The organism is Acidisoma sp. 7E03, from assembly GCF_054665075.1.
Window position 1 is genome coordinate 56828 of sequence record NZ_BAAFHE010000010.1, and the last position, 55675, is coordinate 112502.

General features: G+C 68.3%; 51 protein-coding genes, 1 tRNA gene and 2 pseudogenes (2 of these 54 cut by a window edge). 25 read left to right on the top strand and 29 right to left on the bottom strand.

The features are described from left to right. The 4 genes in view from ACYQ6W_RS15965 to ACYQ6W_RS15980 are tightly spaced (at most 21 nt apart) and all read left to right on the top strand, a layout consistent with a single transcriptional unit that may run on beyond the window. On the top strand, nt 1-516 hold the 3' portion of the coding sequence (locus ACYQ6W_RS15965) for an ABC transporter permease (RefSeq protein WP_459676699.1). The gene continues 324 nt to the left of window position 1, outside the view; the window shows 516 of its 840 coding nt (coding positions 325-840); its start codon lies beyond the left edge, outside the window; its stop codon occupies nt 514-516. Nucleotide 517: 1 nt separating this feature from the next. Then, nucleotides 518-1519 (top strand): ABC transporter substrate-binding protein, encoded by a 1002-nt coding sequence (locus tag ACYQ6W_RS15970; protein ID WP_459676701.1) that lies wholly within the window; start codon nt 518-520, stop codon nt 1517-1519. Between the two features lie 11 nt (nt 1520-1530). Continuing rightward, complete coding sequence (locus ACYQ6W_RS15975; protein WP_459676703.1) at nt 1531-2454, top strand: nucleoside hydrolase; 924 nt, start codon at nt 1531-1533, stop codon at nt 2452-2454. A gap of 21 nt (nt 2455-2475) precedes the next feature. Then, nucleotides 2476-2796: a hypothetical protein gene (locus ACYQ6W_RS15980; RefSeq protein ID WP_459676704.1), complete on the top strand. Its 321-nt coding sequence runs from the start codon at nt 2476-2478 to the stop codon at nt 2794-2796. Nucleotides 2797-3006: 210 nt separating this feature from the next. On the opposite strand, the gene ACYQ6W_RS15985 is transcribed toward ACYQ6W_RS15980, so the two are convergent. The 4 genes from ACYQ6W_RS15985 to ACYQ6W_RS16000 all read right to left on the bottom strand — a co-directional run bounded on the left by ACYQ6W_RS15985 (nt 3007) and on the right by ACYQ6W_RS16000 (nt 7799). Then, nucleotides 3007-3708, bottom strand: coding sequence for a hypothetical protein (locus ACYQ6W_RS15985; RefSeq protein WP_459676705.1), 702 nt, complete (start codon nt 3706-3708; stop codon nt 3007-3009). A gap of 115 nt (nt 3709-3823) precedes the next feature. Further along, nucleotides 3824-4942, bottom strand: coding sequence for a DNA glycosylase AlkZ-like family protein (locus ACYQ6W_RS15990; RefSeq protein ID WP_459676707.1), 1119 nt, complete (start codon nt 4940-4942; stop codon nt 3824-3826). An 18-nt stretch (nt 4943-4960) separates the two neighbouring features. After that, on the bottom strand, nt 4961-5497 hold the full coding sequence (locus tag ACYQ6W_RS15995; protein ID WP_459676708.1) for a hypothetical protein: 537 nt from the start codon (nt 5495-5497) through the stop codon (nt 4961-4963). Between the two features lie 112 nt (nt 5498-5609). Next, nucleotides 5610-7799, bottom strand: coding sequence for an ATP-binding protein (locus ACYQ6W_RS16000; RefSeq protein ID WP_459676710.1), 2190 nt, complete (start codon nt 7797-7799; stop codon nt 5610-5612). A 166-nt stretch (nt 7800-7965) separates the two neighbouring features. Here ACYQ6W_RS16000 and ACYQ6W_RS16005 point away from each other — a divergent pair, with 166 nt between their 5' ends. After that, nucleotides 7966-8316 carry a helix-turn-helix domain-containing protein gene (locus ACYQ6W_RS16005; RefSeq protein ID WP_459676712.1) on the top strand — a complete coding sequence of 117 codons (351 nt, stop codon included), beginning with the start codon at nt 7966-7968 and terminating at the stop codon, nt 8314-8316. A 36-nt stretch (nt 8317-8352) separates the two neighbouring features. Here the strand turns inward: ACYQ6W_RS16005 and ACYQ6W_RS16010 are convergent. The 3 genes from ACYQ6W_RS16010 to ACYQ6W_RS16020 all read right to left on the bottom strand — a co-directional run bounded on the left by ACYQ6W_RS16010 (nt 8353) and on the right by ACYQ6W_RS16020 (nt 11080). Next, nucleotides 8353-8427, bottom strand: a tRNA-Gln gene (locus ACYQ6W_RS16010). Nucleotides 8428-8467: 40 nt separating this feature from the next. Then, complete coding sequence (locus ACYQ6W_RS16015; RefSeq protein ID WP_459676714.1) at nt 8468-9364, bottom strand: 4-(cytidine 5'-diphospho)-2-C-methyl-D-erythritol kinase; 897 nt, start codon at nt 9362-9364, stop codon at nt 8468-8470. Nucleotides 9365-9373: 9 nt separating this feature from the next. Beyond that, nucleotides 9374-11080, bottom strand: a complete 1707-nt coding sequence (locus ACYQ6W_RS16020) for a tetratricopeptide repeat protein (RefSeq protein ID WP_459676715.1) — start codon at nt 11078-11080, stop codon at nt 9374-9376. A 159-nt stretch (nt 11081-11239) separates the two neighbouring features. On the opposite strand from ACYQ6W_RS16020, the gene ACYQ6W_RS16025 reads away from it, so the two are divergent. The 6 genes from ACYQ6W_RS16025 (at nt 11240) to ACYQ6W_RS16050 (ending at nt 19335) form a co-directional block, all read left to right on the top strand. After that, entirely contained in the window at nt 11240-12097 is an 858-nt protein-coding gene (locus tag ACYQ6W_RS16025) for a uracil-DNA glycosylase (RefSeq protein ID WP_459676717.1), read from the top strand. Nucleotides 12098-12445: 348 nt separating this feature from the next. After that, nucleotides 12446-14062 carry a lytic transglycosylase domain-containing protein gene (locus ACYQ6W_RS16030; RefSeq protein ID WP_459676719.1) on the top strand — a complete coding sequence of 539 codons (1617 nt, stop codon included), beginning with the start codon at nt 12446-12448 and terminating at the stop codon, nt 14060-14062. A 107-nt stretch (nt 14063-14169) separates the two neighbouring features. Further along, nucleotides 14170-14694 carry a molybdenum cofactor biosynthesis protein B gene (gene moaB / locus ACYQ6W_RS16035; protein ID WP_459676721.1) on the top strand — a complete coding sequence of 175 codons (525 nt, stop codon included), beginning with the start codon at nt 14170-14172 and terminating at the stop codon, nt 14692-14694. A gap of 7 nt (nt 14695-14701) precedes the next feature. Beyond that, entirely contained in the window at nt 14702-15469 is a 768-nt protein-coding gene (gene recO, locus ACYQ6W_RS16040) for a DNA repair protein RecO (RefSeq protein ID WP_459676723.1), read from the top strand. Between the two features lie 55 nt (nt 15470-15524). Continuing rightward, nucleotides 15525-17747: a DNA topoisomerase IV subunit A gene (gene parC, locus ACYQ6W_RS16045; protein ID WP_459676725.1), complete on the top strand. Its 2223-nt coding sequence runs from the start codon at nt 15525-15527 to the stop codon at nt 17745-17747. A gap of 127 nt (nt 17748-17874) precedes the next feature. Beyond that, nucleotides 17875-19335: a cobyric acid synthase gene (locus ACYQ6W_RS16050; protein WP_459676726.1), complete on the top strand. Its 1461-nt coding sequence runs from the start codon at nt 17875-17877 to the stop codon at nt 19333-19335. A 50-nt stretch (nt 19336-19385) separates the two neighbouring features. Here the strand turns inward: ACYQ6W_RS16050 and ACYQ6W_RS16055 are convergent, their stop codons facing one another. From ACYQ6W_RS16055 to gshB, 4 genes are all read right to left on the bottom strand, one after another. Further along, nucleotides 19386-20780, bottom strand: a complete 1395-nt coding sequence (locus ACYQ6W_RS16055; RefSeq protein ID WP_459676728.1) for a sugar porter family MFS transporter — start codon at nt 20778-20780, stop codon at nt 19386-19388. A gap of 198 nt (nt 20781-20978) precedes the next feature. Beyond that, nucleotides 20979-22139 (bottom strand): mechanosensitive ion channel family protein, encoded by a 1161-nt coding sequence (locus ACYQ6W_RS16060; RefSeq protein WP_459676730.1) that lies wholly within the window; start codon nt 22137-22139, stop codon nt 20979-20981. 64 nt (nt 22140-22203) lie between these two features. After that, a complete protein-coding gene (locus tag ACYQ6W_RS16065) occupies nt 22204-23064 on the bottom strand; it encodes a lysophospholipid acyltransferase family protein (protein WP_459676732.1) in 861 nt (286 codons plus the stop codon). A gap of 3 nt (nt 23065-23067) precedes the next feature. Beyond that, a complete protein-coding gene (gshB, locus tag ACYQ6W_RS16070) occupies nt 23068-24018 on the bottom strand; it encodes a glutathione synthase (protein WP_459676734.1) in 951 nt (316 codons plus the stop codon). A 174-nt stretch (nt 24019-24192) separates the two neighbouring features. On the opposite strand from gshB, the gene ACYQ6W_RS16075 reads away from it, so the two are divergent. After that, complete coding sequence (locus ACYQ6W_RS16075; protein WP_459676736.1) at nt 24193-24477, top strand: hypothetical protein; 285 nt, start codon at nt 24193-24195, stop codon at nt 24475-24477. Between the two features lie 178 nt (nt 24478-24655). Continuing rightward, complete coding sequence (locus ACYQ6W_RS16080) at nt 24656-24808, top strand: hypothetical protein (RefSeq protein WP_459676737.1); 153 nt, start codon at nt 24656-24658, stop codon at nt 24806-24808. 7 nt (nt 24809-24815) lie between these two features. Here the strand turns inward: ACYQ6W_RS16080 and ACYQ6W_RS16085 are convergent, their stop codons facing one another. The 9 genes and pseudogenes from ACYQ6W_RS16085 to ACYQ6W_RS16125 form a co-directional block, all read right to left on the bottom strand. Continuing rightward, nucleotides 24816-25598: an SDR family NAD(P)-dependent oxidoreductase gene (locus tag ACYQ6W_RS16085; RefSeq protein WP_459676739.1), complete on the bottom strand. Its 783-nt coding sequence runs from the start codon at nt 25596-25598 to the stop codon at nt 24816-24818. A gap of 60 nt (nt 25599-25658) precedes the next feature. Continuing rightward, a complete protein-coding gene (pheT, locus tag ACYQ6W_RS16090; RefSeq protein WP_459676741.1) occupies nt 25659-28121 on the bottom strand; it encodes a phenylalanine--tRNA ligase subunit beta in 2463 nt (820 codons plus the stop codon). 168 nt (nt 28122-28289) lie between these two features. Further along, nucleotides 28290-29357 carry a phenylalanine--tRNA ligase subunit alpha gene (gene pheS, locus ACYQ6W_RS16095; protein ID WP_459676742.1) on the bottom strand — a complete coding sequence of 356 codons (1068 nt, stop codon included), beginning with the start codon at nt 29355-29357 and terminating at the stop codon, nt 28290-28292. Nucleotides 29358-29453: 96 nt separating this feature from the next. Then, nucleotides 29454-29831 (bottom strand): 50S ribosomal protein L20, encoded by a 378-nt coding sequence (gene rplT / locus ACYQ6W_RS16100; RefSeq protein ID WP_459676743.1) that lies wholly within the window; start codon nt 29829-29831, stop codon nt 29454-29456. A 17-nt stretch (nt 29832-29848) separates the two neighbouring features. After that, nucleotides 29849-30052, bottom strand: coding sequence for a 50S ribosomal protein L35 (rpmI, locus tag ACYQ6W_RS16105; protein WP_114729229.1), 204 nt, complete (start codon nt 30050-30052; stop codon nt 29849-29851). 222 nt (nt 30053-30274) lie between these two features. Further along, nucleotides 30275-30574, bottom strand: a pseudogene (locus ACYQ6W_RS16110) (type II toxin-antitoxin system RelE/ParE family toxin). Next, on the bottom strand, nt 30574-30855 hold the full coding sequence (locus tag ACYQ6W_RS16115; RefSeq protein ID WP_459676744.1) for a ribbon-helix-helix domain-containing protein: 282 nt from the start codon (nt 30853-30855) through the stop codon (nt 30574-30576). The pseudogene ACYQ6W_RS16110 and the gene ACYQ6W_RS16115 overlap by 1 nt, the downstream one beginning before the upstream one ends. Before the next feature lie 45 nt (nt 30856-30900). Continuing rightward, nucleotides 30901-32673, bottom strand: a complete 1773-nt coding sequence (locus ACYQ6W_RS16120) for a sulfatase-like hydrolase/transferase (protein ID WP_459676745.1) — start codon at nt 32671-32673, stop codon at nt 30901-30903. Nucleotides 32674-32697: 24 nt separating this feature from the next. Further along, a complete protein-coding gene (locus ACYQ6W_RS16125) occupies nt 32698-33159 on the bottom strand; it encodes a DUF2147 domain-containing protein (protein WP_459676746.1) in 462 nt (153 codons plus the stop codon). A 79-nt stretch (nt 33160-33238) separates the two neighbouring features. On the opposite strand from ACYQ6W_RS16125, the gene dapF reads away from it, so the two are divergent. The 4 genes from dapF to ACYQ6W_RS16145 are packed head-to-tail and all read left to right on the top strand — an operon-like array spanning nt 33239 to nt 36728. Further along, nucleotides 33239-34084 (top strand): diaminopimelate epimerase, encoded by an 846-nt coding sequence (gene dapF / locus ACYQ6W_RS16130; protein WP_459676747.1) that lies wholly within the window; start codon nt 33239-33241, stop codon nt 34082-34084. Beyond that, nucleotides 34081-35310 carry a tRNA (N(6)-L-threonylcarbamoyladenosine(37)-C(2))-methylthiotransferase MtaB gene (gene mtaB, locus ACYQ6W_RS16135; protein WP_459676748.1) on the top strand — a complete coding sequence of 410 codons (1230 nt, stop codon included), beginning with the start codon at nt 34081-34083 and terminating at the stop codon, nt 35308-35310. Before dapF ends, mtaB begins: the two co-directional genes overlap by 4 nt. Before the next feature lie 33 nt (nt 35311-35343). Then, a complete protein-coding gene (ftsY, locus tag ACYQ6W_RS16140) occupies nt 35344-36279 on the top strand; it encodes a signal recognition particle-docking protein FtsY (RefSeq protein WP_459676750.1) in 936 nt (311 codons plus the stop codon). Then, on the top strand, nt 36279-36728 hold the full coding sequence (locus ACYQ6W_RS16145) for an acyl-CoA thioesterase (protein ID WP_459676751.1): 450 nt from the start codon (nt 36279-36281) through the stop codon (nt 36726-36728). Before ftsY ends, ACYQ6W_RS16145 begins: the two co-directional genes overlap by 1 nt. A 190-nt stretch (nt 36729-36918) precedes the next feature. Here the strand turns inward: ACYQ6W_RS16145 and ACYQ6W_RS16150 are convergent, their stop codons facing one another. Then, the gene (locus ACYQ6W_RS16150) at nt 36919-37860 is read right to left on the bottom strand and encodes a LysR family transcriptional regulator (RefSeq protein ID WP_459676752.1); all 942 of its coding nucleotides are present in this window, start codon (nt 37858-37860) and stop codon (nt 36919-36921) included. On the opposite strand from ACYQ6W_RS16150, the gene ACYQ6W_RS16155 reads away from it, so the two are divergent. The 4 genes from ACYQ6W_RS16155 to pip all read left to right on the top strand — a co-directional run bounded on the left by ACYQ6W_RS16155 (nt 37859) and on the right by pip (nt 42128). Then, nucleotides 37859-38884 carry an MBL fold metallo-hydrolase gene (locus ACYQ6W_RS16155; RefSeq protein WP_459676753.1) on the top strand — a complete coding sequence of 342 codons (1026 nt, stop codon included), beginning with the start codon at nt 37859-37861 and terminating at the stop codon, nt 38882-38884. The genes ACYQ6W_RS16150 and ACYQ6W_RS16155 overlap by 2 nt on opposite strands. Beyond that, on the top strand, nt 38881-39858 hold the full coding sequence (locus ACYQ6W_RS16160) for an alpha/beta hydrolase (protein ID WP_459676754.1): 978 nt from the start codon (nt 38881-38883) through the stop codon (nt 39856-39858). Before ACYQ6W_RS16155 ends, ACYQ6W_RS16160 begins: the two co-directional genes overlap by 4 nt. Before the next feature lie 84 nt (nt 39859-39942). Next, complete coding sequence (locus ACYQ6W_RS16165; RefSeq protein WP_459676755.1) at nt 39943-41130, top strand: DegT/DnrJ/EryC1/StrS family aminotransferase; 1188 nt, start codon at nt 39943-39945, stop codon at nt 41128-41130. A 20-nt stretch (nt 41131-41150) separates the two neighbouring features. Continuing rightward, on the top strand, nt 41151-42128 hold the full coding sequence (gene pip, locus ACYQ6W_RS16170) for a prolyl aminopeptidase (protein ID WP_459676757.1): 978 nt from the start codon (nt 41151-41153) through the stop codon (nt 42126-42128). An 8-nt stretch (nt 42129-42136) separates the two neighbouring features. Here the strand turns inward: pip and ACYQ6W_RS16175 are convergent, their stop codons facing one another. Continuing rightward, nucleotides 42137-44437, bottom strand: a complete 2301-nt coding sequence (locus tag ACYQ6W_RS16175) for a heavy metal translocating P-type ATPase (RefSeq protein ID WP_459676759.1) — start codon at nt 44435-44437, stop codon at nt 42137-42139. Nucleotides 44438-44598: 161 nt separating this feature from the next. Between ACYQ6W_RS16175 and ACYQ6W_RS16180 the strand changes: the two genes are divergently transcribed. Both ACYQ6W_RS16180 and ACYQ6W_RS16185 read left to right on the top strand, forming a co-directional pair. After that, nucleotides 44599-45375, top strand: a complete 777-nt coding sequence (locus ACYQ6W_RS16180; protein ID WP_459676761.1) for a class II aldolase/adducin family protein — start codon at nt 44599-44601, stop codon at nt 45373-45375. 128 nt (nt 45376-45503) lie between these two features. Further along, nucleotides 45504-46016: a hypothetical protein gene (locus ACYQ6W_RS16185; RefSeq protein WP_459676762.1), complete on the top strand. Its 513-nt coding sequence runs from the start codon at nt 45504-45506 to the stop codon at nt 46014-46016. Nucleotides 46017-46133: 117 nt separating this feature from the next. Here ACYQ6W_RS16185 and ACYQ6W_RS16190 read toward each other — a convergent pair whose 3' ends face one another. Genes ACYQ6W_RS16190 through ACYQ6W_RS16200 form a run of 3 tightly spaced genes read right to left on the bottom strand, consistent with a single transcriptional unit; the run spans nt 46134 to nt 49844 of the window. Then, nucleotides 46134-47765, bottom strand: a complete 1632-nt coding sequence (locus ACYQ6W_RS16190; protein ID WP_459676763.1) for an NAD(P)/FAD-dependent oxidoreductase — start codon at nt 47763-47765, stop codon at nt 46134-46136. A gap of 6 nt (nt 47766-47771) precedes the next feature. Then, nucleotides 47772-48548: a bestrophin-like domain gene (locus ACYQ6W_RS16195; protein ID WP_459676764.1), complete on the bottom strand. Its 777-nt coding sequence runs from the start codon at nt 48546-48548 to the stop codon at nt 47772-47774. A 33-nt stretch (nt 48549-48581) separates the two neighbouring features. Further along, entirely contained in the window at nt 48582-49844 is a 1263-nt protein-coding gene (locus ACYQ6W_RS16200) for an MFS transporter (RefSeq protein ID WP_459676765.1), read from the bottom strand. A gap of 94 nt (nt 49845-49938) precedes the next feature. Here ACYQ6W_RS16200 and ACYQ6W_RS16205 point away from each other — a divergent pair, with 94 nt between their 5' ends. After that, nucleotides 49939-50826 (top strand): LysR family transcriptional regulator, encoded by an 888-nt coding sequence (locus tag ACYQ6W_RS16205; protein ID WP_459676766.1) that lies wholly within the window; start codon nt 49939-49941, stop codon nt 50824-50826. Between the two features lie 20 nt (nt 50827-50846). Here ACYQ6W_RS16205 and ACYQ6W_RS16210 read toward each other — a convergent pair whose 3' ends face one another. The 4 genes and pseudogenes from ACYQ6W_RS16210 to ACYQ6W_RS16225 all read right to left on the bottom strand — a co-directional run. After that, a complete protein-coding gene (locus ACYQ6W_RS16210; protein WP_459676767.1) occupies nt 50847-53198 on the bottom strand; it encodes a hypothetical protein in 2352 nt (783 codons plus the stop codon). A gap of 368 nt (nt 53199-53566) precedes the next feature. Further along, entirely contained in the window at nt 53567-54478 is a 912-nt protein-coding gene (locus tag ACYQ6W_RS16215; protein WP_459676768.1) for an alpha/beta hydrolase family protein, read from the bottom strand. A 142-nt stretch (nt 54479-54620) separates the two neighbouring features. Then, nucleotides 54621-55097 (bottom strand): NAD-binding protein, encoded by a 477-nt coding sequence (locus ACYQ6W_RS16220; protein WP_459676870.1) that lies wholly within the window; start codon nt 55095-55097, stop codon nt 54621-54623. Next, a pseudogene (locus tag ACYQ6W_RS16225) lies at nt 55080-55510 on the bottom strand (NAD(P)-dependent oxidoreductase); the annotation flags it as partial. The pseudogene ACYQ6W_RS16225 and the gene ACYQ6W_RS16220, both read right to left, overlap by 18 nt. A gap of 91 nt (nt 55511-55601) precedes the next feature. On the opposite strand from ACYQ6W_RS16225, the gene ACYQ6W_RS16230 reads away from it, so the two are divergent. Next, nucleotides 55602-55675, top strand: partial view of a LysR family transcriptional regulator gene (locus ACYQ6W_RS16230; RefSeq protein WP_459676769.1) — the 5' portion only. It continues 832 nt past the right edge of the window; only the first 74 of its 906 coding nucleotides appear in the window; it begins with the start codon at nt 55602-55604; its stop codon lies off the right edge, out of view.

Here is a 55675-nt window from a genome sequence, read left to right on the forward strand (position 1 = left end):
GTGCCCATCGTCGCCATCGCAGCCCCTCTCGTCATCATCTTCGGCTTCGGCCTGACACCGAAGCTCATCATCGTCGCCTGGATCGTCTTCTTCCCCGTCGTGGTGAACGTGCTCGACGGGTTGGCCAGCGTCGACCAGGACCAGGTCAACCTCGCCCGGCTGCTCGGCGGCACGCGGCTGCGCACCTTCATGATCGTGCGGCTGCCGGCCTGCATCGGGCCGCTCTTCTCCGGCCTCAAGATCGGCGCCTGCTATGCCGTGACGGGGGCTGTCATCGGCGAATGGACCGCCTCCTCCCACATCGGCCTCGGCACCTATCTGCTGACCGCCAATGCGCAGATGAACACCGCCGGCGTCTATGGTGCGATGCTGCTGCTCACCGCCATCGGCATCGGCTCCTTCATCCTCGTCGTCATCGTCGAGCATTTCGCGACACCCTGGCGTACGCGCATGACCGCCCCTGCCTATTTCGGTGGCGATGTTCCCCCTGTTCCCTCCTCCAACACGAAGGTCTGAGATGAAGCCTTTCCGCCTCTTCGCGCGGCTCGCGGCCAGCACCGCCGCCGCCAGCGCCCTGCTGCTCGGCCTCGGGGCCGGGGCGCCCGCCGCCCATGCCGCCGACCTCACCAAGGTGACACTGGTCTATGACTGGGTGACGCCCGATTTCGAGCTGATCCCGACGGCGGTCGCCCAGGCCGAGGGCTTCTACAAGGCGGCGGGTCTCGACGTCTCGACCGTCTTCCCGCCCAACAACTCGACCACCGTGCGCATGCTGGCCGCGGGCCAGGGCGACATCGGCTTCGACCCGGTGACGGACGAGATCTTCGCCGCCGCCCAGGGTATCCCCATCACCTCCATCGCGGTCTATTCGCAGTCCAACAACTGCGGCCTCTTCGGCCGCCCGGGCGAGCCGGTTGATCTGTCTACCCTCAAGGGCAAGAAGATCGGCGTCTATACCGACAGCTGGACCAAGGCGATGATGCCCTACATCCTGGCCAAAGCCGGGATCGGCGAGAACGACGTGCAGCAGATCATCGCGACCGATGACGACATCCCGATGCTGCTGACGAAGAAGATCGACTATGCCAGCAACTGCTCGAACTACGCGCTGGCCGACGTGGTGCCCACCATCCATCAGGAGCCGACGATGCTGCTCGGCGCCGCCGGCGGCATGCCGGACGTGCCGGTGTGGAACTTCACCGTCATGAAGGCCTGGGGCGAAGCGCATCCGGCTTTGGTCAAGGCCTGGCTCGCCGCCACCGAAAAGGGCATGGAATGGGCCTCCGCCCATCCGGACGAGGCGGTCGCCGACCTGCTGAAGCTCTATCCCTCGGCGGGATCCAAGGACTACAACCTCGTCGGCTGGAAGGCGACGATCCCGCTGCTGAAGGGCCCGAACGGCTACTTCGTCCAGTCGGACGGGCAGTGGAACGCCATCGCCAAGGCGCTGACCGACACCAAGCAGGTGGACGCTGCGAAGCCCGCGAGTGACTATTACACCAACGCCTATCTGAACTAAGGCCTGCGTCTATGGCTCCGCGCCGGATCATTCTCGATTGCGACCCCGGCGTGGACGACGCGCTTGCCCTGCTCCTGGCCTTCGCCGCCTCTGAGGCGGTGACGGTCGAGGCGATCACCACCGTCATCGGCAACGTCATGCTGCCGCAGACCACGGCCAATGCGCTGCGCATCCGCGATCTTGCGGGGCGCGGCGCGGTGCCGATCTTCGCCGGCTGCCCCCGCCCCCTCATGGCGCCGGTGCACCGGGAAAAATCGGTCCATGGCGGCGATGGGCTCGGTGACATCGGCCTGCCCGCGCCCGCCTCCGCCATCGAAGCCGAACATGCGGTGGATGCCATCGTCCGCCTCGTCCGCGACAATCCTGGTGAAATCACGCTCTGCCCCATCGGGCCGATGACCAATATCGCCGTCGCGCTGATCAAGGCCCCAGACATCGCGCCGCTGATCCGCGAGATCGTCTTCATGGGCGGCGCCGCCTTCCGGCCGGGCAACTCCACCCCCGCGGCCGAATTCAATTTCATGATCGATCCGCATGCCGCCCAGGTGATGCTGACGGCGGGCGTGCCGCTCACCATGTTCGGGCTGGACGTGACGGCGAGCGCGCTGATCACGCCGGACTGGATGGCCGATGTGGAGCAGACGGGCGGGCGCATCGCCCGCGCCGCGGTCGCCATGCTGCGGGCCTATGGCGCCGGTGATCCTTGCTTGCATGACCCCTGCGTCATCGCCCATCTCATCGACCCGACGCTCTTCGGCGGGGTCGACGCCTGGGTTGAGGTGGAGACCACGGCGCCCCTCACCCGCGGCCAGAGCATCGCCGCCGTGTCCGACCGCCATCGTGGTGGGCACGCGCCCAATGCACGGGTGATCACGAGTCTCGACGCCCCCCGGCTCTTCGCGCTTCTGCGGGACCACCTGCTCCGCCTGGATTGATCGGAGGATCGCGCTCCGCGCTTGCGGAGCGGCAGCGGCCGCGCCAATCTCACCCTCATGGATGGTGTCGTCAGCCTCTCCAGTGTGCGGGAAGACCGTTTCTGGGCGGTGATCGCCTCGGTGGGGCGCACGCGGCGAATCGCCGAAATCTTTTCGAGCCGCGAGGCCGCAATGGCAGATCGGGCCTGGCGCGAGTCCCAGGTGCGCGCTTACGCGAACTTCCTGCGGTCCAGCCGCCAGCCGCCGCCCAACTATTCGGTGGTGCCGATGAAACGCTCCGAGCTGCCCAAATCCTGGCGGCCCCTGCCCGCACTGGGCTTCCTGCGCGGGCAGTTCATCTAGAGTCCGTCAGGTTTTGATTGAAGTGCACGTCCTGCCGTCATCGCCGGCCGGGGCCGCCCGCGGCTTGGCCAGCCGCGCTTGGCCAACCGCGCTTGACCCGGCGATCCATGTCTGGACGCCACCGCGGTTGGATGCGCGGGTCGAGCCCGCGCATGACGGGGTGTCAGGCCGATTCAACTGAACTCTGACAAATTCTAGGCTGGCCTTGGATCAGCCTTCGCCGGCGTCCTGGCCTTCCCGCCGGGCACGGCGCTTCGCGGCCGGACGCGGCGGCCGCTTGCGCTTGCGGGGCCCCGAGGGTGCGGGGGGTACGAAGCCATCCTGAGCGAAATCGCCACCCTGTGCCGCACGCGGCAGCGGCCCACCGGTCAGGAGGTCGATTTCCATCTCATCCTCAGCCGGGGCCGGGGCCGGTCTCGGCCGCACCGGCGCCGCGGCGGCCTTGGGCTTCGCTTCGGGTTTGGGATCGGGTTCCGGTTCAGCAACAGGTTCGGCGGCCGGTTCCGCCTCGTCCTCAGGTTCGGCGGCGTCCTCCTGAGGCGCCGCGACGTCGGCGGAAGACGCGTCGTCGTCCCACGCCGCCTCGACCTCCTCCGCCGCGTCAGCTTCATCCTCGGTGACGACCTCGGCCGCGGCGAGATCGGGCGCCGCTTGCCGCCCTGCCCGGCGCGGTGCGGCAGACCGCGCACGCGGCGCGCGGCGCGGCTCGGCCTCCATGGCACCGGGGGTTGTCTCCTCCGGCTCGCCACCCGCAAGGAGCGCCGCTAATACGGTTTCGATCCGGACGGCAAGCCGGGCCGCCTCGGTCGCCGACAGCCGGTGATTGCCCAGATAAGCCTGAACGATCCGGCTCGCCGCCGTCGTCACGGGGGAAGGCTGATAGGAGGTCAGGGCATCGGGGAGAGGCGGCACGGTACTGGCTCCGGTGGTCGGCTATCAGGCTCTTTGTGCAACTGCTCACACGGCAAAACCAGCCCCATAAGCGGTCCGTGCCAGAGCTTGCGCGCGGGGCAGGCGCGCTATCCGGTCAAAGCGGGTCCGCCGCCCCATCCGCCACCGCTGCCGCTGCGTCCCCGCGGCCCAGCTCCATGAAGGTGGCGAAGCGGGCCATCTCCGCCTCGTAGGCCCGCGCGAAATCCTGGCCACGAGGCTCGGCGCCCACGAAACCGGGCTCGGCGGAGACGGCCCCCATGGCCAGGCTCAGATTGACCCAGCCGATCATCCGGTCCCGCCACAGCATGGGCATCGCATAGTAGCCGAAGCGCCGCTGCGGGGCTGGCGTATAGGCTTCGAAGCGATACTCCCAGCCCCAGAGGTGCAAGAAGCGCCGGCGATCCCAGACGACGGGATCGAAGGGCGCGAGGAAGCGCAGGCCGCGCGGCGGCGCATCGGGCATCGCGCCGCCCGCGCGCCACAGGTAGCGCTCTCCCTCGATCTCCTCCCATTCCACGGCGCCCGCGGCGATCATGCGGTCCAGCGTCGGGCCAAAGGCACCGAGCCCCGGGGCACCCCGGCGCAGCAGATTGAGCACGCCCCCCAAGGCGACGCGGGATATCGGCTCGAACAAGGAGAGAAGCAGCGTGAGCAGGCGCTCGCGCCGCGCCTCCGGCGCCAGGGGTGTCGGCAGTTCGCCTGCGGCCTCGTAGATCCGGATACCCTCCTGCCGCCGGCGGACCCGCAGATGGCCATGATAGTGCAGCGTCTGCAGATGCTGCGTCGTCTCTTTGGAGAAGCCGCCCCAGGCATTGACGGCACGATCCCGCCCGAAGGCCGCTTCGAGATCGCGCGGATGAACGGCGCCCTGGGCGCGCACGAGGGCGAGGATCTCGGCCGCAAGGCCCTCGGGCCGGTGCGGCGTGTCAGGCCGGTCCGGGTCCGGCCGGGGATGCAGCAGCCGCGCCGTATCCTGCGGCATGAAGCCGTAGGCGTAGAGAAAGTCTTCTTCGAGGCCGAGGCGCGGGAAGCGCCGCTCGAGCTGGCCGACACGATAGCCGGTGACCCGATGGCGCAGGATGAGATCCTGGGCGCGGGCGGGCGCGCGGATGGGATCGGCCTGGACGAAGCCGAGTGCGGACAGGGTATCCCCGAGCCCGGAACCGGCCGCGAGTCCCGCAGCCGCCTGCAGCCGGAGGCGAGAGAGCGTCACGGGCGGGCCGAACCAGCCTCAGGCCGCATCGACATCGAGTGCGGCGAGGTCGATCGTTTGCAGAGAGAACCAGACGGGCTCCGGGCTGCGGGCGCCTTCGCGCAGGATGGGCTTGATGGCGGAGAGCAGATCGTCCAGCGAGCGAAAGGGCATCACGCTCTCGTCGCCGTCCGCCGAGCGCGTGATCAGGCCCATTCCGGGCTTGGACAGGCGGGCCCCCATCGGGCGTTCTGCCGAGCGTGGTGCCGGGGTCTGCGGAACGGGCACCGGCGCCGGTGGCGCTGCGGGAAGAGCAAGGGCCGGCACAGAGACGATATCTTCGGCGGGGTGCTGGAGGACAACCGCCGGCAGGTGCGCAGGTTCCGTCTCGAGGGCGAGCGGCGGCTGGGCGACCGCTGGCTCTTCCGCGCCTCGCTCGCGCCGCAGGCGGCCGAGCAGCGCGTAGATGGCCGCTGGCGTGCAGCCCATCTCGGCCGCGACCGCGCGTACCGGTCGATGCTCTTCCGTCACCAGGACGAGGATCCTCGTCTGATCCTCCTTGCTGAGACGCGCCACTCTTCCCTCCTTTCCCGGCACGGCCGGAGCGTCGAACAGGAACATTCAGGGAACATGCGCGTCCCGGCCCGGCTGGTCAAGGCCACGCAAGCAGGAGGCACGGCCGGCGGGATCACACCGCCGCGCTCGCCGTCGAAACCTCCTGCAGCGTGGTGGGGGCCGAATCCAGCACGCGCCGAACCTCGATCGTGAGCGCGGCGCCATCATAGGGTTTGCGGAGAAACGGCAGGTTGCCCGCCCGTTCCGGACCCGAATCGTAGCCCGAGGTCATCAGCACGCGCAGATCCGGCCGCAACGCCCGCGCGGCCTGGACCAGATCGAGCCCCGTCATCTCTCCCGACAGCACGATGTCTGAAAAGAGCAAGGCGATGTCGGGGTGCGCGCGCAACATTGCGACGGCCTCCTCGCCGTTCGATGCTTCCAGCGTGCAGTAGCCGCAGCGGCCGAGGACTTCGACGGCGATGGCCCGCACCGGCGCTTCGTCCTCCACCACCAGAATGCGTTCATTCTGCCCGAACGGCGCGGTGCCTACCGTACCGCGAGCGTCCGCCGGGGCGACCTCCACCGCGCAGCCCGGCAGAACGAGATGCACCGTCGTTCCTCTCCCCGGCACCGAGTCGATCGCGAAGCTCCCGCCGGACTGGCGCACGAAGCCATAGACTTGGCTGAGGCCGAGACCCGTGCCGCGGCCGATTTCCTTGGTCGTGAAGAAGGGCTCGATGGCCCGCGCCGCGGTTGCCGCGTCCATCCCCGTGCCGTCGTCCGACACCGAGACCAGAGTCACCGGCTTCGCCGCCACCTCGGGATAGTCGCCATCGTTGCGGCCGGCACGGGTAACGATGCGAATCCGGCCGCCCGCCGGCAGCGCATCGCGCGCATTGCCGACGAGGTTGAGAATCGCCGCCTCGAACTGGCCCGGGTCGAGCGAGACCCGGGGCACCACCGGTGCCAGGTCGAACAGCACCACCCGCGATTCCGTGGCGGCCCGGCGCAGCAGCGGCGCGAAGGCGAGCAGCGCCTGATTGATGTCGATCACCTCGGCGCGTACCGGCCGGCGGCGGGAGAAGGCGAGCAGGCTCGCGGTGATGTCCGCGCCGCGCTCCGCCGCGGCGCGGATATTGCGCGCCAATTGGCGAACATTCTCGGGTGGTGCCGGCCTGCGCTCCAGCAGTTCCGCACAGCCCAGGACGATGGTGAGCAGATTGTTGAAGTCATGGGTGACGCCGCCGGTCACCTGGCCCACGGCTTCGAGACGCTGGGCACGCAGCAGCGTCTCCTCCGCCGCGGCACGGCGCTCCATCTCCTGGCCAAGCCGAAGATAGGCGGCTTCCTCCCGCTGAACGCGCTGCAGGGCGATGCCGGCGAGGAAGGCGAAGAGCAACGCGACCGGCATGGAAATCATGAGGTGCCCGGCGGTCTCATGCGTCCATGCCGCGACGATCGTCGGCTCCGCAAGCCGCGCCCGAATGTAGAGCGGAACGCCCGGGACCGGGCGGTAGACGATGAGCGCCGCCTGCGCGCCCTCCCCTTCCTCGTAGGAGCCACCGGACGGCGCGCGTGCGACGGCCGCGAGAAAGGCGTCGCGGCGTGCGGCGGCAGACAATCCGCCGCCCGCCGTCTCCATCTCGGCTTTGGGCGCGCCTGCGAGATGGGTTCCGTCCGCCGTCAGCAAGGCGATGCCTTGGCCGGCCGTCCAGGCTTCGTCCCCCGTGATCAGCGCGCCATAGAAGTCGTCGAAATAGCCGGGCGATACCAGAAGCTGGATGACGCCCAGCACCCTCCCCTCCGCATCACTCCATTGCCGCCCGAAGGTGAAAAAGCGGCGCTTGATCAGGCTCCCGGTCATGACGCCGCCGATGTGATGGCCAGAGGGCGTCGCCATGGTCGCTTTGAAATAAGCGCGGTCCGAGAGATTGAGCGGCGGCACAGGATAGATATTGGCGGCAACGAGGGCGCGGCCCGAGCGGTCGATGATGATGGCGCCGTCGACGTCCGGTATGGGAGCGATCAAGGCGAGCAGCGCCTGGTGGAGCGCAAGTTCCTGCGCCCGCACCGCCTCCGCGTCCATGCCGGCCAGGCGCTGCGCGATCTGCTCTGCCACACGCGCTTGCGCATCAAACACGCGCGCTGCGTTGTCGCTTGCGATCCGGGTTTGCCGGTCGAGCGCTCCGCGCGCCTCTTGCCACTCCGTGTCGTAGTCCAGCCAGAAGGTCAGGGCGACGAGCGCGACAGGAAAGAAGAGCGAGATGACGAACAGGATTCGCAGCAGTCGCTGCGCGCTGACCCAAGACCTTTCAACCACATTTACACTTTCTTTATAAACAATTTCTGTGATCGTTTCTCCGGGCATTCTATCGAATACAGGGGAACGCAGCCAGAGAAAGAGCGGTGCGATCTCTTCAATTCCGGGCTCCCGTCCGCGCGCGAAAGACGGCATGGTCCCTCTGCCACAGCTTCAGGATACCGCCTTGTCCAGCCTCGCCGAGCGCCTTCGAGACCTGCGCCGCAGCCGCGCCCTCACCCAGGCGGCGGTGGCGCGTGCTGCAGGTGTGGATCGCAGCCATCTCTCCAAGATCGAAACGGGTGTGGATACGCCGGGCCGCGCGGCCCTTACCGGCCTCGCCAGCTTCTATGGCGTATCGATGGACTGGCTCTTGACGGGTCAAGAGCGAGTGCCGGAGGACGGCGCGCGGGCATGTTCGGAAGAAGAAGTTCTGCTTCTCGCCTGCTGGCGGGCGCTCCCCCGTGCCGAAGCGGTACCGCTGCTCGACATGCTGCGTAAGCGCGTGGCGGGGCTGGCCCCGGAGCCAGAAGGTTGACCGCGCAAGATCGGTGGTCGGGCAGCGGCGGAAGACTGGCTGGGGCGGGAGGATTCGAACCTCCGCATGGCGGAATCAAAATCCGCTGCCTTACCGCTTGGCTACGCCCCAAAAGCCTGGGCCGGCGGCGCGACGGGCGCCGGCGGCATGCTCATAGGCTGGAGCGGGGGGTCGCGTAAAGACCTCCGCCCCAAATCCACCATCCCGGCCGCCGGAGATCCGCGGCCGCCGCCCGGGCCGCTGCCTCCGTCGCGAAGAGGCCGAAGCAGGTCGCGCCCGAGCCGCTCATCCGCGCGAGGAGACAGCCGGGCTGCGCGCCGATCGCCTGCAGCACGGTGCCGATGGCAGGCGTGATGCCGATCGCCGCGGCTTCCAGGTCGTTGCCGCTCGCGGCAAGCACCGCCGCGAACTCTGTCACGGCAAGCCCGGAGCGGGCCGGCACCGCGTCGGCAGGGGAAAACCCTGCCTCGGCCGCGGCACGCGCGCGAAAGATCGCGGGCGTCGGGCAGGCGACGCCCGGATTGACGAGCAGGAGCCCCAGCCCTTCCGGCAAGGGAGGCACGGGCGTGATGATTTCGCCGATCCCGGCCATCCGGGTCGGGCGGCGCAGCAGGCAGACGGGCACGTCGGCGCCGAGGCCAAGGGCAAGATCGGCCATCGTCTCCACGGGCAGGGTCAGCCCCCAATAGAGCGACAGCAGCCGCAAAGCCGCCGCCGCATCCGAGGAGCCCCCGCCGATGCCGGAGGCGACCGGCAGGTTCTTCTCGAGCGTCAGCGCACCGAAGGGCGCGATGCCGGCCGCCGCGGCCAAGGCCCGGGCAGCGCGGAGGACGAGATTGTCCGCGTCACCCTCCAGCCCCGCGGCGAAGGGGCCCGTGACGGTGAGCGCGAGCTGGTTGGACGGCGCCACCGACAGCCGATCACCGACACCGGCGAAGACGACGAGACTATCGAGCAGATGATAGCCATCCGCCCGGCGGCCGGTGACGCGAAGCGTCAGATTCACCTTGGCAGGCGCGAACCCGGCCGCCGCTTCCATCTCCGTCATGGCGCCCGGTCAGTTGGCGGCGTGGGTGGTCGGCGTCGCCGCCTGCCGGATCTGAAGCTTGCTCAGAAGCTCGGCCGCAAGATCAGGCGCCGGGTCCAGCTGCAGCGCCCGGCGCCACTGAAAGACCGCCTGCAGGTGCTCCCCCGCCGCGGCATAGGCGTCGCCGAGATGGGCGTTGATGGTCGGGTCCTCGGGCTGAAGCTGAACGGCCTTGATCAGCGTCCGCACCGCCGCCTGCGCTTGGCCTTGCTGAAGCTGGACATAGCCCAGGCTGTCGATCACCGCGCCGTCATTCGGCACGATCTTCAGCGCCTGTTCGATCATGGCCCGCGCCTTGTCCATGTTCTCCTTCTTCACCGCCCAGCTATAGCCGAGATAGTTCAGAACGTAGGGCTGGCCGGGGGAGAGCTTGAGCGCGGTCAGAAGGTCGGACTGGGCATGGTTCCAGTCGCCGCCCTGATCGTAGCACATCGCGCGGTTGTAATAGATGATCCAGGCGGCCGGACTGTCCTTCGGCAAGAGTGGCAGGGCCTGGGTGTAGAGCGCCGCGGCCGGCAGCCACTGCTTCTGCTGGCGCAGCAGGTCGGCCTGCGCCAGGACAGGCTCGGGACTCCAGGGATAGGCCTTGGCAAGCGCCTGCAGCTTTTGCTGCGCCAGGTCCCCCTGGCCGAGCCGCGTCAGCAGCACCGCTTCCCGCAATACCGCGAGGGGATACAGCGGATCGCTCGGCTGGATCGCCTCCAGCGGCGTCAGCGCGATCGCCGCATTGTTGCCGCGATCCACCACTTCCGAAAGCAGCAGCCGCGCGGCCGAGAGATCGGGCTGCAGCTGCAGACCGAGTTGCAGCAGGGTGAGGACCGTCTGCTGCGCCACCGCGCGCCGGCCCGCCGTCTGCGGATTGTTGGCAACCTCGTCCTCGAAGGCCGCGGCGAGGTTGATATAGACCTCCGCCAGCCCCTGCACGGCATTGCCGACCGGCGGCGTCTGCAACTGCTGCTTGAGCGCCGGCACCGTCATCGCCAGGGCGAGATCGGGGGAAAGGGCATCCAGCACCTGGTTGGCGCTGGTCATGTCCCCCGTGCGCGCGTCCCAACTGGCGAGCAGTTCGGCGAGGCGCAGGTTGGTGACGTTCAGGCTGCCCTGGACGATGCCGTAATTCTGCGCGGCGAGCGCGATCATCTTCGCCTGATCCGCAATCAGCGCCGTGTGCAGCGCGAAGATGGTCCGCGTGCCCTGGTCCGCATTCGTCTGCAGCATCGCGAGAGCAGCCTTGGTATTGCCCGCCCCCTGCTGCGCCCAGGCGACCAGCAAGGGCTTGAGAATGCGGGTCAGCCCGTCATCCTCGGGCAAGGCCTGGTAGCGCCGGACGGCATCGCTCCAATGGCCGGCGCGGGCCGCGGACCCCGCGAGCAGCAGCTGGGCCAGCGCGTCTTTCGGCACCTGCGTCGCCAGAGCGGCCGCCGTGCCGGGGTGACCGGCCAGCAGTTCGAGCAGGAAGGCGCGGCCGGACAGGGTGGCGCCGGCAGACGGATCGTCCGCCATCGCCTGGCGCATCGCCTCCGCCGCGACCGGGAAGTCGAATCGGCTGGCGGCATATTGGCCGACGAGAAAATTGCCATAGGCGCCGGGCTGCCCGGTTTGGGCGACGCCTGGCGGGGTCGTCGCCGCACAGGCGGAAAGCGCCGTCAGCGCGAGGAGAACCGAGCGGCCAAGCATGGGAGCATTTCTCATGGGCGGGATGCTATCAGCCGCGCGGCGGCTGCGCCATCGGGGGAAACGCAGGGGACAGCGCCCATTGCTTGACAGTAAAATCCGGGTCATGCCCCCGTAGTACGGGCGTGGCCGTTCAGGCGCGCGACGGAGTTTGAGGCCACGATGCAAGACGTCCCACCCGGCCGAGACACGGACAGGTCGGCCGCCCTCGCCCTGCTCGCGCTCCAGCTCGCTTGGGGCGCGGATGAGGGGCTGAGCCCCGAGCCGATCGACCGCTTCGCCCTCAGCGCGGCGCCCCCGCCGCCGCCCGAACGGCGGCCCGTCGCCTCCCGCCCGGCAGACCCCGCGGGTGCCGCCGCGCCGAAGATCCCTGCCCGGCCGGCCGCCGGCCGGCCCCCCGTGGCCCGGCCCGCCGCTGCGCAGGCCGCGGCCCTCGCGGCCGCCGCGGCAACGCGGGACGACTTGCGCGCGGCGATTGCCGGCTTCGACGGCTGCAGCCTGCGCGACACGGCGACCAATCTCGTCTTTGCCGATGGCAATCCGGAAGCGCGCATCATGCTGGTGGGCGAAGCGCCGGGTGCGGACGAAGACCGCGCCGGCCTGCCCTTCGTCGGCGCCTCCGGCCAGCTGCTCGACCGCATGCTGGGCTCCATCGGCCTTGACCGCAGCAAGGTGCTGATCACCAACATCCTGCCCTGGCGACCGCCGGGGAACCGCACGCCGACGGAGAATGAAATCGCCGTCTGTCTGCCTTTCGTGCTGCGCCACATCGCCCTCGTCGCCCCCGAGGTCGTGCTGCTATTGGGCGCCACCGCCACCCGGGCGCTGACCGGCGAGACCCAGGGCATCCGCCGGGCGCGCGGCCGCTGGCAGGCTCTCTCCATCCCGGGCCTCGTGGAGCCCGTCGCCTGCCTCGCCAGCTACCACCCCGCCTATCTGCTCCGCTCCCCCCTCGCCAAGCGCGAGGCCTGGGCCGATCTCCTGTCGCTGCGGGCTCGGCTGGGTTTGACAAAAAATTAACCGTCGCGATTCGCAGGGATTCTGCGCATTTTCCGCGCAGGCTGGGTGAATTGGAGGCAGCTCTCGTGACAGTGATGTTGCCATGCGAGGCAATCTTGGCTACCGACCCTGCCCATGCGAGGGATCGGCAGTTCGTTCTCCCGTCTTTTTAGCCCCAAGGCCATCATTGCTGGGGCCGCGATTCTTGCTGGAACGGCCGCTCCCGGCCTGCATGCAGACGCGCAGGAAAAGGGCGGCTCTGAGACAAAGCTCAGCGACCAGTCGGCTTACGCGGTGCCACGTTCGGCGCCCGAAAGCGGCGATGGTTTTGCGTTTCCACAACCTCTGAGCCCCAGTGACGCGGTTCTGGTGCGGCAGATCTTTGCCCTGCAGGCACAAGGCAAGATCGCCGACGCCGAGAAGGCGACGGCACAGCTCTCGAACCGTATCCTGCTCGGCACCATTCTGGCGGATCGCTACACCGGCCCCTATACCAAGCCGGATGCGGCGACCTTGCGTGCCTGGCTCAAGCAGTATGGCGACCAGCCGGAAGCGCCGGCCATCGCCCATGTGTTGAGCCTGCGGCTGCATGGCACTGGCGAGGCGATTCCGAACTTGCCGCAGCCCCCCTACCTTGCACCACCCAACAACACCGACAGCGCCGATTTCGACCTCGGGCCGGCGGATACGGGCGTGGATACGCAGCCGGGCCTAGACGGCCGCGTGCTCGGCCTTGCCCATTCCGGCAAGCTCGACCAGGCGGTCTCTGCGATCGCGGCTGCGAAGATTTCTCAGGCTTATGGCGCGACGCTCCGCGCCGAAGTCGCACGCATCGCCTTTGCTAATGGGCACAACGCCTTCGCGGCCAATTTGGCGAAGAGCGCCATGGACGAAGCCCATGGGCAGCTTGGCCTTCCCGCCTATGTCGCAGGGCTTGCCGCCTGGGTCGCGAAGGACCCAAAGGCGCTCGAGGACTTCACCGCGGCCTCAAATGCTCCGCAGGCCTCACGCCAGCTGAAAGCCGCAGCCGCCTTCTGGGCCTCCCGCGCCGCGCTGCGCCAAAACCAGCAGATGCTCTACCTGACCTGGCTACGGCGCGCGGCTGCCAGCGGCTCGGGCTTCTACGCGACGCTCGCCCAGCGTATTCTGGGTGATGACGGCACGGGTCAGGATCTCGACCATCAGATGCTGGGCCTCGCCGACCTCGAAGCCGTCGCCGCCAATCCGCATGGCGCGCGCGCCTTCGCTCTCCTGCAGGTCGGGCAGAATGCGCGGGCCGAACAGGAACTGCGCGCGCTCTATCCCACCGTCGCCCAGGACGCGAGCCTCCGCCGCGCGGTCATGCTGGTCGCCTGGAAAGCCGGCATGGCAACGCTCGCGAGCCAGATCGCAGCGCTCGATCCCGCGCATCCGCCCGGCAGCGTCGTCATCCCGCCGATCTCGCTCTTTCCGAAGCATGGCGTGCATGTCGACCCGGCGCTGCTCTATGCACTGGTGCGCGTGGAATCGAATTTCGACCCGCATGCCGTCTCCGGCGTCGGTGCCCGCGGGCTGCTGCAACTCATGCCGCAGACGGCCGCCTTCATGAACAAATGGGGCGCGACGCAGCTCAAGCGCCAGGGGCTCACCGATCCCGAATTCAACCTCGAAATGGGGCAGCGTTACCTCAAATATCTGGCATCTCAGTCCAACATCAACGGCGACCTCATTCGCATTCTTGCGAGCTACAATGCGGGGCCTTCGGAAACCTCGGGCTGGAGCAACGACCAGGTCGCGAGCAACGACCCTCTTCTCTATATCGAAATGATTCCCAATCGCGAGACGCGCAATTTCGTGTTCTGCGTGCTGCGGTATTCGTGGGCTTATGCAAGCCAGATGGACCTGCCGGTGCCCAGTCTCGCGGCGCTCGCCGAAGGAAATTTCCCGCGTCTCACGGGTCCCGCCGGCACGGAACTCGCGAGCGCCACGAAGCCGACGATCCACTAACCCGCTGCTCTAAACGATCCGTTAATCAACGGTTTAGGACATCGCGCGCGTAGCGCGTCCGCGCGAATTCGCTTCTATCGACGGGGACCTCGGACTAGACTATCGCCATGGATCTCTCACGCCCCTTCGTTCCGGTGAACATCGCGGTCCTCACCGTCTCCGACAGTCGCAGCCTGGCGGAAGACAGGTCGGGGGACATCCTCGTCTCCCGCATCGCGCTCGCAGAACACAAGCTGGTAGACCGTAAACTCGTGCGGGACGACGTGTCTGAGATCGTCGCCGCCCTGCGCGGCTGGATCGACGACCCGAAGGTCGACGTCGTGATCTCTACCGGCGGCACCGGCATCACCGGGCGGGACGTGACGCCCGAGGCCTTCGACCGCGTGCTGGAGAAGGAAATCGTCGGTTTCGGCGAGCTGTTCCGGATGCTGAGCTACGCCAAGATCGGCTCCTCCACCATCCAGTCCCGTGCCATCGGCGGGGTCGCCAACGGCACCTATCTCTTCGCCCTGCCCGGCAGCACGGGCGCGGTGCAGGACGGGTGGGACGACATCCTCTCCACCCAACTCGATATCCGCCAGCGGCCGTGCAACCTCGTGGAACTCATGCCGCGGCTCAAGGAGCATCTCTGACCCACCGATGGAGTGGGAAGCGCCCGGTATCCTGCTGGAAGCCCGCCCCTATGGTGACGCGGACCTGATCGTCGCAGTCTTCACGGACGCGCACGGCCTGCACCGCGGTCTCGCCCGCGGCGGACAATCCCGGCGCCAGGCGGCGCTCTGGCAGGAAGGCAATCTTCTGCAATTGCACTGGACCGGGCGGCTCGCGGAACAGCTCGGCCAGATCCGCGGCGAAATGGTGCAGGCCATCGCCCCCGGCGCGATGGAGGATGCGCTCTCCCTCGCCCTGCTGCGCGCCGTCTGTGCGACGGCCGCCGGCGCCTTGCCCGAGCGCGAGGCGCATGGGGCGAGCTTCACCGCCCTTCTCCATCTGCTGCCGCGCATCGCGACCCAGCATGCGAGCCCGAGCGACCTCGCCCGCTTCGAACTCACGCTGCTCGCCGATCTGGGCTACGGGCTCGATCTCGCCGCCTGCGCCGTCACCGGGGCGCAGCACGGCCTCGCCTATGTCTCGCCGCGCACCGGCCGGGCGGTGACGGCCGCAGCCGCCGGCGAATGGCGGGACCGCCTGCTGCCCCTGCCCGCCTTCCTCGGCCCCGGCAGCAACGACCCGGGCAGGACCGCGGCCGATTGGCGCGATGCGCTGCGCCTCACCGGCCATTTCCTCGAACGGGACGCCTTCGGCCATCACCACCGGCCGCTTCCCGAAGCGCGGCGGCATCTTTATCACATGGTGGAAACCCGGGCGGCGGGGGCCGCGGTACCCGCTCAGGAACCGCCCGGCTGACAGCCACCCGCCGTTCCTGTATTGTTCGCCTTCGCCTGCCGCCTTGGAGAGACCGATGCCCGATGATTTTGCCGGCCATATCGAGGAGGCGCCCCTCGCCGGGGCGCTGAGCGACCGCTACCTCGCCTATGCCCTCTCCACCATCATGTCCCGCAGCCTGCCGGATGTGCGGGACGGCCTGAAACCCGTCCATCGCCGACTCATCTACGCCATGCAGCAGCTGCGGCTGGACCCGACCTCGGGCTTCAAGAAATGCGCCCGCGTGGTGGGTGACGTGATGGGTAAGTTCCATCCCCATGGCGACGCCTCGATCTACGAGGCCATGGTGCGCCTCGCTCAGGATTTCTCCGTCCGCTATCCGCTCATCGAAGGCCAGGGCAATTTCGGCAATATCGACGGCGATAACGCGGCGGCCATGCGCTACACGGAGGCGCGCCTCACCGCGATCGCCCAGGCGCTGCTGGAGGGGATCGACCAGGACGCCGTCGACTTCCGGCCGACCTATGATGGCGAGGAGCAGGAGCCGCTCGTCCTTCCAGGCAATTTCCCGAACCTTCTCGCCAATGGCGCCGCAGGCATTGCCGTTGGCATGGCAACATCGATTCCGCCGCACAACGCAGGCGAGATCTGCGCTGCCGCCATTCTTCTCGTGCAGAAGCCGGATGCGACGACGGAAGAGCTGCTGCAGTTCATGCCGGGGCCGGATTTTCCGACGGGCGGCGAGATCGTCGAAGAAAAGGCCGCCATCCTGCAAGCCTACGAAACCGGGCGCGGCGGCTTCCGGCTGCGGGCGCGTTGGTCCGTCGAACAGGGCAAGCACGGTACCTGGAGCATCGTCGTCACCGAAATCCCCTACCAGGTGCAGAAATCCCGCCTGATCGAACAGATCGCGCAGGCGATGGAGGAAAAGAAGCTGCCCCTGCTCGCCGACATCCGGGACGAGAGCACCGACGTCGTGCGCATCGTGCTGGAGCCGAAGGCGCGCACGGTCGAACCCACGATGCTGATGGAAAGTCTGTTCCGCATTTCGCAGATGGAAACGCGTTTCCCGCTCAACATGAACGTGCTGGACGCAGACCGCACGCCGCGCGTCATGTCGCTGCGGGAGGTGCTGCGCGCCTGGCTCGATCACCGGCATGTGGTACTCGTCCGCCGTTCGCAGCACCGCCTTGCCGCGATCGAGCGGCGTCTCGAGATTCTGGATGGCTATCTCGCCGTCTATCTCAATCTCGATGAGGTGATTCGCATCATCCGTGAGGAGGACGAGCCGAAACCCGCGCTGATGCAGGCCTTCGGCTTGACCGATCTACAGGCGGAATCCGTGCTCAACATGCGCCTACGTTCGCTGCGGCGCCTGGAGGAGATGGAAATCCGCAAGGAGCACAAGTCCCTCACCAAGGAGGGGAAGGACCTCCGCACCCTGCTGGGCAGCGAGACGCTGCGCTGGCAGCGGATCGTCTCCGAACTCGAGAGGGTGCGCGCCACCTGGGGCGAAGGCCCGCTCGGCACGCGCCGCAGCCTCATCGGCATGGCGCCTGCCGCCATCGTCATCGACGAGACGGCGCTGGTGGAGCGCGAGGCGATCACCGTCATCCTGTCACAGAAGGGCTGGATCCGGGCCGTGAAGGGCGCGGTTGCCGCCGATGCCGAGCTGCGCTTCAAGGACGGCGATTCTCTCCGTCTGCTGCTTCCTTGTGAGACGGTGGACAAGCTCACCCTGCTCGCCACCAACGGCCGCGCCTATACCCTGCGCGCGGCGGACATTCCGCGCGGCCGCGGCGATGGCCAGCCCATCCGCCTGCTTGCCGAATTCGGCAACGAGGATGAGGTGGTCTCGCTCTTCGCGCACAACGCGGCCGCGAGGTATCTTCTGGTCTCGACGCCGGGACGCGGTTTCATCGTCAACGCCGAGGATCTCCTGTCCGAGCGCAAGGCCGGCAAACAGGTGATGACGGTCAAACCCGGCGAAGAACTGGCGCTGGCCGCGCCCGTGGCGGATGGCGACCACCTCGCGATCATCGGCGAGAACCGCAAGCTGCTGGTCTTCCCGCTGGAGCAGATCCCCGAGATGGCCCGCGGCCTCGGCGTTCAGTTGCAGAAATACAAGGACGGTGGCGTGGCTGACGTGCGCATCTTCAAGATCGCGGATGGTCTCTCGTGGAAGTCGGGTGAGCGCACGCGCACCGAGACCAATCTGAAGGACTGGCTCGGCGCCCGGGCGCAGACCGGCCGCCAGCCGCCGGTGGGCTTCCCGAAGAGCGGGCGCTTCGGGGTGTGACGATTAGGCCAAGGGGCGCCATGCGCCGTTGCCCCCGGGCTTGTCCCGGCGGCCGACCCGTCTGGGCGCCCGAACGGGTAGACCCGCGGGACAAGCCCGCGGGTGACGTTCCAAGGCAGGTGAGCGAATGACCGCCGCCCTCATGCTGCAAGGCACGGGGTCCAGCGTGGGTAAATCCATCCTCACCGCGGGCCTCGCCCGCGCCTTCACCCGCCAGGGGCTGAGGGTGCGCTGCTTCAAGCCGCAGAACATGTCGAACAATGCCGCCGTCACCGCCGATGGCGGCGAGATCGGGCGCGCGCAGGCCTTACAGGCACTGGCCTGCGGTGTTGCCCCGTCGGTTCACATGAACCCCGTTCTGCTCAAGCCGCAGAGCGAGGTTGGCGCGCAGATCATCGTGCAGGGTCGCGTCTGGGGCCAGGCCCGCGCGCGGGAGTTCCAGGGCATCAAGCCGCAGCTCCTGCCCTTCGTCCTCGAAAGCTTCAGGCACCTCTCGGCACAGGCCGACCTCGTTCTGGTGGAGGGCGCGGGCAGCGCCTCCGAAGTCAATCTGCGCGCGAACGACATCGCCAATATGGGCTTCGCCGCAGCGGCTGATCTGCCCGTCGTCCTCATCGGCGACATCGACCGTGGCGGGGTCATCGCGAGCCTTGTCGGTACCCAAAGCGTTCTACCGGCCACGGACGCCGCACGCATCCGGGGTTTCATCGTCAACCGCATGCGCGGAGACGCGACGCTCTTTGCCGATGGCATGCGCTTCATCGCAGAGGCGACCGGCTGGGCGCCGCTCGGCCTCGTGCCCCATTATGCGGGCGCCCGTCACCTGCCGGCGGAGGACGCGGCCGATCTGACGCCGAGCCGCCCCACCGCCGGGGCGCGGCTCCGCATCGCCGTGCCCGTCCTCCCCGGCATCGCCAATTTCGACGATCTCGACCCCCTCGCCACCGAGCCCGACATTGATCTTCTGATGCTGCGCGAGGGCGCCCCGCTGCCGGCCGAGACGGATCTCGTTATCCTGCCCGGCTCCAAGACCACCATCGCCGATCTCGCGGCGCTGCGCGCCTGGGGGTGGGAAGCGGATCTCCTTGCCCATCATCGGCGCGGCGGCCGCATCTTCGGCCTCTGTGGCGGCTATCAGATGCTGGGCGCGCGGATCGCCGATCCTGAAGGCATCGAAGGGCCACCCGGCGCTGTCCCCGGCCTTGGCCTGCTCGCGATCGAGACCGTCCTGCGCGGGCCCAAGCGGCTCGCCACCGTCACCGGGCGGACGCTGGCCGACGGCGTGCCGCTGTCAGGCTACGAAATGCACATGGGCGTCACGACCGGCGCGGACACGGAGCGGCCACTGGTCCAGCGCGCCGATGGCAGCACGGAGGGTGCGCAATCGCCGGATGGCAGGGTCTGGGGCAGCTATGTCCACGGCTTCTTCGCGGAAGATGCGCAGCGCAGCGCCTGGCGGGCCCGCTTCGCCCTGCCGCCCAGCGCGCGGCAGCACGCGGCCGGGGTGGAGGCAGCGCTGGATGGGCTGGCCGATCATCTGGCCGCGCATTGTGATCTCGCGGCGATCGCGGCCATCGCCCGCTCATAAAAAAGGCCGGCTCGGGTTGCCCCGAACCGGCCCTTTCTCCACGAAAACGCTTAGGCGCCGATACGGCGCAGCGGCTTGCCGGACATGAGGTTCGCCTCGATCTGCTCCAGCGTCACGCCCTTGGTCTCCGGCACGTAGAAGATCGTGAAGACGAAGAAGAGCGCGTTGAGCAGGGCATAGACGCCGAAGGTGATGCCCGAGCCCCAGTTGTTGAGCATGCTGAGGAAGGTCAGGCCGACGACGAAATTGGCGACCCAGTTGGTCAGCGTGGAGGCGGCGATGCCGAAGTCACGCCCCTTGGTCGGCTGCACTTCCGAGCACAGCACCCAGATCAGCGGGCCGGCGGACATGGCGAAGCCCGTGATGAAGAGCAGCAGCATGACGACGGCGAAAATCTGCATGCCGAGGCCGAGATGGCCGAGGTTCAGGATGTAGCCGAGGATGCCCATGCCGACGAACATGACGACGAAGCCCGTCAGCAGCACCGGGCGGCGGCCCCAGCGATCGACGAAGCCGATGGCGATGAAGGTCGCGAGCACGTTGACGAGGCCGACGATGGCTGTGCCCCACAGCGCCAGATGGCCCTGGAAGCCTGCCGCCTCAAAGATGCGCGGCGCATAATACATGACGACATTGATGCCGGTCAGCTGCTGGATGATCTGCAGGACGACGCCGAGGAAGACCGAGCGGCGGAAATTGGAATTCTCACGAAACAGCGACCAGCCCACCTGCGGGCGGCGCAGTTGCTCCTCGATTTCGTTGTATTCTGCGTCGACGCGCTGCTTGTTGCCACGTAGCTGAGTCAGCACTTCACGCGCTTCGCGGCCCTTGCCCCGCATCAGCAGCCAGCGCGGGCTGTTCGGCAGGCGGAGAACACCGAGCAGGAAGAGGAAGCCCGGCACGGCGACGATCCCCAGCATCCAGCGCCAAGCGCCGATATAGGCGAAGAGCGTGTCGGAGATGAAGGCGGCCAGAATGCCGATGGTGATCATCAGCTGATAGGTCGAGATCATGGAGCCGCGCTTTTCCGGCGGCGCGATCTCGGAGATGTAGAGCGGGGCGGTGAAGGTCGCGATGCCGATGGCGAGGCCGAGGACTACGCGCGCCACGATCAGGCTCTCGACCGACCAGGCGGCGGCGCAGAAGAGAGAGCCGATGACGAAGAGGATGGCGCCGAGGATCAAGGATACCTTGCGGCCGAGACGGAAGGAGAGAACGCCCGCGGCCAGCGCACCGACCGCCGCCCCGAACATCATCGAGCTGACGATCCATTCCTTCGCCGAATCATTCGCGTGGAACTCGCGCCCGATGAAATCGAGCGCACCCGAGATCACGCCGATATCCAGACCGAACATGAGGCCCGCAAGGGCTGCCATGCCGCCCGTGAAAAAACTGTGCTCGCCGGTCGAGCTGGAAGCGCTCGCCGTGGGCGCTGCTACGTTCATGTCAGGCTCCCATGCCAAAGATGAAGATGTACCTAGGCTCTAGACGGGTCGTTCGCTCCGCCCAACGTCCGCATGGGCAATATACCTATGCATCTGCGGAGGCTTGCTAGAACAAGTAATTGTTAACGTCCTGTTTCTTCGTGCCTTTGTGTTGCCGCCTCACGGCTTATGCTGCACCGCAACATAGCATTTTGCTGTTTATTGTTGTGGCCCTGCCGCAGGCACGCGCTCCGCCGGCCCGTCGCGCTCCATCGTGACGCGGGTATGCGGCAGGGCATAAGGATGCTCCCGTTGCAGATAGTCGATCATCTTCTCCCGCACCTCGCAGCGCAGGTCCCAGCACTGCGGGGCGGTGCGGGCGCTGACCAGACAACGCAGCTCGATCACGGATTCGCGCGCGTCGCTCACCTGCAGGTTCACGACGCGGCCGTCGCAAAGCGGGCTTTCCGCCGCGATCTCGGCCAGCTTGTCCCGCATCGCCTGAACCGGCACCCGCCAGTCGACATAGAGATAGACCGTCCCGATCAGCGCGGCCGATTCCCGCGTCCAGTTCTGGAAGGGCTTCTCCAGGAAGTAGGAGATCGGCAGCACCATGCGCCGCCAGTCCCACAGCCGTACGACGACATAAGTGCTGGCGATCTCCTCGATCCAGCCCCACTCGCCCTCGACGATGACGGCATCTTCCAGACGGATCGGTTGGGTGATGGCGATCTGCACGCCGGCGATGAGATTGGTGAGCAGCGGCCGTGCGGCGAGACCGACCACCAAGCTCGCGGCACCGGCCGAGGCGAAGAGGCTGATGCCGTATTGCCGCACGGCGTTGAAGGTCATCAGCGCGATGCCGATGGTGACGACGCCGATGAGGATGGCGCCCGCCCGCTTCAGGATGCGGATCTGCGTCAGATGCTTCCGCGCCAGCAGATTGTCGTCGATGTCCGTGCGGAAGCGCGCGAGATAGAGCGAGGCGAGGATTTCGATCGCCCGGATCGCCGTCCAGCCCACCAGCAGGACGAAGGCGACGGCCAGCAGATGGGCCAGCACCAGGGTCGTCTCGATGCTGTAGCTGAGCGAGGGCAGCGCCGCCCCCAGGAAGAACAGCACATAGGCGACACGGCTTGGCCCCGTGGTGTTCTCGACGAAGAGCTCGAAGAAGGTCCGCACCTTGCGGGGCGGCCGAAACCGCTTGAACAGGCGGAGCGTCAGCCAGTGCAGCAGCAGGCCGATGCCGGCGGCCGCCAGCAGGATGAAGGTACTCCACAGATAGGGGGGGACCCAGGCAGGGGCGATCGCGATGCTGTGGTTGAAAACCTCGCGAAGATTGTCCCCGTGTCCTGCCGCCTTCCCCGTGCCTGCCGCCATTGCCACCTTCCGTTCGTCCAGCCTGTCTGCCCTAATGTGCGGTCGGGAGGACAATCGTCTAGCGTCAGTCCGCGCGTGCCCCCCGATTGCGGCGGATCTCGGCGGCGGCGCCGGCCACTTGGGCCCAGCAGGCTTGTGCCAGGGCCTTGCGGTTCAGCCCGGCCTCCCGGCTGATCGGCGGATGCAGGTGAATCGTCACCCGCAGGCCGCGATGGCGGGCGAGACGGCTGAAGTGGCTGGCGAGTTCCATGTCGCCGAACCAGGCGAAGAGCGCCCGGTCCTCCCGCCGCACGGGCAGGAAATCCAGCTCGTCATAGACGATGCTGAAGGGCTGGATGACGTGCGGCACGTCGGTTTCCGCCACCGCCAGGAAGGCCGAGCGGAAGGGCATGACGCGCGTGCCGTCCGAGGTGGTGCCTTCCGGAAAGAGCACGAGGCTGTCGCCGGCGCGTAGACGGGCGAGCAGATCCGCGTTTTCCTTGGCGGCAGTCGCGGCCTTCCGGCTGACGAAGAGGGTCCGCCCCAGCCGCGCGATGACGGAGACCACCGGCCACTGCCCGACCTCGCCCTTGGCGATGAAGCAGGCGGTGAGGACGGAGCCGAGCGCCGGGATATCCATCCAGGAGGAGTGATTGCCGAGGAAGACAACCGGCAGGCCGGGTGCGGCCGCGGGCGTGCCGATCACCCGCACCCGCAGGCCGAGGCAGCGGCAGCAGCCGGCCCAGTAGAACCGCGGCAACACCGCCTTGGCGCGACCCGGCAGCACGATCAGCACGGCTTGCGGGATGGCGCAGAGGATCGTCCAGACAACGAAGGCGAGGAGGCGCAGTATGACGAGGACGGCCCCCGGCAGGCGCGGAAAGGCGGGCCAGGCACCGTCCAGCGGCACGGCGCGGCCGCCGCGAATGTCCCCCGCGCGGATCATGCGTCAGCCGGCCCGCTTCGCCTCGATCCGGTCCCAGATCATCCGCTCGATATGAATGCCGTCAAAGCGGGCGATCTCCTGCAGGCCGGTCGGCGAGGTGACGTTGATCTCCGTCAGATAGTCGCCAATCACGTCGATGCCGGTGAAGAGCAGCCCATGGTCGCGCAGATAGGGGCCGATCGCGGCGCAAATCTCGCGCTCCCGTGGCGTAATCTCGGTCTTCTCAGCTCGGCCGCCGACATGCATGTTGGAGCGTGCGTCGCCCTTGGCCGGCACGCGGTTGACGGCCCCCGCCACCTCCCCATCGACCAGGATGATGCGCTTGTCGCCCTGGCGCACGGCCGGCTCATAGCGCTGGATCATCAGCGGCTCGGTGGTGCGGGAGAAATGGCTGTCGAGGATGGAGCCGAAATTCTCGTCGTCCTCGCGTACCCGGAAGATGCCGATGCCGCCATTGCCGAACAGCGGCTTGATGATGATGTCGCGGAACTCCTCCCGGAAGGCCGCGATCTCGCGGCGATCCCAGGTAATCAGCGTCGGCGGCATCAGCTCGGGAAACTGCGTCACCAGCAGCTTCTCGGGCGCATTGCGCACGGATGCCGGGTCGTTCACCACCAGCGTCTTCGGGTGGATGTGCTCCAGCATATGGGTCGCGGTGATATAGGCCATGTCGAAGGGCGGGTCCTGACGCATCAGGATGACGTCCATCGTGCCGAGGTCGAGCCGTTCCGGGGCGCCGAAGCTGTAGAAGTTGCCCGCCTCGCGCCGCACCGTCACCGGATGCGCATGCGCCGTCAGGCGCTGGCCGCGCTGCGCCATGTGGCGCACCTCGTAATGCCACAGCTGGTGGCCGCGCGCCTGTGCCTCGAGCATCAGCGCGAAGGTCGAATCACCCGCGATGTTGACGGTGGACATCGGGTCCATCTGGACCGCGACGCGAAGCGCATTCGGCATAGGCACGTCCCTCGGGAAAGGAGGGCGGCAGCATAGAGGGCGCCACCGGGCCCGCATAGGGGAGCCCCCGTCCGCGCAAAATCTTCACCAATGCCATGCCATGTTGACGGCCTCGGCGGTTGCGGGGAGCGGGCTGGTTTGAAACGGCGGTCGGCGTGCATCACGATCTTTGGCTTGGCGGGGCTCACCTTCAGCCAGCCCGTTGGCGCGCAGAACTACGCACCGCCCGGCTATCCGCCTGGGGCCGCGCTGCCCGGCGCGCCCGGCGGCCCGCCCATCCTCATGCAGCAGGCCCAGCCCGATCCTCGGCAGTTCTGCTACTATAACGGGCAGCCCTATTCGCTCGGCGCCCCCTACCCCGCCAATACCCCAGGCCCCAATGGCCGGCCGATGCGCTGCCGCGCGACCGCCGGCATGATCAATGGTGCCGTAATGCTGGAGTGGAGCGATGAGAATTAATGCGAGGCGCGCCGCCCACGCGCGGGCAATTGCTTTACCGCCTGCGCGGAACGGCGCAGACTGGTCGGTAACAAGCAACAAGACCGTTCAAGACCCGAGCCTAAACGAAAAGACGTCGCTCGCTTTGCTGTCGCTCCCCCTTCCGGCCCTCGCGGCCGGGCTTGGAAAGGCACATGACATGAGCTGGCTTGGAGGAACTTGGTACGGCGTCATCGCAGTCTTCGGGGTGCCCGCGCTGCTGGGCATCCTCTGCTGGACCGGGGCGCATTACATGATCGGCGCCCGCCACCGGCAGGAGCGGGCGCGCGAGACCCGTCGCCGCCCCTTCTGATCCCGCCTCAGCGGCGGCGGCCACCGGCCGCGCGAAAGGCGATGCGCGCCGCCGTCATGCGTGGGATGAGGCCTGAGACGGTTGTCATGGCGCGGTTGAGGCCACCTGCGACCACCACGGGCTTGCCGCGCAGCAGGCCGTCGACACCGATCCGCGCCACGCGGGTGGCCGGCAGCGCCGTCCGCTGGGTCATGGTATCCGGGGTGAAACCCGCCACGGCCCCGAAGCCGGTCTCCATGAAACCCGGGCAGAGCACGCTGACGGCGACCTTCGGCGCCAGCTCGACATGCAGCGCCTCGCCCAGCGCAAGCACGAAGGCCTTGCTCGCGGCATAGGCGCCGAGCAGCGGCACCGCCTGGAAGGCCGCGACACTCGCGACCAGCATGATGTGCCCTTGCCCCGCTTGCTGCATGCGGGCGCCATAGCTGCGCGCAAGCTCCGTCAGCGAGACCACGTTGAGCTGCAGCATGGCGGTGAGCCGCGCCGGGTCCTGCTCGACCAAGGGCCCGCTGAGGCCGAAGCCGGCATTGGCGATGAGCATGGAGGGCGTGAGCCCCTGCCCGTCCAGCGCCGCCACCAGATGCGCGGCGCTGCCAGGCTCGGCGAGATCGGCAACCACGACCGCCACCGTGACGCGATGTTGCGCGCGCAGCCGGTCGGCAAGCGCCTGCATCGGCGCCTCGGTCCGCGCCGTCAGGATCAGATCATAGCCCCGGCCCGCCAGCTCTTCGGCCAAGGCCAGGCCGAGGCCGCTGGACGCCCCGGTGATCAACGCCCGCTTCGCAGTCATCGCCTTGGCTCCCTTGGCGCCCGGCAGCAGCATCGCCCGCCGCCGGGCCTTTGGGAAGGATCAGCGCAGGGTGGCGCCCGTCGCCTTGGTGACGGCCGCGACGACCTTGGCGCAGGCCGCCTCGATCTCGGCATCCGTCAGGCTGCGCTCCTTCGGCTGGAAGACCACTTCCACCCCCAGCGACTTGCGGCCCGGCTCCATCTTCTCGCCCTCATAGACGTCGAACAGGGTGACGGCGGTGATCAGCATGCGCTCCGCCCCGCGCGCCGCTCGCAGCACCGCCTCGGCCGCGACGGAGGCATCGGCGATGAAGGCGAAGTCTCGCCGCACCGGCTGGAAGGCGGAAAGCTCTGGGGGCGCCTTCTTGCGACGCTTCGGCTCCGCCACGGCATCCAGGAAGATTTCGAAGGCGACGGCCTGGGCCGGCAGGTCGAGCGCCCGGATCAGGTTCGGATGCAGCGCACCGAAGCGCGCCAGTACCAGCTTGGGCCCCTGGCGCACCACGCCCGAGCGGCCGGGGTGATAATAGCCGGGCGCATCGGCGGTCACGCTCAGCGCTTCGAGCGGCAGGCCGAGCGCCGTCAGCGCCGCCCAGACATCGGCCTTGGCATCCATCGCCGTCACGCCGCGCGCGGGCTCCAGCCAGCTCCGCTGAGTCTCGCCCAGGCGGAGGCCTGCGGCCACCAGTTGCTGCCCACCACGCACACCCTCATGGAAGGCGGGGCCGACCTCGAAGAGGCCGTGATCGGCAAAGCCCCGGGCCGCATTGCGGCTCGCGGCCAGCGCCAGGGTGATGAGCGGGGTCGCGCGCAGCTGGTCGAGATCCGAGGCGATCGGATTGACCAGCCGCAGGCTCTCCGGCGCCTCGCCGAAGAGTTCGGCCACCTTGTGGTCGGCGAAGCTGAAGGTCACGGCTTCGGACAGGCCGCGGCCCGCCAGCACCCGCTTCGCGACCAGGGCGCGGCCCTGGCGCGGCGTGAACGCGGCCTGCGGCACGGCAGAGACCGGCGGCAGGCTGACAGGCTCGACCCGGTCGATCCCCCAAATGCGCAGCACTTCCTCGACCAGGTCGACCTCGGGCTCGATCTCGGCCACGCCCGCCGCGACCTTCTCCAGAATGGCGGGCGGCAACGTCCGCGCCGGCTCCAGCGCGCCGCGCCCGGCAATGTCGTTGCGCCAGGAGGGGACATGCACGGTGATGCTCGCCTCATCGCTGGCGGCGAGGCCGAAGCCGAGACGGCGCAGAATCCGCTCCGCCTCGTCGCGCGGGATGTCGGCGCCGGCGAAATCCCGCAGGCGGTCGAAACGCAGCCGCGCGGTGCGGCGCCACTCGGGCTCGGCGCCGGCGGAGACGACGTCAGAGGCGGTCCCGCCACACAGCGCCATCACCATCTGCGTTGCCGCCTCGAGGGCCGCCGGCATCAGCGCCGGGTCGATGCCACGTTCGAACCGCGCCCGCGCGTCGGAGGCGATCTGGTGGCGCCGCCCGGTCAGCGCGATGGCGATGGGGTCGAAATAGGCGCATTCGATGAAGACCTCGGTGGTCTCCTCCGTGCAGCCGCTCTCCTCCCCACCGACGATGCCGCCGAGGGAGACGACGCCCGCCGCATCGGCGATGACGCAATCCTCGGGCGTCACCGTCACCTCCTTGCCGTTGAGCGCCAGGAAGGTCTCGCCCGCGCCGGGGCGCATCGTCAGGGTGCCGCCGCGGACCTTTGTCACGTCAAAGACATGCAGCGGCCGGCCGAGATCGATCGTGAAGAAGTTGGTGATGTCGACCAGCGCGCTGATGGGCCTGAGCCCGATGGCGCGCAGACGGTCCTGCAGCCAGGCCGGGCTCGGGCCGTTCTTCACACCGCGCACCGTGCGGCCCAGCACCCAGCGACAGGCCTCCGTGCCATCGATCGCCCAAGCGAGCGCGCTCGGCCCCTCGCCTTGCACCGGTGCCGGTTCCCAGGTCTTGAGCGTGCCGAGGCCGGCGGCGGCGAGATCGCGCGCGACGCCGCGGACGGAGAGTGCATCCCCGCGGTTCGGTGTCACCGCAATGTCGATGACCGGTTCGTCCAGGCCCTTGTAGTCGACGAAGCGCGCGCCGACCGGCGCATCCTCCGGCAGTTCGATGATGCCGTCATGATCGTCGCCGAGGCCCAGCTCGCGAGCCGAGCACAGCATGCCGTTCGAGGCGACGCCGCGGATTTCGCCTGCCTTCAGCACCATGCCGGAGGCCGGGATGGTGGCGCCCACGGGTGCGAAGACAACCTTGATTCCGGTGCGCGCATTGGGTGCGCCACAGACAACGGAGACCGGTCCCTCGCCCGCGTCCACCGTGCAGGCGCGCAGGCGGTCGGCATTCGGGTGCTGCACCGCTTCGATGATGGTGGCGACACGGAAGGGCGCGAGGGCCGCACCAGGGTTCTCGACGCCCTCCAGTTCGAGGCCGATGCCGGTCAGCTTCTCGGTGATCGCGTCCAGCGAGGCTTGCGTGTCGAGATGCTCGCGCAGCCAGGAGAGGGTGAATTTCATCGCGCGGCTCCTTCGCCAGCCTCGTCATCCGCACAGGAAACATCGTCATGCCCGGCCTCGTGCCGGGCATCTACCCGGTGACCCAGCCGTTCCGCCTCGGGAAAGGTGTAGACCCCCGGGACAAGCCCGGGGGTGACATCCATCCTGTTGAGAATGGCAGAGACCATCTCACACGCCCTCATGCAGGGTTGCGGGCTGGAAGGGCGAATTGCCGTAATGCTTCAGCCAGCGGATGTCGCTTTCGTAGAACAGGCGCAGATCAGAAATGCCATGCTTCAGCATGGTCACGCGCTCGATGCCCATGCCGAAGGCGAAGCCTTGCCACTCGCGCGGGTCGATGCCGCAATTGGCCAGCACCTTCGGATGCACCATGCCGGAGCCCAGAATTTCCAGCCAATCGCCACCACCGCCGAGTTCGCCGCTGCGGCGGTTCCAGCCGATATCGACCTCCATGGAAGGTTCGGTGAAGGGGAAATAGCTGGCGCGGAAACGCACCGGCAGATTGGCAATGCCGAAGAAGCTGCGCAGGAAATCGGTGAGGCAGCCCTTGAGATGGGCAAGCGTGATGCCGCGGTCGATCACCAGCCCCTCGCATTGATGGAACATCGGGCTATGGGTCGCGTCATGGTCGGCGCGATAGGTGCGGCCGGGCACGATCAGGCGCAGCGGCGGCGGCTCGGACAGCATGGAGATGATCTGCACCGAACTCGTATGCGTGCGCATCACCAGCGGATAGCCCTCATGGTCGCCGGGCAGGTAGAAGGTGTCCATGTCGGAACGCGCGGAATGATGCGCGGGGATGTTGAGCGCGCCGAAATTATACCAGTCGGCCTCGACCTCCGGCCCTTCGGCGACGGTGAAGCCCATGGCCCCGAAGATCGCCGCCATCTCTTCCATGGTGCGGCTGATGGGATGGATGGTGCCGCGCGCCTCCGGCGCGGGCGGCAGCGTCATGTCCATGCGCTCGGCCTCGAGCTTCGCCGCCAGTGCCGCCTGGTCGATCACCGCCTGGCGCGCCGAAAGCACGCCTTCCAGCGCGTCGCGCAGCGCGTTCACCGCAGCGCCGCGCGCCTTCCGCTCTTCCGGTGCCACGGTCCCCAGGGAGCGCAAGAGGCCGGTGATGCGCCCCTGCTTGCCCATAAAGGACACGCGCACCGCGTCCAGCGCGCGAGGATCGGCGGCAGCCGCGATGGCCGCTTCCGCTTCCGCTTTCAGGGCCAGGAGATCATCGGACATTAAAAAGGCTCCGGAAAAGAAAAAAGGGCTGCCGTGGATCGGCAGCCCTCTCATTCAGTCACCTGCGCACAGGCGTCCCGGGGGGACGCCGCGCGATCAAGCAGCCGCGGCGGGCGCGGCTTCGAGGACGGCCTTCACCTGAGAAACGATGCTCGCAAAGCTCGCGGCGTCGTCAAAGGCGATGGCGGCCAGAACCTTGCGGTCCAGCTCGATGTTCGCCTGCTTCAGGCCGAAGATGAACTGGCTGTAGGTCAGGCCCTGCTCACGGACGGCCGCGTTGATGCGCTGGATCCAAAGAGCGCGGAACTCGCGCTTCTTGTTCCGGCGGTCGCGATAGGCGTACTGGAGGGACTTCTCCAGGCGCTCGATCGCGATGCGATAGTTGGTAGAGGAACGGCCAACAAAGCCCTTGGACTGGTCCAGAACCTTCTTGTGCCGGGCGTGGGTGGTAACGCCGCGCTTAACTCGTGCCATTTACCTGCTCCCTTCTCTCACGCCAGCCCGTAGGGGGCCCACTGCTTCACCGTCTTGCCGTCCATCTCGGTCAGCGTCTGGGAGCCGCGGTTGGTGCGCTTCATCTTCTGGGAACGGTTGATCAGGCCGTGGCGCTTGTTGCCCGGGCCCGCCAGCACCTTGCCGGTCGCGGTGATCTTGAACCGCTTCTTGACCGACGACTTGGTCTTCATCTTGGGCATTTTGGTCTCCTTCGGTAAGACCTGCCGGCGGGTCCGCGATCTGCGGGCGCTTGCAGGCGTCGCGGCCGGGCATGCCCATTTCAGGCCCGGACCACAGACGGTCGAGGCGCGGCCTATAGCGAACCCCCGCGCTTGTCGCAAGCGCGGCGGCGACCGGCTGGGATGCGCGGGCCGAGCGGGGTTCGTCACAGGCGGTTCGCAGCGTGGTCCCGGATCGGTGGCTCACCCGTCCAGAAGCGTTCTCACGTCTCGCCGACCATGGATCACGCGCAAAATCCAGACATCTGCGCCCTGCACCGTATAAACAATGACATAGCCATGCGACGCAAAGCTGCGACGGTTTTCACCGAAGGCGTGATTCTACGCTCTCCCCATCTCCGGGAACCGCGCCAGGGTCAAGAAACTTCGGGTCAGCTCCATGACGACTCTGTCCCCGCGCTCTGGACTGCCCGACTCAATCGCGACATGGAGCCAGATATCATCCAAATCCCGATCGGCGTCAGCGGATCGGAGACAAGCCATCAGCGCCGCCGAGGCTCCTTCGCGCCAAGACGCTCTCGCCCCCGACGAATGACGGAATCGGCCAATTCACGCATTGAGACTTCGGTGACCGGCAGGCCGCCCCCCTCCGCGATGGACGCTTCCGCGCGATCCAGGGATTGGAGGAATCGAAGGCGGGCGTTTTCCTGCGCCTCCCATAGCTTCAGCGCTTCCTGCACCGCATCCTCCCGGCGCCGAAAACGCCCGGTTGCCACGGCCTCTGCAATCAGGCGTTCCTGGTCTGGCGTCAATGTCACATCCATGCCCCAGTCTAGCTCGAGGCGGCCCGTTCTGGAACGGGAATCATCTCACCCCGCCTTGGGAAAGACCATCTTGCCATTGCGCAGCGGCAGGAAGGCGCCGTCATCCACCCCCACCTCCGCGGCGATGAGGCCGTTCAGCACCGCATTCATCGCCATCACGAGATCCCGCGCCCCCCCGGGCTCGGCCGCGAGATTGCGGACCTCCTCCGGGTCTTCCTGCAGGTCGTAGAGTTCGAGGTCGTTATGGGCGGTCAGATCCTTATAGGTCGTGGGCGTGTTGAAGTCATTCGGGGCGAAATAGCGGCTGAAGCGATAGCGCCCGTCGAAAACGCTGCGGATGGCGCAGCGGTTGGACCAGTCGGGCTCGTTCTTCTCAAGAAAGGCCTGGCGCTCGGCGAGCGGTGCGTCAGACCGCGCAAAGCGCTCGGTCAGCGCCGCCCAGGCGGCATCCTGATAGGTCAGCATGTCGTAATTGAAGAGGGCCGCCGGGCGCAGCGCGGTCGCCTCGGCCTGGGCGGGCGCCGTCAGCAGCGGCGCGATGCTGCGCCCCGGCAGCCCGGCCCCCACGCGCGCCACGGCCTCGGGCGCCGCGCCGGTCAGGGCCAGCAGCGTCGGCACGAGATCGATCTGGGAGGTGACAGGGCGGCAATCCATCCCGCCCGGATAGGCCGGATGAAGGATCATCAGGGGCACGTGGTTCTGCTGCCAATAGGTGCAGTTCCCCTTGCCGCGCATCTGATGGTTGCCCCCAAGCTCGCCGTGATCGGCGGTGAAGACGATGATCGTCTTGCGGTCGAGCCCGTTTTCTTGCAGCGCGGTCAGCACGCGGGCCACCTGCCGGTCACAGTCCCGGATGCAGTTGAGATAGTAGTTGCGCAGCAGCCGCCAGCGCCGGTCCTCATCCGGCCAGACACCGACCAGCACGTCCTGCACCTGCTGGTAGATCTGCTGGGCGCGCGGCCGGCCCGGCGCATCGAAGGCCTGGGCGCGCGTCGCGGGCAGGTCCACCTCCCATTCCGCACGATAGATCTCGTCCAGCGGCGGCGGCGCGATGGGCAACACGCTCGCCTTGCCCTGCACCACCTGCCCGGGTACGTCGGAATTGACGTACATCACGTCATGCGGATTGACGAAGTTCACCGCCAGGAACCAGGGCTTGCCGGCAGCGCTCAGCGCCTCGCCATGCGTGCGCAGCCAGCGCGCGGTGAAGGCTGTCGTCGTCTCGTCATACTGGTAGCCACCCAGGGTGGTGTCGATGATATCGCCGAGGCCGAGAAAATCCTGGAAACCATAGCTCTCGATGATGCTGCGGTAATCGGCGAGCGGCGCATCCACCGCCTGCTTCGCCTGATCGAGATTGCCGCTGAGATGCCATTTGCCCTGATAGGCGGCGTGGTAGCCCAGCTCGGACAGCCGGTGCCCCACCGTCTTCACCGAGGTCGACATGTCCGGCTGCCAGAGGAAGCCGGCATTGTCGAAGACCCCCGTCTGCTGGATGTGGTGGCCAGTATAGATGGTGGACCGCGCCGGCGAGCAGACGCAGGAGGCCGACTGGTGATTGGTGAAGGTGACGGCTCGGGACTTGATCCATTCCCGCGCCGGCACCGGCATCGGCCATTTTGGGAAGAAATGCTCCTGGTCGACCAGGATGAAGAGTATGTTGTAGCCAGCCGGCGGTGCGGGTGGCGCTCCTTCAGGCTGCGGCGCGGGCGCCGCCAGCAGCGGATCGGGCAAGAAGGCGGCTGTGCCCAGCGCACCGGCCCCGGTCAGAAAACTGCGGCGAGACGCCTTTTTTGCCTCAGGCGCTTGATCAGCCATTTTTCCTTCCTCCTGTCTGACCGTCTAGCCCGAAAGCCTCTCCCAGGTCTGGGTGCGGCCGAGCATGGGCGTCGCGATATAGCCGCGCACGATGAGCTTTTCGCCGCCATCGGTCAGATGCATGCGGCAGCGATAGACCTTGCCGTTTTCGGGGTTGAGGATGGTGCCGCCATCCCAGGCCTGCCCCATGGGCTTCAGGCCACTGATCAGGACGAGGCCGAGCACCGGCTTGCCGGCCGCCGGACCGGCACAATCATGACAGGTCACGCCATCATATTTGTGGTCGAGGATCTGCTTCACCCGGCCATAGAGCAGGCCGTTCGCTTCATACACCTGCACGATGGCGCGGGGCGTATGCGTCACGTCGTCGATCGTGCGCCAGTCGCCGACGGGAGAGGTGAGGTCCGCCGCCTCGGCCAGAACCGGGCCCGCTGCCAGGGCCAGACCGAGCCCGACCAGCCCGGTCACGAAGTCACGTCGCAGCATCGGCATCCTCTCCCTTGGCAAAACTGGCCCCCGGCAATCGCTCTTCCGGCGGGCGCGGGCCGCACCTATAACCCGAGGAATGAGAATTCCCTTCATGAAGATGCATGGGGCGGGGAACGACTTCGTCATTCTCGACGGTCGCACCCAGTCCCTCGGCCTCGATGCCCCGCGCATCCGTCATCTGGCGGATCGGCGGCTCGGGATCGGCTGCGACCAGCTCATCAGCCTGGAGCCGGCCGAGGCCGGCGCGGACGTCTTCATGCGCATCCACAATCCGGACGGCAGCGAAGCCGGGGCCTGCGGCAATGCGACGCGCTGTGTCGCGACCCTGATCGGTCGTGAAACCGGCCGCGACCGCGTGGTGATCCGCACCATCTCTGGTGACCTGCCCTCCATCCTGCATGCCGATGGCACGGTCACGGTCGATCTCGGCGCCCCCCGCCTCGGCTGGGATCAGGTGCCCCTCGCCGCCGCGATGGATACGCTGCACCTGTCGCTGTCCGAAGGCGGCCTCACCGACCCCGCCGCCTGCTCCATGGGCAACCCGCACGCCACCTTCTTCGTGCAGGACGCCGCGGCGACGCCCGTGGAAACGCTCGGCCCGCGCTTCGAGACCGACGCGCTCTTTCCCGATCGCGCCAATATCGGCTTTGCACAGATCGTCTCGCCTGAGGTGATCCGGCTCCGCGTCTGGGAACGCGGCGCCGGCCTCACCCTCGCCTGCGGCTCCGGCGCCTGCGCGACCCTCGTCAACGCCGCCCGCCGGGGTCTCACCGGCCGGCGCGCCGAAATGATCCTCGACGGTGGCCGCCTGGTGATCGAATGGCGCGAGAGCGACGGCCATGTGCTGATGACCGGCCCGGCCGAGCTGAGCTTCGCGGGCGAGATTACGCTGCCCGATCATCCCCTGGACCGCGCGGCATGACGATCGACGTGCTGAGCTTCGGCTGCCGCCTCAATACCTATGAGGGCGAGGTGATGCGCGGCCACGCCCGCGAGGCCGGGCTGGAAGACACCATCATCGTCAATACCTGCGCGGTCACCGCGGAAGCCGAGCGCCAGGCGCGCCAGGCCATCCGGAAGCTCGCGCGCGAACGGCCCGAAGCGCGCATCGTCGTCACCGGCTGCGCCGCACAGATCGCGCCCGAAAGTTGGGGCGGCCTGCCCGGCGTCGCCCGCGTGCTCGGCAATGCGGAGAAGCTGGACGCCGCCCATTGGCAGCCGGATGCACCCTCCGCCGTGTCGGACATCATGGCCGCCCGCGAAACGGCGGCGCATCTGGTGACGGAATTCGCCGGGAGGGCGCGGGCCTTCGTGCAGGTTCAGCAGGGCTGCGACCACCGCTGCACCTTCTGCATTATCCCCTTTGGACGCGGACCCAGCCGCAGCGTGCCCTTGGGCGCCATCCTCGATCAATGCCGCAGCCTGCTTGCCTCCGGCTATCAGGAGATCGTGCTGACGGGCGTCGACATCACCAGCTACGGACACGATCTGCCGGGCCAGCCGCCGCTCGGCCAGATGGTGCGTCGGCTGCTCGCCCTTCTGCCGGAGCTGACACGCCTGCGGCTCTCCTCCCTCGACCCATGCGAGATCGACGAGGATCTGTGGCGGCTGATCGCCGAGGAGCCGCGCCTGCTGCCGCATCTGCACCTCTCCATCCAGGCGGGGTCGGACCTCATCCTCAAGCGCATGAAGCGCCGGCATTTGCGGGCGGACGTGCTGAGCGTGACCCGGCGGGCACGCGATCTGCGCCCCGGCATCGCCTTCGGCGCCGATCTCATCGCGGGGTTCCCGACCGAGACCGAGGAGAGCTTCGCCGAGACCCTGGCGCTGGTCGCGGAAGCGGACCTCACCATGCTGCACGTCTTTCCCTATTCGGAACGTAAGGGAACGCCGGCGGCGCGCATGCCCTCCGTGCCCAAGGCCACCCGGCGCGAGCGCGCGGCACGGCTGCGCGAAGCGGGCGCCGCCCAGGCGGCGCTCTTCGACGCCGCCCATCTCGGCAAGCCGGTGCGGGTTCTGGCGGAGACCGAGACGCGCGGCCATTCCGAGCATTTCCGCCCCGTCCGCCTCGCCCGCGCGGCCGTACCGGGCCAGATCGTGACGGCCGAAGTCACCGGCTTCGATGCCGACGGGCTGCACGCAGCCTGAGCGGATATAAACATATGTTTATGAGTCTCTGACATGGCGCTCTCCGGATTCTTCTCGCGGCTGAAGGAAGGGCTGTCCCGCTCCACCCAGAAGCTCTCCACCAGCATCACCGCCGTCTTCACCAAGCGGAAGCTGGACGACGAGGCGCTGGAGGAGCTGGAGGAACTGCTGATCGCGGCGGATCTCGGCCCGCGCGCCGCGGCGAAGGTGATCGCGAGCTTTCGGCGCACCCGCTTCGGCAAGGAAGTGACGGATGAGGAGATCAAGTCGGCGCTGGCCGAAGAGATCACCAAGATCCTGGAACCCGTCGCCCGCCCGCTGGAGATCGACGCCGGACACGCGCCCCATGTCGTGCTCATGGTCGGCGTCAACGGCACCGGCAAGACCACGACCATCGGCAAGCTGTCGCAATTCTACCGGGACCAGGGGCTGAAGCCGATGCTGGTGGCCGGCGATACCTTCCGCGCTGCCGCCGTGGAGCAGTTGCAGATCTGGGGCGAGCGCACGGGCGCGCCCGTCGTTGCCGGCAAGCCCGAGACGGATGCCGCGGGCCTCGCCTATGGCGCGCTGGAACGCGCCAAGCGCGAAGGGATCGATGTTCTGCTGGTCGATACCGCCGGCCGGCTGCACAACAAGTCGGCGCTGATGGACGAACTCGCCAAGATCATTCGCGTCATCCGCAAGCTGGACCCGACGGCGCCCCATTCCACCCTGCTGACGCTCGATGCGACGACGGGGCAGAACGCGGTCAATCAGGTGCAGGTCTTCCGTGACCTCGTGCAGGTGGATGGTCTCATCGTGACGAAGCTCGACGGTTCGGCGCGCGGCGGCATCGTGGTGGCGCTGGCCGAGGAATTCGGCCTGCCCGTCCATGCCGTGGGCGTCGGCGAGAAGGTGGGTGATCTCAGGCCCTTCGTGGCCTCCGAATTTGCCGCCGGCCTGGTCGGCGCGGTCGAGGCCGAGGGCTGATGCCAGAGGATCTCGGCTACGATCCCACGCGTCGCGAGACCTATCGCGTCTGGGGGCGGGAGCATGTGCGCTACTCCGACACCGATGCACAGGGACATGTCAACAACGTCTCCTACGCCGCCTATCTGGAGACGGGACGCACGACGCTCGGCCAGGCCTGCGGCCTGCCCGTCGGCTTGCACAGCGACACGCATACCGTGCTGGCGCGGGTCGAAATCGACTATCTCGCCGAAGTCCATTGGCCGGCGGATCTCGATCTCGGCTCCGCCGTGGTCAGTGTCGGCCGTAGTTCCGTGACCGTCATCCAGGGCGTGTTCCTCGGCGACCGCTGTGTCGCCCGCGGGCGCGAGGTGCTGGTGATGGTGGAGACCGCAACCGGAAAGTCTACGCCCATCCCGGACGATCTGCGTGCGAAGCTGCTGGCCGTTGCCGTCGAGGCCGCGGGTTAGAGCATCCCATATTTCGTTTCTAAATCCGTCATTGCCCGGCCTCGCCGGCCGCGCCGTTATGCCGGGCATCTACACGTCGCGGCGATGACAGTGCACCCGTAAACATCGTCATGCCCGGCTTTATGCCGGGCATCCACCCGTCTGAGCGCCACAACGGGTGGATCCCCGGGACAAGCCCGGGGATGACGATTCACTTTGGCGACCCCTCCCCCTCCGCCCGTAGGAGCGGCGGAATTTTCCCGCGTAGCCAGGCGAGCGCCGGGTCACGGTCCGTCTGCATCGACCAGACGAGAGCGACGGCTGGCAAGCGCAGGTCGAGCGGAATCTCCGTCACCGTCAGCCCGAAGCGCGGCGCGTAGCGGGCCGCCATACGCGCGGGCAGGGTCGCGATCACCGGCGCCTCGGCGGCCGCGGCCAGCACCGTCAGGAAATCGGAGGCCGCGAGCACGACGTTGAGCGTCGCATTGGCCCGCGCCAAAGCCTCTGACAGGCAACCCTGGATATCGTCCTTCAGCGTCATCAGCGCGTGCGGCCGCGCCAGATAATCCTCGGCCGTTAGTGGCAGCGGCAGCTGCACCAGCTTTGGGTTGAAGCAGCAGGCGAGAGATTGCTCGAACAACGGAGTACCACCATGGCGCTCCAGCCCGAAGGTGAAGCAGCCGATCGCGAGATCGAGGGCGCGATCATCCAGCATGCGGTGCACGTCGGCCGCCGAGGTGGTACGCGTCAGCAGGCTGATGCCGGGCGCCGCACGGCGCAGGAAGGCGGTCAGCTTCGGCAGCAGCAGGATTTCGAGTTCGGAGGAAAAGCCGAGACGCACGATGCGGGTTTCGGACTCCGGCGCGAAAGGTTTGCTTTCGGTCAGGGTGTTCTGGATGTCCGTCAACAGCGCGCGTAGGCGGGGCGCCAGCGCCGCCGCCTTCACCGTCGGGTTCATCGTGGAGCCGACGCGCACCAGAATCTCGTCGTCCAGCAGCAGCCGCAGCGTCGAGAGAGCGTGGCTCATCGCCGGCTGGCCCAGCTTCAGCCGCTGCGCCGCCCGGGTGACGCTGCGCTCGCTCATCAACGCGTCGAAGGCGACGAGCAGGTTGAGATCGAAGGAGCGAAGATTGAAATGATCGATTGACTGCATGATCCAGATCGATTTGCCCGATGCAGGTGCGGACCCTAGCTTTCCGGACATGACACAGCAAGCACAGGGCGCGCTTCAGAGCCCCCTCTCCTTCCGGGTCGGTGACGCCATCGTCACCCGGATTCCCGAGCTGCACTGGGCGAATGCCGATCCCGCGCGGCTCTACCCCGATCTCGACGCGGCGGCGCTCGCCGTCCACGGCCCGGCGCTGTCGCCCGGCTCTTTCGATGCCGCGCATGGGCTGCTGGCCCAGGGCACCCATTCCTGGCTCATCCGCCACGCCGGAATGACCGTGCTGGTCGATACCGCCACGGGAAATGCCAAGCCGCGCCCTTCGGCACCGATCTTGGATCATCTCGACACACCCTATCTGGCGCGGCTCGCCGACGCGGGCGTGACGCCCGAGCAGGTGGATCTCGTATTGCTCACGCATGTTCATGCCGATCATGTCGGCTGGAACACGGCGCTGAAGGACGGCGTCTGGCAGCCGGTCTTCACCCGCGCCCGCCACCTCTATTCCGAGATGGAAGCGCGCTATGCCGCCGACCTCGACGGCTTCGCGCCCGCGCCCGACCTCCCCGACCCTGGCCTCGGGGCGCCGGATCACCGCCCGATGCCGCAGGTCTATACCGACAGCCTGAAGCCGGTGATCGATGCCGGCCTGGGCCAGGCGATCCCTATCGACGGCCGCGAGATCGCGGACGGCCTGTCCTTCCATCCCGCCCCCGGCCACAGCATCGATCAGGCCGTGATCCGCCTGCGCTCACGCGGGGAAGAGGCCTGGTTCACGGCCGACATAATGCACCATCCGCTGCAGGTCTATCGGCCCGATTTGCGCTCGGTCTATTGCGAGTTCCCCGCAAAGGCCGAGCAGTCCCGCCGCCGCTGGCTGGCCCATGTCGCAGAACGGAACGCGCTCTGTTTCACCGCGCATTTCGCCGAGAGCGGCGCCGGTCGCGTGACGGAACGCGACGGCCGCTACGCCTGGCAGTTCGAAACCCCGAGCGTGAGCGCCACGGAATGAGCCCGCTGATCACCGAGAATACCCTGATCCCGAGCCGGACGCCCGGGATCAGCCTGCATCTGCGCCGCAAGCGCCGGCGCGACGCCGCCGGCTTTGGGCCGGACCGCACCCTGCTGCTGATGCATGGCGCGACCCTACCTGCCGAAAGCCTGTATGACGTCCCAGTCGGCCAAGGCGCCTTCATGGACGTGCTGGCGGAAGCCGGCCACGATGTCTGGGCGCTGAACGTGCGCGGTTTCGGCGTGTCCACCCGGCCGGCCGGCATGCTGGGTGCGGCCGATGCGGCGCCCCCTCAGGTTTCCACCGCGGAGGCAGTGGAGGACCTCGGCGCGGCCGTCGACCACATCCTGCGCGCGCAGGGCCTGGACCGGCTGACGCTGATCGGCATGTCCTGGGGCGGCACGGTGACCGGCGCCTATACCGCGGCGCATGGCGGCGCGGTCTCGCGGCTCGTCCTCATTGCGCCGCAATGGCTGAGCGAGGGGCGCCCCCGCATCGATCCGGGCGGCCCCATTCCCGCCTATCGCAATTTCGACGTCCAGGCCTTCCGCGCGCGCTGGCTGGAGGGCGTGCCGCCAGAGGCGCAGCGGGAGATTCTGCCGGATGACTGGTTCGCGCGCTGGGCGGAAGTGATGCTGGGAAGCGACCCCCATGCACAGAACGGCATCGTCCGTGCCCCGGCCGGTGTCATTCAGGACGTTCGCAGCTTCTGGGCAGCCGGCCAGCCCTATTATGAGCCCGAGCGCATCACCCCGCCCGTCCTGCTGCTGCATGCCGAATGGGACCGCGACGTGCCTTTGCCCGCCATGGCAAAACTCTTCCCGCGCCTGACCGGAGCCCGCTATCGGCGCTGGGTCGAGATCGGGGCAGGCACGCACATGGTCGTCATGGAACGCAACCGCTGGCAGGTGTTGCAGGAGATCCTGAGCTTCCTGCGTGCCGAGGGTGGAGACGCCGCCGCCGCAGGCCATTGAGATGCCGGCCCCGTCGGACTGGCATGCGCATGGCTGCCGGGGCGCCAGCTTCCACAAGCGGCCGCAAGACCGTACAAAGCGGTCATGAGCGTGATCCAGAAGCCTGAAGCCGCCCCCGCCCCTGCCGCGACGCCGGTGCCCTTTCTCGATCTCCGCGCGCAGCAGGCGCGGATCGGGCCCGAGATGCGCCGACGTGTCGATGCCGTGCTCGACCACTGCCAGTTCGTCATGGGTCCCGAGGTCGCCGAGTTGGAAGCGGAGCTTGCCCGGCGGGCCGGCGCCGCCCATTGCATTTCCGTCAACTCGGGCACGGATGCGCTGCTCATCGCCATGATGGCCGAGGGCATCGGCCCGGGCGATGCCGTCTTCCTGCCCGCCTTCACCTATACGGCGACCGCGGAGACGCCGCTGCTGCTGCGCGCGACCCCGGTCTTCGTCGATATCGATCCCAAGACCTTCCAGATGGACCTCGCGGATCTCGAAGCCCGCATCGCCCGCGTGCGCGCCGAGGGCAAGCTGCGCCCGCGCGCCATCGTCGGCGTCGATCTCTTCGGCCAGCCCGCGGATTGGGACGGTCTCGCCGCCATCGCCCGACGTGAAGGCCTGGTGACCATCGACGACTGCGCCCAGGCCTTCGGCGCCCGCCTGCACGGCCGCCCGCTCGGCACCCAGGCGGATGCGACGGCCATCAGCTTCTTCCCCTCGAAGCCGCTTGGTGGCTATGGCGACGGCGGCGCGATGTTCACGGAATCGGCGGAGCGCGCGGCGCTCTACCGGTCCCTCCGCAGCCACGGCGAAGGCCAGCAGCGCTATGACGTGCAGCGCATCGGCATCAACGGCCGGCTGGATACGCTGCAGGCCGCCGTGCTGCTCGCCAAACTCTCGGTCTTCGATGATGAACTCGCCGCGCGGGAGCGGGTCGCCCGGCATTACGATGCCCGGCTCGGCAATCTGCTGACCACCCCGGCGCGGGTTGCGGACAGCGAGGCCGCCTGGGCGGTCTATGCCGTGCTGCTGCCGGATGGCGATACCCGCAGCCGCGTGCAGGAGGCCTGCCGCGCCGCCGGCGTCGCCACCGCCATCTATTATCCGAAGCCCCTGCATCACCAGCCGGCCTATGCGGCGGCGCATGACGGCAGCCACCTGCCCGTCTCGGAAGACGTCGCGACCCGCATCATGGCGCTGCCCATCCATCCCGACCTGACCGAAGCGCAGTGCGACCAGGTGTGCGACGCGGTGACCGCGGCGCTCGCGCAGTTGCACGCGCGCTGAGAGCGGACGAGGCGCGCAGGATGGCACCCCCGGCCTTTTCCCGTGACGCCGGCTCACGGCGCGACCTCTTTCCCGAAATCACGCCTTACGGCTCGGGCTATCTCTCGCGGGACGGCGGACATGCGCTGTACTGGGAGCAGGTCGGCAACCCACGCGGCCAGGCGGCGCTCTTCCTGCATGGCGGCCCCGGCGCCGGGGCCGGCGCCGTGCATCGCCGCTTCTTCGATCCGCGCCACTGGCGCACGGTGCTCTTTGACCAGCGCGGCGCCGGCCGCTCCCGCCCGCTCGGCAGCATCGCCGAGAACAGCACGCCGCAGCTCATCGAGGACATCGAAGCGCTGCGACGCCATCTCGGCATCGAGCGCTGGCTGCTCTTCGGCGGCTCCTGGGGCTCGACGCTCGCCATCGCCTATGCCCAGGCGCATCCCGAGCGCGTCACCGCCTGCGTGCTGCGCGGCATCTTCCTCGGCCGGGACAGCGAGGTGGAGTGGTTCCTGCACGGCATGCGCATGGTCTTCCCCGACGCCCATGCGCAGTTCATCGGCTTCCTGCCGGAAGAGGAGCGCGGCGAGGTGCTGGCCGCCTATCGCCGCCGGCTGAACGACCCTGACCCGCGGGTGCACGAACCCGCGGCCCGCGCCTGGTCGATCTACGAAGGCTCCTGCAGCACCCTGCTGCCGCATCCGGAAACGGTCTCGACCTTCGCGCGGGACCGCGCGGCCCTCGGCCTCGCGCGGATCGAGGCGCATTATTTCGCGCATCATCTCTTCCTGCCGGAGGGTGGGCTGCTCGGCCATATGGACCGCATCGCCCATATCCCGGCGGAGATCGTCCAGGGCCGCTACGACATGGTCTGCCCGCCGAAGAGCGCCTTCGAACTGGCGGCGCTGTGGCCGGCGGCGCACCTGACGGTGATTCCGGATGCCGGCCATTCGGCGCTGGAACCCGGCACCCGCTCAGCCCTGCTCGCCGCCCTCGAGCGCTTCGCCGAAGGCTGAGAGCCGCGTCAGCGGCTCTCGTCCAGCAGGCGGTAGACGGCATCCTCCTCCCGGCAATGGAGGCGCAGGACCGCATCGAGGCCGTAGAGCAGCCGGCGCAATTCGACGAGATCGAGATCCTCCGGCGCGCTTGCCGCCACCGCCGCCATCCGGCGCAGGCGGCCCCCGATGCGCTGAATCTCCCGGTGCATGCCGCTGAGCGGCGCCATCGCATCCTCGCCGCCGAGCATGGCCGCGACCGCGGGATAGAGATCGGCTTCGTCCCGCCGCTCATGGGCCAGAACCCGTTCGGCGAGCACTTGGTCGAGCACCACCAGCTCTTCGATCACCTGCGCCAGTTCCCGCGTTCCCACGCGATCCGCCAAGGCGCGGATCCGGTCCGCCACCACCGCCATGTCGTCATGTTCCGCCTGCAAACGGTCGACCTCCCCATGGCTGAGGCCGGCGCCCCCGCGGCGTGGCGGTATGCCCCGCAAGGCGCGGAGGGCGTTGAGGATGACGGCGACGTCGATCCCCTCCTGGAGAACGGCACCCGCGAGCGGAGGCAGGAAACCGGCCGCCGCAACCAGCATGGCTGCAGTCGATAGTCCGATGCCCGCCAGTACGCTTTCCAGCGCGATGCGCCGGGAACGCTGAGCGATGGCCACCGCCTCGGCCAGGCGGTCCAACTGATCGACCATCAGCACGATGCCGGCCGCCTCAGCCGAAGCCGCGGCGCCTTGCGCGCCCATGGCGACGCCGACATCGGCCGCCGCCAGAGCCGGCGCGTCGTTCACCCCGTCTCCCACCATGATCACCGGGGTTTCCGCTTCCGGCGCGCGGAGCGCCTCCAGCTTGCCCGCGGGCGTGAGTTCGGCGCGAACGGCATCGACCCCGAGCAAGGCGCCGACGCTCTCGGCCGTCTCCCGCCGGTCTCCCGTCAGCATGACGATCCGCCGCAGCCCGCGCTTGCGCAACAGCCGGAGCGCGCGTGGCGTCTCGGGGCGGATTTCGTCCGCCAGCAACAGCAGGCCGGCGATCCGCCCCTCCACCGCCACCAGCACGACGGCCGCGCCATCCTGGGCGAGTGCCGCAAGGCGCCGGCGGCTCCATGGCGTCAGTGGCGCGAAGTCGACGATGAAACCGGGCGTGCCGAGGGCAATGAAGCGTCCATCCACCTGGCCCTTGATACCGGCACCCGGCGTCTCCTCCACCCCCTCGGGCCTGGCGAGCGTCAGCCCCTGTCGGCGCGCTTCCGCCACCACGGCCGCGGCAATGACATGCGGGGAGAACTGGTCGAGGGAGGCCGCCAGCCGCAAGAGGTCGGCTTCTCTGCCCTCGGGCGCCGGTTCCACGGCGATCAGGCGCGGATGCCCGCTGGTCAGCGTGCCGGTCTTGTCGAAGAACAGCGTCTTCGCCTGGGCCAGCGCCTCCAGCACGGCACCGCCCTTCACCAGGATGCCGCGCCGCGCGCAGCGCGACATGCCTGAGACGATGGCGACGGGCACGCCGAGGATCAGCGGACAGGGTGTCGCCACCACGAGCACCGCGAGCGCCCGCACCGCGTCCCGGGTCACACCCCAGGCAAGGCCGGCGATGGCCAGGCTGAGCAGCGTGAAGAAGACGGCATAACGGTCCGCCAGGCGTGCCGAGGGCGCCTTCGCGGTGCGCGCCGCCTCCACCAGGCGGATGATGCCGGCAAGGCTGCTCTCCGCCGCCGTGGCCGAGGCCAGCATGTCGAAGGGATGCGCGGCATTCAGGCTGCCGCTGCACAGCCGCGCACCGCAGAGCCGTGTCACGGGCAGCGGTTCCCCGGTCAGGATCGATTCGTCGAGCACCGCTTGCGCCTGCGCCACCGTTCCATCCACCGGCACGACGTCACCGGTGCGGACCAGCAGGCGATCCCCCGCCCGCACCGCGTCGAGCGGGACATCGACCAGACGATCCTGCTCGTAGCGCGGCACCACGTGCGGCACCCGGCTGAGCAGCGCCGTCATCTCCCGCGCCGCGCGCGCTTCCGCCCAGGCCTCCAGAAGCCGCCCGCTCGCCACCATCACCGCGATGACGGCCGCCGTCAGCGCCTCGCTGAGGGCAAGCGCCCCGGCCATCGCGAGGAGCGCGAGGATGTCGAGCCCCACATTCCCGGCGATCAGGCTGGTCACGATGCCGAAGACGAGGTTTGCGATGACCGGCAGAGTGCCCGCGATCCAGAGGATGGCTGCGACAGCAGGATGACCAAGGGCCCATAGCAGAAGACCGCCGGCCACCGCCCCGCCGGCGGCGCCGAACAGCAGAATTTCGCTCAGGCGTCTGGAATAGCGGCGCTGCATGCCCGGTCTCGCCCGCCTCTGCTGCCGTCCTTTGGTGGCGCAATGTCGGGGCAGGCCGCTTCGGCGTCACTGACCTGGATCAATCGTCCTCGGCGCGACGGAAGTCTGGAGACGGCGCCGGAAGGTGATAGACTGCCACCGACCTTCGACAGGAGCCCGCCATGGACAGCCTCATCTCCCACCTGCCCGAGCCGCCGCCGGCGGGCCATCAGCAGACCGAGGCCGAGGTGCGGGAAGATCTCGCCTGCGCCTATCGGCTCATTGCCCATCTCGGCATGACCGACACGGTCTACACCCACCTCTCCGTGCGCGTGCCGGGCAGCGGCAACCATTTCCTCGTCAACCCCTATGGCCTGATGTTCGACGAGATTACCGCCAGTTCACTGGTCAAGGTCGATGCCGACGGTGCCCCCGCGCAGGCGACGAGCTGGCCCGTCAACCCCGCCGGCTTCGTCATCCACTCAGCCATTCACATGAAGCGGCATGACGCGGTCTGCGTGATGCATACGCATACCCTGGCCGGCATGGCGGTCGCGGCGCAGCAGGGCGGTATCCTGCCGCTCAACCAGATCAGCATGGAGTTCATCGGCGAGGTCGCCCTGCACGAATACGAAGGCGTGGCGGACGACGACAATCTGAGCGAGCGCGAGCGCCTGGTGCGCGACCTCGCCGACAAGCCCTGCATGCTTCTGCGCAACCACGGCCTGCTGACGGTCGGCCGCACCGTCGCCGAAGCCTTCTATTTCATGTACTACCTGGAGCAGGCCTGCCGCATTCAGTTGGCCGCACAATCGACCGGCGCTCCGCTCTCCATTCCTTCGGAGGCGACGCAGCAGCGTACCAAGAAGCAGTTCGCACGCGACGAGAACCACGGCTGGCTCGTCTGGCAGGCCTTCAAGCGCAAGATGGACCGCGAGCAGCCGGACTATCGCCGCTGAACCGTCGCGCGCTCAACCTCGGGCCGGCCTCTCGAAAGGCCGGCTAAATTACTTAATTTTTCATTTATCAGCGTAAAACGGCTCGCCTAGACTGCCCCTCGGCACCTGCCTGCGCCGAGGAAAGACCGATGACCTTCGTTCCCTCGCTCCGCCTTCTCTCCTCGCTCGGCGAGGTAAGGCAGGATGACGGCGAGATTACCCTGCCGATCGAGGCCTTCCGCGCCTTGCTCCAGGCCGCGTTTCGCGGCGATGCCTTCGATGCCGCGTGGTATCGCAGCGCCTATCCCGACGTGGCCGATGCGATCGCCGCGGGCGATGTCCCGGATCCCTTCACCCACTTCACGCGCTCGGGCTATCTCGAGCATCGCCGCCCACGCCCCTTTGCGGTGGATCGCGCCTGGTACGAGAAGACCTATCAGGACGTCGCCAAGGCCGTGAAGATGGGCGCCGTCACCGATGCCGAGACGCATTTCAACACCGCCGGCTATTTCGAGCCTCGCGCGCCGGACCCCGGGACAGCGCGCGCCTTCGCCCATCTGCTGGAAGCGGCGGCCGCCAGGACGCAGGCCAGTCAGACGGCGCCCGCCGCGAAGCCGGCCTCGGCTCCTGCCACGCCTAAACGCCGCCGCGCCGCTGGCTGAGGCGGGCTTTGCGGCGCGCAAGCCGCAGGCTATGAGCCCGAGCCATGGCCGCACCCACGCACGACCATTCTGCCCTCTGGTTCTGGTGGCGCCTGCTCGTCTGGCTGTGGCGGCTGATCACCCGGCAACTGGGCTAGCCGCCTCCACCATCGCGAGCGCGACCGCTTCCGCGATGCGGATACCGTCCACCCCGGCCGAGAGGATGCCGCCGGCGAAGCCCGCGCCTTCGCCCGCGGGATAGAGTCCCCGCGTGTTCGTGCTCTGGAAATCCCGACCGCGCGTGATGCGCACGGGCGAGGAGGTACGTGTCTCCACCCCGGTCAGCACCGCATCCGCCATGGCGAAGCCGCGGATCTGGCGGTCGAAGGCCGGAATCGCCTCCCGCATCGCAGCGATCGCGTAATCCGGCAGGCAAGTGGAGAGGTCAGTCGGCGTCACCCCCGGCTGATAGGACGGGATGACCGTGCCGAGCTTCGTGGAGGCGCGGCCAGCGAGGAAATCCCCGACCAGTTGCGCCGGCGCCCGGTAGTCTCCGCCGCCGGCGAGAAAGGCCTGCCGCTCCCAATGCCGCTGGAAGGCGACGCCGGCGAGCGGCCCGCCCGGATAATCCTCAGGGGTGATGCCGACGACGATGCCGGCATTGGCGTTCCGCTCCGCCCGCGAATACTGGCTCATGCCATTGGTCACGACATGGCCGGGCTCCGAGGTCGCCGCCACCACCTGGCCGCCCGGGCACATGCAGAAGCTGTAGACCGAGCGCCCATTGGCCGCGTGATGGACGATCTTGTAGTCCGCCGCGCCCAGGATCGGGTTGCCGGCATGGGCGCCGAAGCGGCAGCGGTCGATCAGGGCCTGCGGATGCTCGATGCGGAACCCGATGGAGAAGGACTTCGCCACCATCGCGACGCCCTGTGCCTCCAGCATCGCGAAGGTGTCCCGCGCGCTGTGGCCGACCGCGAGCACGATGTGGCGTGCGGCCAGCCGCTCGCCGGTCGACAAGCGCACGCCGACCGCCTGGCGACCCTCGGGGCCGTCCGCGATCTCGATCTCCTCCACCCTTGTGCCGAAGCGGTATTCGCCGCCCAACGCCTCGATCTCGGCGCGCAGGCTCTGCACCACCGTCACCAGCCGGAAGGTGCCGATATGCGGCTTGCTGACGGTCAGGATCTCCTCCGGCGCGCCGGCCTTCACGAATTCCGAAAGAACCCGACGCCCCAGATGCTGCGGGTCCTTGATACCGGAATAGAGCTTTCCGTCTGAAAAGGTGCCCGCGCCGCCTTCGCCGAACTGCACGTTGGACTCGGCCGTGAACTGGCCGCGCCGCCACAGCGCCCAGGTGTCCTTGGTGCGTTCCCGAACCACTTTGCCCCGTTCCAGGATGATCGGCCGGAAGCCCATCTGCGCGAGTGTCAGTGCCGCCAGCAGACCGCACGGCCCGGCCCCGATGACGACGGGCCGTTCGGTAAGGCCGGCGGGCGCGCGGGTCACGAAGCGATAGCCCATGTCGGGCGCAGGCCCGAGATGCCGGTCGTCCCGTGCGCGGGCCAGCACGGCCGCCTCGTCCGGCACGGCGACGTCCACGGTATAGACGAGTTCGATCGCGGACCGGCGCCGCGCGTCGTAGCCGCGGCGGATGACCGTGTGCTGGCTCACTGCTTCGGGCGCGAGGCCGAGCCGGGCGGCGACCGCCGGCAGCAGCGCCTCGGGCGGATGATCGAGCGGGAGTTTGACTTCAGTGACGCGGAGCATGCGGTCTCAAGACCCTGGACTATCGAGGTGGTCGATCTGGTCCGCCGCCACCAGGAAGGGCTGCGGGCTGAGCGCGAGCGCGCCCTCGAAGGGATAGTCGAGCAGATGAATTAGCACCAGGATCGCGGCGACGGCGGCCGCGAAGGTGACGGAAAAGCTCATCAGCGCTCCGCCGTTCTCCACCCCCGCCAGCGTCACGAACACGGCGAGAACCGCGCCGAAGCCGATGAGCAGGCACCAGAGCAGCGTCGGCACGCCACTCGACAACTGAAACAGGCGGGAGGAGCGCTGCATCTGCGCCTGCTCCAGGAAGGAGAGCAGTTGCGTGCGCGTGCCGAGATCGGCCGCATTGTTCGGCCGCAGCCGCGCCGTGGTCTGGATCAGATGCGAGAGCTTGACGGAGACCGATCCCTCCTCGTCCCGCCCCATGGCCATTTCGGGCCATTCCCGGTGTACGACACCCTGGATGTAGGCGCGTTCGGCATCCAGAATGGGCGCGCTCTCGTCCTTCGGCAGGACGCTGGCCAGGATTGCCGCACCGACGAGGGACTTCGCCTCCAACTCCACCGCGCTCGCTGCGTCGTTGTATTCGCTCCAAACCTCGCTGAAGACGAAGGCGAGAAGAACGGCGAAAATCACGCCGAGCTGCAGGAAGACGGCGGTGCCGATTTCGTTGTGGCGGCGGCGCAACTCGATGTGCACCGTGCGATGCACCAGCACGCTGGCGACGGCCGCGATGAGGCCGCAGACGACGACGATGGCGAGAGCGGTGACAAGGTTCATGAACCCAGCCCTTAGCAGAGCCGGGCCCGCGCGTCAGCCGCGCGCGTGCCGCCCCGGCTGCCCGGCCGGCGCAGAGCTTGTTCGGCCAACCGCGAGACCGCTGAGGAGGGCAAGGATGAGGCAGCCGGCGGCGAAGCCGGCCACACCGTCCCAGCCGCCATGCTGCCAGAACCAGCCGCCCGCCGTGCCGGCCAGGCTCGACCCCAGGTAATAGGCGAGGAGATAGAGCGAGGCAGCATGGCCCTTGGCGCCCTGCGCGAGCCGCCCGACCCAGCCGCTCGCCACCGAATGGGCGGCGAAGAAGCCGATCGTCAGCAGCACGATGCCGCTGAGCAGGATGGGAAAGGGGCGCGCGAGCGTCAGCAGCGTGCCGAGCAGCGCGAGGCCGAGGCCGATCGGCAGCACGCGGCGGCGCCCCAGCCGGTCCACCGCCGCACCGGCGAGCGAGGAGGCCCCAATGCCGAAAACGTAGGTCGTGAAGATGAGGCCAATGAAGCTCTGGCTGAAACCGTAGGGCGGCGCCATGAGCCGAAAACCGGCATAGTTGTAGACGGCGACGAAGGCCCCCATCACCAGGAAGCCGACGGCGAAGAGAAAGCCGAGCCGCGCGTCGCCCAGATGCCCGCGCCAGGCGCCAATATGGTGGCCGAGCCCGAGACCCCGGCGGGGCACGAAGAAGCGCGAGGGCGGCAGCAAAGCCCGGAACCCCAGGGCTGCCGCAAGGCCGAGAGCACCGATCACGGCGAGGGCCCCGCGCCACCCCATCTCCGCCGCGAGCAGCCCGGTGAGCACCCGCCCCGCCATGCCGCCGAAGGCGGTGCCGGCGATGTAGAGCCCCATGGCGAAGCCGAGGCTCGCAGGGTCGATCTCCTCGGCGAGATAGGCCATGGCGACGGCCGGCACGCCCCCCAGAACCAGCCCTTCCGCCGCCCGCGCCAAGAGCAGCAGCGGCCAGACGGGCGCGAGCGCCGCCGCGATGTTCAAGACCGCGGCTGCCGCCATGGAGGCGAAGATGAGGCCGCGCCGGCCGAGCCCCTCGGAGACCATCGCGGCCAGCATGATGGACGCGGCGAGCGCCGCGGTGGAAACCGAGAGGGAAAGCGAACTCGCGGCCGGGCTCAGGTCGAAATGGCGTGCAAAGAGCGGCAGCAGCGGCTGGGTGCAATAGAGCAGCGAAAAGGTCGCAAACCCCGCAAGGAAGAGGCTGGCGGCGATGCGGCGATAGGCGGTGGTGCCATGGCGCACGCGGCTCGGCGCAGCAGCAGAGACGGCGGTGGTGGTGTGACGCGCGGCCATGAGCGAAATCCCTCTTGGCCCCAGACTGTGGTGCGGAGAGCGCCATTCGTCCAATATATGGAACTAACGCCGTTGATATGTTTTGGAGATACCGGTGGAGCTGCGCCACATCCGCTACTTCCTGGCGGTCGCCGCCGAAGGGAATTTCACCCGCGCCGCCGCGCGCCTCGGCATCGGGCAGCCGCCGCTGAGCCAGCAGATCCGCGCGCTCGAAGCCGAACTCGGTGGCGCCCTCTTCCACCGCCTGCCGCATGGCGCAGAGCTGACGGAAGCGGGGCGCGCCTTCCTGCCGGAGGCCGAGAGCACGCTCGCGGCGGCGGAACGTGCGCGCATCGCGGCGCATCGTGCAGCGCGGGGCGAGGTCGGCCGGCTCGGCATCGGCCTCACCGGCTCCGCCGCCTTCCACCCGCTGGTCGCGCAGACGATCCGCGCCTTCCGCAGCCGCTGGCCCGAGGTGCAGGTGACGCTGGAGGAGGCGAATACGATGCGCCTGCTGGATCAGCTGCAGCGCGAGGCGATGGACGCGATCTTCTTGCGGCCGGGGCTGACCGAGCTGGAGGGCTTGCGTCTGCGACGACTGCCGGACGAGCCGATGCTGGCGGCGCTGCCTGCCGGACACCCGCGCGCGCGGGGCGGCGGCGCCCTGCCCCTCGTGGCGCTGGCGCGCGAGCCGCTGGTCCTCTTTCCCCCCGCGATCGGCCTCAGCCTGCATGACGAGATCGTCTCGGCCTGCCGCCAATCGGGCTTCGAGCCGTTGATCGCACAAGTAGCGCCGCAGATCACCTCGGCCCTCGGCCTCGTCGCCGCCGAACTCGGCATCGCGATCGTGCCGCAGTCCATCACCCGCATCGCGGTGCAGGGCGTGGTCTATCGGACGCTGGACGGTATCGTGCCGGTGGCGCGCCTGGCGCTCGCGACGCGCGAGGGCCGCGAGCCGCCGATCCTTCGGCACCTGGCGGAGGTGCTGCAGGCGGCGATGTGAGCGCAGCGGCCGGCCTGGCTTCACCGAAAGATGGTGTGGTCGACGTTGAGCAGGAGGATGTTGGTTCCATCCTCCAGCGTGATGAGGTCAGAGCCATGGACCACGCCTTCGGCGGTAATCGGATGTCCGGCATAGCCGTCGAAAACGATCGTATCCGCACTCTTGAGGCCGGCGATGATGACATTGCCACCGGCGTGGCCCTTGACGAAGCCATAGACGTCCGCACCGGAGCCGCCGATGACGCTTGCCACACCGCCGCCGCCGACGAAGGTATCGGCACCGGCACCAAGCCCCACCACGTCAGATCCGGCGCCCGCAAAGATCTGCGCGCCGCCCGTGCCGGTGGTGCCGTCCACCGTGGTCGCGCCGGCGCCGGCCACGATCAGGTCGGAGGCCGTGCCGTTGGCCATCATCAGCGTCTCGCCCGCGCCGCCGAGCAGCGTGGACTCACCCGTGCCGGCGACCAGCGTGCTCGCGCCGGCGCCACCAACGATCTGGTTGCTGCCGCTGCCGCCCACGAGCAGGTTGCTGCCCATGCCGCCGGTGAGCGTGGCATTGCCGGTCGCCCCCAGGACAGTGGCGTCGCCCTCGCCGCCGACGAAGACGAAATTCGCGTCGACGCCCGAGACGGTCGTTGCCGCGTCACCTCCGGTGATGGTGACACCGTCGCCCTGCACGGCAATCGTATCGGCACCCGCCACCGCGATCTGGTCATCCCCTGCCGCCGACAAGGTGATGAGGCTGCTTTCTTCGCTCACCATGGTGCCGCCCTGAAGGGTGAGGCCATGTGTCGTCGCCCCGTTGGAGAGGACGAGGAAGCCGCCGGCACCGACGGTCAGCCCGGAGATCTGCGCGCCCGAACTCACGATCTCCGTGCCGCCGTTCCACACCATGCCGCTGCGTGCGAGGCCCCCGCTGCCGATCACCTCGGTCCCGCCGCCTTGCACGACGTCGCCGGTTGCGGAGCCTCCCGAGAGAATCTGGATCGTGCCGCCCGCGCTGCCGGTAGCGGAGACCGCCGTGCCGCCCGAGGACAGGACGAGCGCGCCGCCGCTGAGCGTGCTGCCACTGGCCACGCCGCCGCTCGCCACCGCCCTGCCGCCTTGCAGCACCACGGCACCGATCGCGACGCCATTCGAGAGCACGATCTGCTGCCCACCGGACGTCAGCACCGAGGCTCGGGCGACGCCGCCGGAGGAGATCAGCTCGGTACCGCCGGCGACTGCCGTGGTGCCCAGGGCCGCGCCGCCCGCAAACAGGACCAGCACGCCGCCGGAACTGACCGTGGCCGAGATCGCGCTGCCGCCGGAAGACACACGCAACTGGCCGGTGCTCGCGACATGCGCCGTAAGCGCCGTGCCGCTGGCCGAGACTGTGGCGCGGCCGCCGCTCATGATCATGCTGTCGCGGCTCAACCCGCCGGAAGAGACGATTTCCGTGCCGCCCGCGGAAATGGTCGATGCCGAGGCAAGCCCGCCTGACGAGACCACCACCTGCCCCACCCGATAGAGCTGGGCGTTCTCCAGAACGCCGCCCGCGGAGACCACGATCAGCGAGGTATCGGTGACCTGGCGCCCGCGCTGGATGACGTTGGGCGGCACGCCGGCGGAGGTGCCCATGGCCGTGCCACCTGAGGAGATGATCAACTCACCCTGACGCAGCCTGTCATTGAGCGATGTCCCGCCCGCGCTGACGATCACGGTCGCGTCCAGCGTCTCGAAGGCGCCGTTGATCAAGACGTCGCTCGTCACGCCGCCGGACAGAACCGTGGTGGCTTCCGTCGTGCGCACGCCCATCAAGGTGCCGCGCACCGTCGCCGACCCATCCTCCAAGGTGCCGCGGCCAGACAGGAGGCCGCCGGCCTGAAGGACCAGCGGTCCACGCTCGAAGGCACCGGAGACGACGAGATCGGTGCCGCCAGCGGCGACGGTGGTGGCGACGCCGACCCCACCCGAGGAGAGGATGAGCGTACCCCCGCTGCTGACCTGGGTGGTATAGGCGATGCCGCTGGTCGCCACGACTTCGCAACCGCCAGCACTGATCTCCGTCGCGGAGCTGTAGCCGCTGTCGAAGGCGCTGATCACGCCGCCGCTGCTTACGATCGCGTTGCGTTCCCACCCGGTCCAGTGCAGGCTCTCGGTGCCCCCGACGGAGACCACCGTCCCGCGGCCCCGGCCGCCGCTGAAGACATCCAGGAAGCCGCCCGAAGAAACGACCGTCGCTTGGGCGAGGCCGGTGGAGACCGCGATCTCCACGCCTCCCGACAGCGTCGTGGCGGAGGCGACGCCACCGGAGCGGACCACGAGCACGTCCCCACTCACGACAGACTGTCCGCTGACAGTCTCGCCGGAATTGACATAGCTGGTGGCCATCGCTCGCGTCCTACACAAAGAAAGTCGAAACTCATTACGGGTTTCGAGCAGTCCGGGCAATCGCGCGGTCCCGTGCGTTCTGGCTCCACACTCAGGCGCGGGCCACATCGATGACGGCCTGGGCGAAGACGCGCGATCCCTCCTGCGGCAGCTTGTGGCTGACTCCGCCGGTGATAGGGCGACCAGGGCGCGACAGCGCTCCGGCCAGAGAACGGCGAGGATGTCCGCGGGGTGCGCGCGCCAGTCGAACCCGCCGATCACCGCCTGAAGCCATCGTCAAGCGGTGGCTCGCCGGTATCGCCAAGGCCGAGGTATAGGCTCGACGGTCGCCACTGCGCCCTTCGCGTGCAGACCGGATCAGCCCGCTGCTACGCCGGGATGATGCGCCTCGGCCAAGGGTTGCGACCCTCCGCGAGCCATTCGAGACTCTCCGTCCAGAAGCCCGCGGCATGGCTGTCGTGGAAGAGGCTGAAGTGGCCGATCGCGTGCCGGCCGTAATCGGACGGCGTGAGGCGCACCGCCTGGCGCGGCGCGCCCGTGTAGTAGCCGAGCGTGCGGCAAACCGCCGGCACGGTGCCGAGGTCATCGTCCGACACCGCGACGGCAAGGATCGGCGCCTTCACCGCGGCCATCCGCGCAAGGACAGCCTGTCTCTCGGCGCGGGGATGACTGCGCTCGAAGCGGGCGGCGCGGAAGCTCCACTCAAGGGCGACACCCGCGGGCAGATCCTCCAGCCAGCCGAGCCTGCGACCCGGGAAATACCCATAGGCGGCGGTGATCAAGGGCATTGCGACATGCCATTTGAACACGAGGCGGAGGCGCCGCGCGGGCGCGTAATCGCCCCACCAAGCGTATTGCGCACCGACCGTGAGCATCCGGTCAATCAGTGTCGCGCTCTCCGCCAAGCCCGGCAGGAAACCCCCGATGCTGTGGCCGACGACGATCAGCGGCCCCGCCATCTGACGGTCGCTCAGAAAGCGGATGGCGGCATCGACGTCCAAGGCGCCCCAGTCCCGCCAGCGATAGCCGCACCCTCTGAGGCTGTCTGGCCGCGAGGCGCCAATCCCCCGGTAGTCGTAGGTCAGAACGTCGAATCCATGGTGTGCCAGGAAGCGGGCGTAACGATGGTAATAGCGCGCGAGAACGCCGGTCGCGGGGTTGACGATGACGGTGCCAGCAGCGCGATGGTCCTGCCCGCACCAGAGGTGGGCGCCGAGCCGTACGCCGTCGCGACAGGGGATCTCCACTGCCTGCGCGGCCGCCGCGGCAGGATGCGGCATCGTGTGGCTCACGGATCCGTCGGCGCGCGGCGGCACCAAACTGCGCGCATCGTCCGCCACGCATCGCATCAATCCGCCTTCCATGATAAGTCAACGACTGGTAGGACAGCAGAGGTCGCTGTGCGCAGGCAGAGAAAGCCGGTCACGCAGCGTGATCCGTCCGCTGCTCGATCGCCCGCAAGACGGCCGCCATGTCCTCATCGCCCAAGCCCAGCGCCTCCGTCTCCCGATAGAGCGAGACGCAGACATCCATCATAGGCGAGGCGATGGACGCGGCACGGGCGGCTTCGACCACGAAGCGACTGTTTTTCAGGACGTCGGAAATGGCCGCCTGGCGCGCGAAATCCTGGCGAGCCAATTTCGCCACCTTGATGCGCGCAACCTCGCTCGCCATCGGCCCCGCATTCAGGATCGCGACGAAACGCGCGAGATCGAGGCCGTGCCGCGTCGCGAAATGCACGGCCTCTGCCAAACCCGTAACGAGCGTAATCAGGAAGACGTTCACCGCGAGCTTCATGCGCAGTGCGCCTGGCACCGCGCCGCAATCGAACATCTCCCGACACATCAGGGCCAGCAGGGGACGGACGAGGGCGACGTCCTCCGCGTCTCCTGCCACCATGGCGACGAGCTGCGCGTCCTCCGCCGGCTTGCGCGAGCCTGATACCGGCGCTTCGACGTAACAGCCGCCCGCCGCGCGAACCTCCTCGGCCAGTGATTGCGAATAGGCTGCCGGCATCGTGCCCATGGCCACCACCCGCCGCCCTGCCACGCGCGCGCCGAAGTCCCCCGTGCCGCGGGCGAGCACGGCATCCGTCGCCGCTTCGTTCGCCAGCATCAGAATGATCGTCTGGCACTGCTCGAAGACCTCCCCCGCCGTGCGGCCACCGTCGCCCCAGCCTGGGCGAGCCCATCGCAGCCCGCGGACGAACGATTCCACACCACCAGCCGCGTGCCCGCGCGCAGAAGGTTCAGGGCCATCGGCTGGCCCATGGTGCCGAGACCGATGAAGCCGACCGTGCGCGCTGCAACCATCCTGAACCCCTGCGTTTTGCAGAAGCCTAGCCGCCACACACTCTTTGGTATATCGAATATAGCTGAAGCCTGACATCAAGGATTTCGATATATGCGCGCCAGCTTCGACATCGAGGCGCTCCGCACGATGGTCGTGGGCTCAGACCTCGGAAGCTTCGCCCGCGC

Bases quoted from the DNA above. Each gene is read 5' to 3' on its own strand.
- ACYQ6W_RS16190 (WP_459676763.1), bottom strand. From the start codon at position 47,765: ATGCTCCGCGTCACTGAAGTCAAACTCCCGCTCGATCATCCGCCCGAG.
- parC (WP_459676725.1), top strand. From the start codon at position 15,525: ATGCCCGATGATTTTGCCGGCCATATCGAGGAGGCGCCCCTCGCCGGG.
- ACYQ6W_RS15970 (WP_459676701.1), top strand. From the start codon at position 518: ATGAAGCCTTTCCGCCTCTTCGCGCGGCTCGCGGCCAGCACCGCCGCC.
- ACYQ6W_RS16160 (WP_459676754.1), top strand. From the start codon at position 38,881: ATGAGCCCGCTGATCACCGAGAATACCCTGATCCCGAGCCGGACGCCC.
- ACYQ6W_RS16165 (WP_459676755.1), top strand. From the start codon at position 39,943: ATGAGCGTGATCCAGAAGCCTGAAGCCGCCCCCGCCCCTGCCGCGACG.
- ACYQ6W_RS16120 (WP_459676745.1), bottom strand. From the start codon at position 32,673: ATGGCTGATCAAGCGCCTGAGGCAAAAAAGGCGTCTCGCCGCAGTTTT.
- ACYQ6W_RS16215 (WP_459676768.1), bottom strand. From the start codon at position 54,478: ATGCCGCATCCTGCCGCGGCGGCCGCGCAGGCAGTGGAGATCCCCTGT.
- ACYQ6W_RS16175 (WP_459676759.1), bottom strand. From the start codon at position 44,437: ATGCAGCGCCGCTATTCCAGACGCCTGAGCGAAATTCTGCTGTTCGGC.
- pheT (WP_459676741.1), bottom strand. From the start codon at position 28,121: ATGAAATTCACCCTCTCCTGGCTGCGCGAGCATCTCGACACGCAAGCC.
- ACYQ6W_RS16145 (WP_459676751.1), top strand. From the start codon at position 36,279: ATGCCAGAGGATCTCGGCTACGATCCCACGCGTCGCGAGACCTATCGC.
- ACYQ6W_RS15975 (WP_459676703.1), top strand. From the start codon at position 1,531: ATGGCTCCGCGCCGGATCATTCTCGATTGCGACCCCGGCGTGGACGAC.
- gshB (WP_459676734.1), bottom strand. From the start codon at position 24,018: ATGCCGAATGCGCTTCGCGTCGCGGTCCAGATGGACCCGATGTCCACC.
- pheS (WP_459676742.1), bottom strand. From the start codon at position 29,357: ATGTCCGATGATCTCCTGGCCCTGAAAGCGGAAGCGGAAGCGGCCATC.
- ACYQ6W_RS16060 (WP_459676730.1), bottom strand. From the start codon at position 22,139: ATGGCGGCAGGCACGGGGAAGGCGGCAGGACACGGGGACAATCTTCGC.
- moaB (WP_459676721.1), top strand. From the start codon at position 14,170: ATGGATCTCTCACGCCCCTTCGTTCCGGTGAACATCGCGGTCCTCACC.
- recO (WP_459676723.1), top strand. From the start codon at position 14,702: ATGGAGTGGGAAGCGCCCGGTATCCTGCTGGAAGCCCGCCCCTATGGT.
- ACYQ6W_RS16020 (WP_459676715.1), bottom strand. From the start codon at position 11,080: ATGCTTGGCCGCTCGGTTCTCCTCGCGCTGACGGCGCTTTCCGCCTGT.
- mtaB (WP_459676748.1), top strand. From the start codon at position 34,081: ATGACGATCGACGTGCTGAGCTTCGGCTGCCGCCTCAATACCTATGAG.
- ACYQ6W_RS16200 (WP_459676765.1), bottom strand. From the start codon at position 49,844: ATGGCCGCGCGTCACACCACCACCGCCGTCTCTGCTGCTGCGCCGAGC.
- ACYQ6W_RS16085 (WP_459676739.1), bottom strand. From the start codon at position 25,598: ATGACTGCGAAGCGGGCGTTGATCACCGGGGCGTCCAGCGGCCTCGGC.
- ACYQ6W_RS16155 (WP_459676753.1), top strand. From the start codon at position 37,859: ATGATCCAGATCGATTTGCCCGATGCAGGTGCGGACCCTAGCTTTCCG.
- ACYQ6W_RS16210 (WP_459676767.1), bottom strand. From the start codon at position 53,198: ATGGCCACCAGCTATGTCAATTCCGGCGAGACTGTCAGCGGACAGTCT.
- ftsY (WP_459676750.1), top strand. From the start codon at position 35,344: ATGGCGCTCTCCGGATTCTTCTCGCGGCTGAAGGAAGGGCTGTCCCGC.
- ACYQ6W_RS16015 (WP_459676714.1), bottom strand. From the start codon at position 9,364: ATGACGGAGATGGAAGCGGCGGCCGGGTTCGCGCCTGCCAAGGTGAAT.
- ACYQ6W_RS16150 (WP_459676752.1), bottom strand. From the start codon at position 37,860: ATGCAGTCAATCGATCATTTCAATCTTCGCTCCTTCGATCTCAACCTG.
- ACYQ6W_RS16080 (WP_459676737.1), top strand. From the start codon at position 24,656: ATGAGCTGGCTTGGAGGAACTTGGTACGGCGTCATCGCAGTCTTCGGG.
- ACYQ6W_RS16185 (WP_459676762.1), top strand. From the start codon at position 45,504: ATGACCTTCGTTCCCTCGCTCCGCCTTCTCTCCTCGCTCGGCGAGGTA.
- dapF (WP_459676747.1), top strand. From the start codon at position 33,239: ATGAGAATTCCCTTCATGAAGATGCATGGGGCGGGGAACGACTTCGTC.
- ACYQ6W_RS16180 (WP_459676761.1), top strand. From the start codon at position 44,599: ATGGACAGCCTCATCTCCCACCTGCCCGAGCCGCCGCCGGCGGGCCAT.
- ACYQ6W_RS16115 (WP_459676744.1), bottom strand. From the start codon at position 30,855: ATGGATGTGACATTGACGCCAGACCAGGAACGCCTGATTGCAGAGGCC.
- rplT (WP_459676743.1), bottom strand. From the start codon at position 29,831: ATGGCACGAGTTAAGCGCGGCGTTACCACCCACGCCCGGCACAAGAAG.
- rpmI (WP_114729229.1), bottom strand. From the start codon at position 30,052: ATGCCCAAGATGAAGACCAAGTCGTCGGTCAAGAAGCGGTTCAAGATC.
- ACYQ6W_RS16050 (WP_459676726.1), top strand. From the start codon at position 17,875: ATGACCGCCGCCCTCATGCTGCAAGGCACGGGGTCCAGCGTGGGTAAA.
- ACYQ6W_RS16065 (WP_459676732.1), bottom strand. From the start codon at position 23,064: ATGATCCGCGCGGGGGACATTCGCGGCGGCCGCGCCGTGCCGCTGGAC.
- ACYQ6W_RS16125 (WP_459676746.1), bottom strand. From the start codon at position 33,159: ATGCTGCGACGTGACTTCGTGACCGGGCTGGTCGGGCTCGGTCTGGCC.
- ACYQ6W_RS16220 (WP_459676870.1), bottom strand. From the start codon at position 55,097: ATGGTGGCAGGAGACGCGGAGGACGTCGCCCTCGTCCGTCCCCTGCTG.
- pip (WP_459676757.1), top strand. From the start codon at position 41,151: ATGGCACCCCCGGCCTTTTCCCGTGACGCCGGCTCACGGCGCGACCTC.
- ACYQ6W_RS16025 (WP_459676717.1), top strand. From the start codon at position 11,240: ATGCAAGACGTCCCACCCGGCCGAGACACGGACAGGTCGGCCGCCCTC.
- ACYQ6W_RS16055 (WP_459676728.1), bottom strand. From the start codon at position 20,780: ATGAACGTAGCAGCGCCCACGGCGAGCGCTTCCAGCTCGACCGGCGAG.
- ACYQ6W_RS16195 (WP_459676764.1), bottom strand. From the start codon at position 48,548: ATGAACCTTGTCACCGCTCTCGCCATCGTCGTCGTCTGCGGCCTCATC.